This window comes from Amycolatopsis sp. MJM2582, from assembly GCF_000754115.1.
In the GTDB taxonomy this organism is placed as follows: Bacteria; Actinomycetota; Actinomycetes; order Mycobacteriales; family Pseudonocardiaceae; genus Amycolatopsis; species Amycolatopsis japonica.
Genome location: NZ_JPLW01000002.1, coordinates 1337805 through 1393226, shown reverse-complemented (window position 1 = coordinate 1393226; position 55422 = coordinate 1337805). Strand labels below are relative to the sequence as shown.

59 protein-coding genes (1 of these 59 cut by a window edge) are annotated in these 55422 nt (G+C 68.2%); 34 read left to right on the top strand and 25 right to left on the bottom strand.

Annotated features, from left to right (window positions below):
* The first annotated feature begins 39 nt into the window (after positions 1 to 39).
* Positions 40 to 954 carry a pyridoxal 5'-phosphate synthase lyase subunit PdxS gene (gene pdxS, locus ED92_RS16685; RefSeq protein WP_016334773.1) on the top strand — a complete coding sequence of 305 codons (915 nt, stop codon included), beginning with the start codon at positions 40 to 42 and terminating at the stop codon, positions 952 to 954.
* Between the two features lie 79 nt (positions 955 to 1033).
* Here pdxS and ED92_RS16680 read toward each other — a convergent pair whose 3' ends face one another.
* Genes ED92_RS16680 through ED92_RS16670 form a run of 3 tightly spaced genes read right to left on the bottom strand, consistent with a single transcriptional unit; the run spans position 1034 to position 3177 of the window.
* Entirely contained in the window at positions 1034 to 2218 is a 1185-nt protein-coding gene (locus ED92_RS16680) for an MAB_1171c family putative transporter (protein WP_037338975.1), read from the bottom strand.
* A gap of 21 nt (positions 2219 to 2239) precedes the next feature.
* The gene (locus ED92_RS16675; RefSeq protein WP_052120600.1) at positions 2240 to 2707 is read right to left on the bottom strand and encodes a hypothetical protein; all 468 of its coding nucleotides are present in this window, start codon (positions 2705 to 2707) and stop codon (positions 2240 to 2242) included.
* Positions 2708 to 2751: 44 nt separating this feature from the next.
* Positions 2752 to 3177: a helix-turn-helix domain-containing protein gene (locus ED92_RS16670; RefSeq protein WP_052120599.1), complete on the bottom strand. Its 426-nt coding sequence runs from the start codon at positions 3175 to 3177 to the stop codon at positions 2752 to 2754.
* 374 nt (positions 3178 to 3551) lie between these two features.
* On the opposite strand from ED92_RS16670, the gene ED92_RS16665 reads away from it, so the two are divergent.
* Positions 3552 to 3950: a peptidase inhibitor family I36 protein gene (locus tag ED92_RS16665; protein WP_161791108.1), complete on the top strand. Its 399-nt coding sequence runs from the start codon at positions 3552 to 3554 to the stop codon at positions 3948 to 3950.
* A 92-nt stretch (positions 3951 to 4042) separates the two neighbouring features.
* Here ED92_RS16665 and ED92_RS16660 read toward each other — a convergent pair whose 3' ends face one another.
* Together ED92_RS16660 and ED92_RS16655 are read right to left on the bottom strand one after the other, a co-directional pair.
* On the bottom strand, positions 4043 to 4309 hold the full coding sequence (locus ED92_RS16660; RefSeq protein WP_235213295.1) for a YkvA family protein: 267 nt from the start codon (positions 4307 to 4309) through the stop codon (positions 4043 to 4045).
* Between the two features lie 255 nt (positions 4310 to 4564).
* Positions 4565 to 4990, bottom strand: a complete 426-nt coding sequence (locus tag ED92_RS16655; protein ID WP_037338965.1) for a PaaI family thioesterase — start codon at positions 4988 to 4990, stop codon at positions 4565 to 4567.
* Between the two features lie 76 nt (positions 4991 to 5066).
* Between ED92_RS16655 and ED92_RS16650 the strand changes: the two genes are divergently transcribed.
* Positions 5067 to 5483, top strand: a complete 417-nt coding sequence (locus tag ED92_RS16650) for a hypothetical protein (RefSeq protein ID WP_037338963.1) — start codon at positions 5067 to 5069, stop codon at positions 5481 to 5483.
* Between the two features lie 13 nt (positions 5484 to 5496).
* On the opposite strand, the gene ED92_RS16645 is transcribed toward ED92_RS16650, so the two are convergent.
* On the bottom strand, positions 5497 to 6564 hold the full coding sequence (locus ED92_RS16645; protein ID WP_037338960.1) for a P1 family peptidase: 1068 nt from the start codon (positions 6562 to 6564) through the stop codon (positions 5497 to 5499).
* Entirely contained in the window at positions 6561 to 7172 is a 612-nt protein-coding gene (locus tag ED92_RS16640; RefSeq protein ID WP_037338958.1) for a TetR/AcrR family transcriptional regulator, read from the bottom strand. The genes ED92_RS16645 and ED92_RS16640 overlap by 4 nt, the downstream gene beginning before the upstream one ends.
* Before the next feature lie 143 nt (positions 7173 to 7315).
* On the opposite strand from ED92_RS16640, the gene ED92_RS16635 reads away from it, so the two are divergent.
* Positions 7316 to 8692, top strand: coding sequence for an APC family permease (locus ED92_RS16635; protein ID WP_037338956.1), 1377 nt, complete (start codon positions 7316 to 7318; stop codon positions 8690 to 8692).
* Here the strand turns inward: ED92_RS16635 and ED92_RS16630 are convergent, their stop codons facing one another.
* Positions 8693 to 9259, bottom strand: a complete 567-nt coding sequence (locus tag ED92_RS16630; RefSeq protein ID WP_037338954.1) for a helix-turn-helix domain-containing protein — start codon at positions 9257 to 9259, stop codon at positions 8693 to 8695.
* Between the two features lie 68 nt (positions 9260 to 9327).
* Between ED92_RS16630 and ED92_RS16625 the strand changes: the two genes are divergently transcribed.
* From ED92_RS16625 to ED92_RS16605, 5 genes are all read left to right on the top strand, one after another.
* Positions 9328 to 10041 carry an AzlC family ABC transporter permease gene (locus ED92_RS16625; protein ID WP_037338952.1) on the top strand — a complete coding sequence of 238 codons (714 nt, stop codon included), beginning with the start codon at positions 9328 to 9330 and terminating at the stop codon, positions 10039 to 10041.
* Positions 10041 to 10361, top strand: coding sequence for an AzlD domain-containing protein (locus ED92_RS16620; RefSeq protein ID WP_007034928.1), 321 nt, complete (start codon positions 10041 to 10043; stop codon positions 10359 to 10361). The genes ED92_RS16625 and ED92_RS16620 overlap by 1 nt, the downstream gene beginning before the upstream one ends.
* A 54-nt stretch (positions 10362 to 10415) precedes the next feature.
* Positions 10416 to 11045, top strand: coding sequence for a pyridoxal 5'-phosphate synthase glutaminase subunit PdxT (gene pdxT / locus ED92_RS16615; protein ID WP_037338950.1), 630 nt, complete (start codon positions 10416 to 10418; stop codon positions 11043 to 11045).
* A gap of 51 nt (positions 11046 to 11096) precedes the next feature.
* Positions 11097 to 11846, top strand: a complete 750-nt coding sequence (locus tag ED92_RS16610; protein WP_016334762.1) for a YebC/PmpR family DNA-binding transcriptional regulator — start codon at positions 11097 to 11099, stop codon at positions 11844 to 11846.
* A gap of 67 nt (positions 11847 to 11913) precedes the next feature.
* Positions 11914 to 12444 (top strand): DUF4262 domain-containing protein, encoded by a 531-nt coding sequence (locus tag ED92_RS16605; protein ID WP_037338948.1) that lies wholly within the window; start codon positions 11914 to 11916, stop codon positions 12442 to 12444.
* Positions 12445 to 12560: 116 nt separating this feature from the next.
* Here ED92_RS16605 and ED92_RS16600 read toward each other — a convergent pair whose 3' ends face one another.
* Entirely contained in the window at positions 12561 to 13004 is a 444-nt protein-coding gene (locus ED92_RS16600) for a cupin domain-containing protein (RefSeq protein WP_037338946.1), read from the bottom strand.
* 76 nt (positions 13005 to 13080) lie between these two features.
* On the opposite strand from ED92_RS16600, the gene ruvC reads away from it, so the two are divergent.
* From ruvC to ED92_RS16550, 10 genes are all read left to right on the top strand, one after another.
* Positions 13081 to 13665, top strand: a complete 585-nt coding sequence (gene ruvC, locus ED92_RS16595; protein WP_037338943.1) for a crossover junction endodeoxyribonuclease RuvC — start codon at positions 13081 to 13083, stop codon at positions 13663 to 13665.
* Positions 13662 to 14261, top strand: a complete 600-nt coding sequence (gene ruvA / locus ED92_RS16590) for a Holliday junction branch migration protein RuvA (RefSeq protein ID WP_037338940.1) — start codon at positions 13662 to 13664, stop codon at positions 14259 to 14261. The genes ruvC and ruvA overlap by 4 nt, the downstream gene beginning before the upstream one ends.
* Positions 14262 to 14269: 8 nt before the next feature.
* Positions 14270 to 15343 carry a Holliday junction branch migration DNA helicase RuvB gene (ruvB, locus tag ED92_RS16585; protein ID WP_037338937.1) on the top strand — a complete coding sequence of 358 codons (1074 nt, stop codon included), beginning with the start codon at positions 14270 to 14272 and terminating at the stop codon, positions 15341 to 15343.
* 145 nt (positions 15344 to 15488) lie between these two features.
* Positions 15489 to 15887, top strand: coding sequence for a preprotein translocase subunit YajC (gene yajC / locus ED92_RS16580; protein ID WP_037338934.1), 399 nt, complete (start codon positions 15489 to 15491; stop codon positions 15885 to 15887).
* Positions 15888 to 16094: 207 nt separating this feature from the next.
* The gene (secD, locus tag ED92_RS16575) at positions 16095 to 17792 is read left to right on the top strand and encodes a protein translocase subunit SecD (protein ID WP_037338931.1); all 1698 of its coding nucleotides are present in this window, start codon (positions 16095 to 16097) and stop codon (positions 17790 to 17792) included.
* The gene (secF, locus tag ED92_RS16570; RefSeq protein WP_037338928.1) at positions 17789 to 18991 is read left to right on the top strand and encodes a protein translocase subunit SecF; all 1203 of its coding nucleotides are present in this window, start codon (positions 17789 to 17791) and stop codon (positions 18989 to 18991) included. Before secD ends, secF begins: the two co-directional genes overlap by 4 nt.
* 108 nt (positions 18992 to 19099) lie before the next feature.
* Positions 19100 to 19618 carry an adenine phosphoribosyltransferase gene (locus ED92_RS16565; protein WP_037338925.1) on the top strand — a complete coding sequence of 173 codons (519 nt, stop codon included), beginning with the start codon at positions 19100 to 19102 and terminating at the stop codon, positions 19616 to 19618.
* A 78-nt stretch (positions 19619 to 19696) separates the two neighbouring features.
* Complete coding sequence (locus tag ED92_RS16560; RefSeq protein WP_037338923.1) at positions 19697 to 22027, top strand: bifunctional (p)ppGpp synthetase/guanosine-3',5'-bis(diphosphate) 3'-pyrophosphohydrolase; 2331 nt, start codon at positions 19697 to 19699, stop codon at positions 22025 to 22027.
* A gap of 30 nt (positions 22028 to 22057) precedes the next feature.
* Positions 22058 to 22837, top strand: coding sequence for an enoyl-CoA hydratase/isomerase family protein (locus ED92_RS16555; RefSeq protein ID WP_037338920.1), 780 nt, complete (start codon positions 22058 to 22060; stop codon positions 22835 to 22837).
* A 175-nt stretch (positions 22838 to 23012) separates the two neighbouring features.
* On the top strand, positions 23013 to 24464 hold the full coding sequence (locus ED92_RS16550) for an amidase (protein WP_037338917.1): 1452 nt from the start codon (positions 23013 to 23015) through the stop codon (positions 24462 to 24464).
* Here ED92_RS16550 and ED92_RS16545 read toward each other — a convergent pair.
* On the bottom strand, positions 24461 to 25246 hold the full coding sequence (locus tag ED92_RS16545) for an aminotransferase class IV family protein (RefSeq protein ID WP_037338914.1): 786 nt from the start codon (positions 25244 to 25246) through the stop codon (positions 24461 to 24463). The genes ED92_RS16550 and ED92_RS16545 overlap by 4 nt on opposite strands.
* 1 nt (position 25247) lies before the next feature.
* On the bottom strand, positions 25248 to 26105 hold the full coding sequence (locus tag ED92_RS16540) for a peptidylprolyl isomerase (protein ID WP_037338911.1): 858 nt from the start codon (positions 26103 to 26105) through the stop codon (positions 25248 to 25250).
* 156 nt (positions 26106 to 26261) lie between these two features.
* On the opposite strand from ED92_RS16540, the gene ED92_RS16535 reads away from it, so the two are divergent.
* Together ED92_RS16535 and ED92_RS16530 are read left to right on the top strand one after the other, a co-directional pair.
* Complete coding sequence (locus tag ED92_RS16535; RefSeq protein ID WP_037338908.1) at positions 26262 to 26870, top strand: MBL fold metallo-hydrolase; 609 nt, start codon at positions 26262 to 26264, stop codon at positions 26868 to 26870.
* Entirely contained in the window at positions 26870 to 27526 is a 657-nt protein-coding gene (locus ED92_RS16530) for a hypothetical protein (RefSeq protein ID WP_037338906.1), read from the top strand. The genes ED92_RS16535 and ED92_RS16530 overlap by 1 nt, the downstream gene beginning before the upstream one ends.
* Positions 27527 to 27594: 68 nt before the next feature.
* Here ED92_RS16530 and ED92_RS16525 read toward each other — a convergent pair whose 3' ends face one another.
* The 3 genes from ED92_RS16525 to ED92_RS16515 form a co-directional block, all read right to left on the bottom strand.
* Positions 27595 to 27855, bottom strand: a complete 261-nt coding sequence (locus tag ED92_RS16525; RefSeq protein ID WP_037338904.1) for a hypothetical protein — start codon at positions 27853 to 27855, stop codon at positions 27595 to 27597.
* A gap of 87 nt (positions 27856 to 27942) precedes the next feature.
* Positions 27943 to 29355: a YibE/F family protein gene (locus ED92_RS16520; protein WP_037338902.1), complete on the bottom strand. Its 1413-nt coding sequence runs from the start codon at positions 29353 to 29355 to the stop codon at positions 27943 to 27945.
* A gap of 41 nt (positions 29356 to 29396) precedes the next feature.
* Positions 29397 to 30374 carry a GlxA family transcriptional regulator gene (locus ED92_RS16515; protein ID WP_037338900.1) on the bottom strand — a complete coding sequence of 326 codons (978 nt, stop codon included), beginning with the start codon at positions 30372 to 30374 and terminating at the stop codon, positions 29397 to 29399.
* Between the two features lie 99 nt (positions 30375 to 30473).
* On the opposite strand from ED92_RS16515, the gene ED92_RS16510 reads away from it, so the two are divergent.
* Positions 30474 to 31184, top strand: a complete 711-nt coding sequence (locus tag ED92_RS16510; RefSeq protein WP_037338898.1) for a DJ-1/PfpI family protein — start codon at positions 30474 to 30476, stop codon at positions 31182 to 31184.
* Between the two features lie 87 nt (positions 31185 to 31271).
* Positions 31272 to 34238 carry a BTAD domain-containing putative transcriptional regulator gene (locus tag ED92_RS16505; RefSeq protein WP_037338896.1) on the top strand — a complete coding sequence of 989 codons (2967 nt, stop codon included), beginning with the start codon at positions 31272 to 31274 and terminating at the stop codon, positions 34236 to 34238.
* A gap of 175 nt (positions 34239 to 34413) precedes the next feature.
* Here the strand turns inward: ED92_RS16505 and ED92_RS16500 are convergent, their stop codons facing one another.
* Positions 34414 to 35526 carry an erythromycin esterase family protein gene (locus ED92_RS16500; RefSeq protein ID WP_037338894.1) on the bottom strand — a complete coding sequence of 371 codons (1113 nt, stop codon included), beginning with the start codon at positions 35524 to 35526 and terminating at the stop codon, positions 34414 to 34416.
* A gap of 392 nt (positions 35527 to 35918) precedes the next feature.
* Between ED92_RS16500 and ED92_RS16495 the strand changes: the two genes are divergently transcribed.
* The 3 genes from ED92_RS16495 to ED92_RS16485 all read left to right on the top strand — a co-directional run bounded on the left by ED92_RS16495 (position 35919) and on the right by ED92_RS16485 (position 38784).
* A complete protein-coding gene (locus ED92_RS16495) occupies positions 35919 to 36776 on the top strand; it encodes a helix-turn-helix transcriptional regulator (RefSeq protein WP_037338891.1) in 858 nt (285 codons plus the stop codon).
* A gap of 67 nt (positions 36777 to 36843) precedes the next feature.
* The gene (locus tag ED92_RS16490; RefSeq protein WP_037338889.1) at positions 36844 to 38355 is read left to right on the top strand and encodes a CYTH and CHAD domain-containing protein; all 1512 of its coding nucleotides are present in this window, start codon (positions 36844 to 36846) and stop codon (positions 38353 to 38355) included.
* Positions 38356 to 38430: 75 nt separating this feature from the next.
* Entirely contained in the window at positions 38431 to 38784 is a 354-nt protein-coding gene (locus ED92_RS16485) for an STAS domain-containing protein (protein ID WP_037338886.1), read from the top strand.
* Here ED92_RS16485 and ED92_RS16480 read toward each other — a convergent pair.
* The 4 genes from ED92_RS16480 to ED92_RS16465 form a co-directional block, all read right to left on the bottom strand.
* Positions 38781 to 40217: a DNA polymerase ligase N-terminal domain-containing protein gene (locus ED92_RS16480; protein ID WP_052120727.1), complete on the bottom strand. Its 1437-nt coding sequence runs from the start codon at positions 40215 to 40217 to the stop codon at positions 38781 to 38783. The two genes, ED92_RS16485 and ED92_RS16480, sit on opposite strands and share 4 nt — an antisense overlap.
* A gap of 127 nt (positions 40218 to 40344) precedes the next feature.
* A complete protein-coding gene (locus ED92_RS16475; protein WP_037338884.1) occupies positions 40345 to 42354 on the bottom strand; it encodes an ABC transporter ATP-binding protein in 2010 nt (669 codons plus the stop codon).
* Positions 42354 to 44087: an ABC transporter ATP-binding protein gene (locus ED92_RS16470; protein WP_037338882.1), complete on the bottom strand. Its 1734-nt coding sequence runs from the start codon at positions 44085 to 44087 to the stop codon at positions 42354 to 42356. Before ED92_RS16470 ends, ED92_RS16475 begins: the two co-directional genes overlap by 1 nt.
* Positions 44088 to 44117: 30 nt before the next feature.
* Positions 44118 to 44765, bottom strand: a complete 648-nt coding sequence (locus tag ED92_RS16465) for a TetR/AcrR family transcriptional regulator (protein ID WP_037338879.1) — start codon at positions 44763 to 44765, stop codon at positions 44118 to 44120.
* Positions 44766 to 45037: 272 nt separating this feature from the next.
* Here ED92_RS16465 and ED92_RS16460 point away from each other — a divergent pair, with 272 nt between their 5' ends.
* The 7 genes from ED92_RS16460 to ED92_RS16430 all read left to right on the top strand — a co-directional run bounded on the left by ED92_RS16460 (position 45038) and on the right by ED92_RS16430 (position 50260).
* A complete protein-coding gene (locus ED92_RS16460) occupies positions 45038 to 46264 on the top strand; it encodes a sensor histidine kinase KdpD (RefSeq protein WP_037338877.1) in 1227 nt (408 codons plus the stop codon).
* Positions 46261 to 46695 carry a roadblock/LC7 domain-containing protein gene (locus tag ED92_RS16455; protein ID WP_005159022.1) on the top strand — a complete coding sequence of 145 codons (435 nt, stop codon included), beginning with the start codon at positions 46261 to 46263 and terminating at the stop codon, positions 46693 to 46695. Before ED92_RS16460 ends, ED92_RS16455 begins: the two co-directional genes overlap by 4 nt.
* Positions 46696 to 46714: 19 nt before the next feature.
* Positions 46715 to 47098, top strand: coding sequence for a DUF742 domain-containing protein (locus ED92_RS16450; RefSeq protein ID WP_081975813.1), 384 nt, complete (start codon positions 46715 to 46717; stop codon positions 47096 to 47098).
* The gene (locus tag ED92_RS16445; protein ID WP_037338873.1) at positions 47073 to 47690 is read left to right on the top strand and encodes an ATP/GTP-binding protein; all 618 of its coding nucleotides are present in this window, start codon (positions 47073 to 47075) and stop codon (positions 47688 to 47690) included. The genes ED92_RS16450 and ED92_RS16445 overlap by 26 nt, the downstream gene beginning before the upstream one ends.
* A 24-nt stretch (positions 47691 to 47714) precedes the next feature.
* The gene (locus ED92_RS16440; protein ID WP_016334729.1) at positions 47715 to 48941 is read left to right on the top strand and encodes a styrene monooxygenase/indole monooxygenase family protein; all 1227 of its coding nucleotides are present in this window, start codon (positions 47715 to 47717) and stop codon (positions 48939 to 48941) included.
* Between the two features lie 118 nt (positions 48942 to 49059).
* Positions 49060 to 49914, top strand: coding sequence for a Ku protein (locus ED92_RS16435; RefSeq protein WP_037338871.1), 855 nt, complete (start codon positions 49060 to 49062; stop codon positions 49912 to 49914).
* A gap of 133 nt (positions 49915 to 50047) precedes the next feature.
* Complete coding sequence (locus ED92_RS16430) at positions 50048 to 50260, top strand: hypothetical protein (protein WP_081975812.1); 213 nt, start codon at positions 50048 to 50050, stop codon at positions 50258 to 50260.
* A gap of 171 nt (positions 50261 to 50431) precedes the next feature.
* On the opposite strand, the gene ED92_RS16425 is transcribed toward ED92_RS16430, so the two are convergent.
* From ED92_RS16425 to ED92_RS16405, 6 genes are all read right to left on the bottom strand, one after another.
* A complete protein-coding gene (locus tag ED92_RS16425; protein WP_037340145.1) occupies positions 50432 to 50653 on the bottom strand; it encodes a DUF2795 domain-containing protein in 222 nt (73 codons plus the stop codon).
* Positions 50654 to 50802: 149 nt separating this feature from the next.
* A complete protein-coding gene (locus ED92_RS43005) occupies positions 50803 to 50958 on the bottom strand; it encodes a DUF6131 family protein (RefSeq protein WP_007034891.1) in 156 nt (51 codons plus the stop codon).
* Positions 50959 to 51514: 556 nt separating this feature from the next.
* Positions 51515 to 52990: an adenosylhomocysteinase gene (ahcY, locus tag ED92_RS16420; protein WP_037338867.1), complete on the bottom strand. Its 1476-nt coding sequence runs from the start codon at positions 52988 to 52990 to the stop codon at positions 51515 to 51517.
* 250 nt (positions 52991 to 53240) lie between these two features.
* Positions 53241 to 54281, bottom strand: a complete 1041-nt coding sequence (locus ED92_RS16415; protein ID WP_037338866.1) for a DNA polymerase IV — start codon at positions 54279 to 54281, stop codon at positions 53241 to 53243.
* 9 nt (positions 54282 to 54290) lie between these two features.
* Positions 54291 to 54716 carry a YciI family protein gene (locus tag ED92_RS16410; RefSeq protein ID WP_037338865.1) on the bottom strand — a complete coding sequence of 142 codons (426 nt, stop codon included), beginning with the start codon at positions 54714 to 54716 and terminating at the stop codon, positions 54291 to 54293.
* Between the two features lie 61 nt (positions 54717 to 54777).
* A complete protein-coding gene (locus ED92_RS16405) occupies positions 54778 to 55044 on the bottom strand; it encodes a DUF3040 domain-containing protein (protein WP_037338864.1) in 267 nt (88 codons plus the stop codon).
* A gap of 254 nt (positions 55045 to 55298) precedes the next feature.
* On the opposite strand from ED92_RS16405, the gene ED92_RS16400 reads away from it, so the two are divergent.
* Positions 55299 to 55422, top strand: partial view of a cobalamin-independent methionine synthase II family protein gene (locus tag ED92_RS16400; RefSeq protein WP_037338863.1) — the start only. Its footprint extends 935 nt past the window's final position; the window shows 124 of its 1059 coding nt (coding positions 1–124); it begins with the start codon at positions 55299 to 55301; its stop codon lies off the right edge, out of view.

Below are 55422 nucleotides of genomic sequence, written 5' to 3'. Positions count from 1 at the left end.
GCGTCACCCTCACTCGTGCGCTTTCCGAAAGGTCCAGCAGTGTCTGACGACTCCACGAACACGGCCACCACCTCGCTCACCGGCACCGCCCGGGTCAAGCGCGGGATGGCGGAGATGCTCAAGGGCGGTGTGATCATGGACGTGGTCACCGCCGAGCAGGCGAAGATCGCCGAGGACGCCGGCGCCGTCGCGGTGATGGCGCTCGAGCGGGTCCCCGCGGACATCCGCGCGCAGGGCGGCGTCGCGCGGATGAGCGACCCGGACCTGATCGACGGCATCATCGAGGCCGTCTCGATCCCCGTCATGGCGAAGGCCCGCATCGGCCACTTCGTCGAGGCTCAGCTGCTCCAGTCGCTCGGCGTCGACTACATCGACGAGTCCGAAGTGCTGACCCCGGCCGACTACGAAAACCACATCGACAAGTGGGCCTTCACCGTGCCCTTCGTCTGTGGTGCCACCAACCTCGGCGAGGCGCTGCGCCGGATCAACGAGGGCGCGGCGATGATCCGGTCCAAGGGCGAGGCCGGCACCGGCGACGTCTCGAACGCGACCACGCACATGCGCAAGATCCGCGCGGAACTGCGCCGCCTCTCCTCGCTGCCCGAGGACGAGCTTTACGTTGCGGCGAAAGAACTCCAGGCGCCGTACGAGCTCGTCAAGGAGGTCGCCGCGAAGGGCAAACTCCCCGTCGTGCTGTTCACCGCGGGCGGTATCGCGACCCCGGCCGACGCCGCGATGATGATGCAGCTCGGTGCCGAAGGCGTGTTCGTCGGCTCCGGCATCTTCAAGTCCGGCAACCCGGCGCAGCGTGCCGAGGCGATCGTCAAGGCCACCACGTTCTACGACGACCCGGACGTCATCGCGAAGGTTTCGCGTGGCCTCGGTGAAGCGATGGTCGGGATCAACGTCGACGACGTGCCCGAGCCGCACCGTCTCTCCGAGCGCGGCTGGTAAGTCAGAGTCGTTCGAGAGGCCCCGTGGACATCCGTCCGCGGGGCCTCTGCCGCGTTCTGGACACTCCAGGGGGGCACCGCTAGGGCAACGACTGTCGCCTCAGGACCGCGGGAACGATGGGGGAGTGCCGGTATGCCTGGCTGACTTTGACCAGCCAGGCAGTCTCTGCGTCGAAGTTCTCTTCCTGCCGCAGCCGCGGTGCAGGGGGCGCGGTGATCGAGGCAGATCCACTGTGGGAATGCGCCGACACCGCGGCTGCGATGAGCGCCGCCTCGGCGACCGCCTGCGCGTCGTCGTCGGTCAGCCCGGACCGCATCGCTTCCCTCTTGGCGAGGTGGATCGTGTTCTCGTCGAGGTGGTCGCGCAGCGGACCGACCAGTGCGTCGCGGATGCCGATGACTCGGTGCCGCAGCCGGGCGTGAGGGCCGCGTGGGGCCGCGACCGGAATGGCCGTGCGCGCCGGTGCGAGTGCTTCCCACAGCGGGGTCAGATGGCGGTAGGCACGACGCTGGTGCCGGTACCGGGCGACTCGCGGTCCCCAGGACGGGATGGTCATACCGATCACCAGGAAGCAGACCCCTGGAGCGGAGAACAAGAACTGGATGCCGTGTACGCCGTTCTCTTCGTACGGCAAGTCGTACCCCAAGCCGACGATTGTCTGGTAAGCCACTTTGTGGATCAGCATGACCAGCCAGATCAGACAGCCGAGCCCCATGAAGCGCACCCCGATCCGCAGATAGGTGCTCTCGATGGTCATCCCACGCCACCGGACGAGCAAGACGTCGACCAGGACGATGATGTTGTGGGTCTCCCAGATCAGGTCGTAGACGAGCACCCCTGGATCATGGGTGCCGCTCGGCCCGACGATCGGCAATCCGATGCGCAGCGGTCCGATCACATAGCCGATCAGCAGCAACGGGAGAGCGACCCCGAACAATGCCCTGCCGAAACGCAGACGTCGTCGTAACTGCCCTGTCGGGGCGGAGACCCGGATGACGAAGATGTGGGCGTAGAAGGACATGGCCATCCACACGACGTGCTGGATGACCTGCGGCAAGCTGGGAACACGGCCGAGCAGGTCGTAGGCCAGCCAGTAGGCCGGAGCCCAGCCCAGGAGATAGAGGGCGAAGAGGTTCACCATCGTCAAGGACAAGGCCCGGCCGGCGGGGGCCTTGTTGTCTTCACGCCAGGTCGTGGCCCGGTAAACGACGGCAGCGGCGATGGCTGTCAGTGCGATGAGATGAACAACGCTGGCCACCGGCATCCAGGCATCCCCCAGGGTCCGTCATCGTTCCAGCGCCTGACTCAACCGGGCACTCATCTCGGTCGGTTCCCGGCACGGACGACGCGGGCGCGTCTCGATGATCTCGGAAATCAGATAGGCCACGGTCTCCGCTTCGGCCTCGTCCTGAGTGGTGAAACCCGCGTGCTGCCGGGCCAGCATGATCTTGAGCGTGGTGCCGCTCAGGTCGGGAAAGATGCCCGCAAGCACCGACTCGGGGCGCTCAGCACCGGGATGCTCACAGAGGATGTGGCCCAGTTCGTGGAGGACGATATGCGCCTGGTGCACGGGCGTGGTGTCGCGCTCGTAGCAGACGTAGTCAGTCGAGGATCCCGACATCCAAAGCCCGCAGGCGCCCGAGGCCGCCATCGGCAGCGGCAGAAGCGCGATCGGCCTGCCCCGTTGTTCCCCCACTTGAGCGCACAATTGCAGGACGTCGCACGAGTCCGGTACCACGAGTTGACCCACCACCTGCCGACACCGTCGTTCGATCCCGCGGGATCCGCGACGCCACCTCAAGTTCGACGCCCCCCAGCGTTGTCGGAGTCGAGTCCTTCCAGCTTTCGTAGCTGTTCGGTCATGGCCGTGACGGTTTCCAGACTCCCATCGGACAGACCGACCATCCTAGCGGCCACCCGGGCGATTCCGGCGTCCCGCAACAGTGCGGCCAACGCGATCTGAGCGCTCACCTGTTCGGACGGCTCGTCGTCCAGGAAATAGACGGCCGAGACGCCGAAGAACTTGCCCAGCTTCTCCAAGGTGTCCTTGGTGGGGTTGACGTTCTTCCCGGAACGCAGCGCGGAAAGCAGTCCAGTGGAGAGACCGGTGGCCTTCGCCACCTCGGGATGGGTGAAGGGTTTCCGGTCGCGTGGATGGACCTCCCGGAACAGGTAGTCCACTTTCTCGGCCAGGGTCCGCGGGACCAGCTGCTCGTTGTCCACGGACAACCTCCCGCTCCACGTGGATCAGTAGACTGATCTGCCTTCAAGGACGATATCAGTCGGGTCGATCGCCGCAGATCGTTCTGGTAAAGCACTGTTGCCCCGATGCGGGCGGGCAGTCGGCTCGCAAGAACCACTGAAATGACTGAGCAGTGTAGGCCAGTCAGCTTATTGACCACGTTGGAACCGGGTCACTACAGTCGATCGTGTCATCAAAGTGATCGAGGATGGCGTTCCAGTCATATTATCCGCTGCTTGGGGCTGTCCGGAAATCGATCGCGCTGTGCGTTCACTCGTTCTCGTGGAGGTTGATCATGAACGGATCGGGAAGAACACGTTCGAGGAGTGCATGGGGCCTCGCCATGATGGTGGGGGTGACGCTGCTCGCCGGCGCTCCGGCCGCCACGGCCTCGGCGGGGGACTCAGCCGAGGGATCCTCGGTGTCGCAGGGAATCCGGCAGGCGGCAGGCTGGAACGACTGTTACAACGGGGAGATGTGCCTGTTCCAGCACGCCAACGGCGAAGGAACCATCGTCTACTGGCTCCCGAACCAGTACAACGGCGACTTCCGGACCATCTCGTGCAGCGCGTGCGGTGGGACCTTCGACAATCAGGCGACCTCGTGGTGGAACCGTACGGGCCAGAATTTCTGTGTCTCCGACGGCTACTGGGGAGGTAACCCGGACAACACCATGCCCGCCGGCACCAGCGGCAACTTCACCCCCGACTGGAACGACCGCGCCTCGTCGATCGGCTACCAGGGCTGTCCCTAGTGGACGGTTCTCTTCGTCTCACGTGGTGAGGGCGCTTTCCCCGCATCGTATGCGGGGAAAGCGCCCTTCACGACGGCCGCGGCCAGTTCCCGCTAGTCCGATCGGCGGGCTTCGCGGGTCTTCTTGGTGAGCGACTTGCTGACGTAGATCAGTCCGCCGGTCAGGACCACGATGTCGTCGAAGTAGACCGGGTCGGGCAGCAGGTCGAATGGGAACACCGTGTAGGCAAGGGAAAGCCAGTAGGTGACCTTGGTCGGCACCGGCGTGTCAGGCCGATGGACCTGGCGATGTTTCCTGACCAGTTTGACCAAGAGGAACAGTGTGATCAGGACGAAGGCGATGATCACCACAACGGCCACGACACCAAGCGTCGTCCACAGAGACTCCACGCGATCCCCTCTCGCCATGACGACAACCGGAGCACAGCGCCGACTACACGGTAGTGGACCGCGTGTCGGCTCGCGGACACGATGCTTTCCGCCGGACTCTGCGTCCCCGCCTGGTCGGCTGGGCGAAGTTGCACCTGCTGCGCGAGCACCGGCGAAGCGCGACGTCGTGTCGAGCATCGCGGTGTTCAGTTCGCCGTTGTTGTCGGTCTCACCGTCCCGCGTCGATCAGCGAGTGGGGCCGTTCCTGGTCAGCACGCTTCCCTGCGCCGCGGCACTGAGCGTCGTGGTCCCGTCTTCGCCGACCACGTACAGGTCGCAGCGGCAAGTCGCCTGGCGCCGGCCGCTGTGCAGGACCCGCGCCTCCGCCACGAGCCGGATTCCCTGTGCCGGCCGTAGGTAGTTGATGCTGAAGCCGCCGGTGAGGACGTCCGGACCCAGTGTCGTCCCGGCCGCGAAGGTGATCGCGTTGTCCGCGGCGTAGGCGAGTACGCCACCGTGGAGATACCCGTTCTGCTGCAACAAGTCTTCACGGATGTCGAGTTCCAGGGTCGCGGCACCGTTCCCGAACGAGGCCACCCTGGCCCCGAGCAGAACGCTGAACGGTTGTGAGGCGAGGCCCTGCCGGGCATCTTCGAGAGTCAGTTCGGTCATCAGGCCACCATCCTGCCATCGGACCACTTTTCCGGATCCGGAACCATCCGGAGAAGTCGCGCTATAAGGTCCGGGCATGAGCCAGACGATCCAGTTCACCGACTTCAACTTCAAGCTCGCCGTGGTCCAAGAGCTGATGTACAACCAGGAACTCCTCCCGAAGTTCGACCTGCGGGAGTACGCCGCCGAGAAGGGCTTCGCCTACGACGCCGGGAGTGTCGAGGCGGTCCCAGAGGCGGCGGCCTACTTCGAGGCGCTCGAGGTCCCCGCCGAGCTCGCGGAGAAGATCACCGAGATCGAGATGGACGGCGGCAACGAGATCTACCTCGAGATCGCGCCGAACTGGGACGGCGAGGACTCCCTGTTCGACGTCGACGAGTTCGCCGACGTCGAACACTTTCCCAACCTGAAGTCGATGACCTTGCTCTTCACGGGTAACGACGCGGCGCTGGAGTCGTTGCGCGCCCGCGGTATCGAGGCGGACTGGCTCTGATCGGCGGCGAGCGTCAGGACCTGGTCCAGTGTCCGGTCGGCAGCGCGGGAACCCGGTGCCCGCGGTGACCGGTCATCTCCTCGTTCGCGAACAGCGCGTTGAGCACCGCTTCCTCGGTCGCCTGCACGACGGCTTCGAAGAAGGGATCGAGCCTGCCCCACGGGACGAATCGCATGGTTTCGTACTCGGCTTCCTCCGTGCGCGGGAACCGGCTGGTGAGCGCACCCGGATTCGCCGTGCTGAACGCCAGGAAGAGGTCGCCGGAGAAATGTGAACCCGCAGTTCCCGTGCGGGCGAGGCCGAGCGGGACCCGGCGGGCGAGCGACGTGCACTGGCCGGGCAGCAGGGGAGCGTCGGTGCCGATGATCACGATCACCGACCCGGCACCCGACGGCGCCGTCCAGGCATCCTCCATCGGGTTGTCGGCGCCGAGTTCGGCTCCGACGTGCTCGCCCGCGACGGTGAGCTCGCGGCGTGAGCCGAAGTTGGCCTGTACCAACGCTCCCACGGTGTACTCGTCGTCCCCATAGGACACGATGCGGGAGGCCGTACCGGTGCCGCCCTTGAAGCCGTAACAGGTCATCCCGGTGCCGCCGCCGACGGACCCTTCACTGACCGGGCCCGGCCGTGCGGCGTCGATCGCGGCGATGGCGTGTCCACTGTGGATGGTCGGCGCGGTGCTGTCGTTCAGGTAGCCGTCCCAGGTCTCGGCGACCACCGGCAGCAGCCATTCGGCCGCGACGTCGGGGCGCTCGCGGACGACCCAGTCGATCGTGCCGCGGTGGCACGCGCCGACGGCGTGCGTCGAGGTGATCAGCACCGGCAGGGTCAGCGACCCGGTCTCGGCCAGCCACGCGGTGCCGGTCATCTCGCCGTTGCCGTTGAGGGCGTACGTCCCGGCCGCGCACGGCACGGCGAAGTCCTCGCGTCCGCGCGGCAGGACGGCGGTGACGCCGGTGCGCACCGACTCGCCCTCGACGAGGGTCGTGAAACCGATCTCGACGCCGGGGACGTCGGTGAGCGCGTTGTGCTCGCCGGTCCGGCCGGGCAGCGGGACACCCAGGTCGCGGGCGCGGGTCATGAACAGTCCTCCAAGGGGTTCGAGGTGGCAGTGCGGGCGTAGGAAAGCAACATCGCTTCGGCGGTGGCGGTTTCCATCGTCGGCACGGCCTGGGTGAGGTGCAGGCCGTAGCCGTCTTCCAGCGCGACGAGGTTCCGCGCGATCGACACCGGCTCCGCGGTCAGGGTGAACTCGCCGGTGGCCGCGCCCGCTTCGAGAATGCCGGTGTAGATCCGGACCTGCTGCTCGTAGAGCGTGATGTGCCGGGCGGCGTACGCGGGATCGCGGCGGGCGATCGTGCCGAGTTCGTAGAGCAGCACGCAGAGTTCGTCGTCGGGACCGGTCGGCAGACCGCTGCGGATCATCGCCAGCAGCCGGTCGGACGGCTTCGTCTTCGCGCCCGCGGCCCGCTCCCTCGCCGAGCAGAACCGCGCCACCGCCTCGCGCTGCACCTCCTGGAGCAGATCCGCGAGGGTGGGGAAGTAGTACAGGACCGAACCCGGCGACAGACCCGCGCCCTCGGCGACGTCCCTCAGCCGCAGATTCAGCACGCCGCGTTCGAGGACGGCCTGTCTGGCCACCTCGATCAGTTCGGCCCGTCGCTCCGGTGCCTTGCTCGGTCTCGCCATACCCCTCATTCTTCGAATCTTGTTCGAAAAACGCAAGTACTGCGCGCGATCAGCTCTTGACGTCACACCGTGGAGGGCCTTTGATGCGTGCTCAACAGTTCTTCGAAGGAGATTCAAGGAACCCACCTTGTAGGAGGTCGGCCGTGTCCACTCCCGCCCTGCGCCGCGGTCTGCGCACCCTCGGCACGCTGCTCATCACGCTCTCCGCGATCAGTCCCGCTTCGTCGGTCTTCATCATCGCGCCGGGGGTGCTCTCCGGCGCCGGGACGGGCGCCTTCTACAGCTTCGTGGCCGCCGCGGTGGTCGGTGTGTTCATGGCCTTCGTCTACGCCGAACTCGCGTCGGCCTTCCCGCTGGCGGGCGGCGAGTACGCGATCGTCACCCGCACGCTCGGCCGCCTGCCCGGCTTCGCGGTACTCGGTCTCATGATCATCACGCAGGTGCTCATCGTCGCGGTGATCGCGCTCGGCGTCGGCACCTATCTCGGCGTGCTCCTGCCCGGGGTGCCCGGCTCGGTGATCGCCGCCGTGACCTGCGTGGTCGCGGCCGTCGTCGGGGTGTTCGACATCAAGCTCAACGCCTGGGTCACCGGGATCTTCCTGGCGATCGAGATCCTCGCGCTGATCGTGGTCAGCGCGCTCGGCCTGCTGAACCCGGCGCGCTCGTTCACCGAACTGCTGGCCCATCCGGTCGCCTCGGACGGCGGCCCGGCCACGGTCGGCGCCATCGCGATCGCCACCTCGGTCGCGATCTTCGCCTACAACGGCTACGGCTCGGCGGTGTACTTCGGCGAGGAGACGCAGGACGCCTCACGCGGGATCGCCCGCGCGATCCTGATGGCCCTCGGCATCACGGTGCTCGCCGAACTGATCCCGGTGACCGCGGTCCTACTCGGCGCGCCCGATCTGAACGCGCTGTTCACCTCGGAGAACATGCTGTCCTACTTCATCGGCTCGCGCGGCGGCGGCACCCTCGACACCGTGATCGGCCTGGCGGTGGCGCTCGCGATCATCAACGCCGTGCTGGCGATCGTGCTGATCAGCTCACGGATGCTGTTCAGCAGCGGCCGCGACCGCGCGTGGCCGTCGCCGGTCAACCGGGCGCTCGCCTCGGTGCACCCGAAGTTCGGGACGCCGTGGGTCGCCACCGTCGGCACCGGGCTGGTCGCCGCGCTGCTCTGCTTCGTCGACCCGAAACTGCTGCTGGTGGTGACCAGCACGTCGATCGTGGCCGTCTACGCGGCGCTCTGTCTCGGCGCGATCGTCGGACGGCGCACCGGAGCCACCGCGCACGCGAAGTACCGGATGCCGTGGTTCCCGGTCGCGCCGGTCCTGGCGCTGGGCGTCCTGGTGTTCGTCGTCTATCAGAACGTGCTCGACCCGGCGGTCGGACGGCCGAGCCTGATCGTCACCGCCTGCGTCGCCCTGCTGTCGATCGCGTACTACGTCCTGGTGCTGCGGCGGAAGGGCGGCTGGAAGCTCGCCGACGTCACCGAGGAGAAGGCGGAGGAGCCGGCCTGATCAGGTGTACTCGGCGATCTCCACGCCGTACGTGCCCGGTTCGAGCGCCTCGAAGATGTGCGGCACGTCGCCGGGGTAGCAGATGTAGTCGCCGGGCAGCAGTTCGATCGGCTCGTCCAGCGGCCCGACCTTGGCGCGGCCCGCGCTGAGGACGATGTGCTCCACGATGCCGCTCATATGCGGGTCCGAGAGCCGCGGTTTCCCGGGCTCGGCGCGAATCAGGTACACGTCGCGCCGGGCGCCGGGAGGGCAGGAGCTGAGCAGCGTGCACGCGTAATCGGCGTGTTCGGCGAACACCGTCGGGCCGCTGCCCGAGCGGATGACCTGCACGCGGGGGCGTTCCGGCTCGACCACCCGCGAGAACGGGACGTCGAGCGCGACGCACAACGCCCAGATCGTCTCGACGCTGGGATTTCCGGTCCCGGACTCCAGCTGCGAGAGCGTGGATTTCGCGATGCCGGCGCGTTTGGCGACCTCGGTGAGGGACAGGCCGGTGCGGGCACGTTCCCGGCGCAGGGACATGGCGATGACGTCCAGTGGGGCACCGTCGGACGCGGTCGGGGACATGCGTTCGCTCCATCGGTCGTTGCGTTCGCCTTGACGAACATGGCTGCGTTCGTTCATTGTATGACGCTATGCGTTCGATATGGCGAACAACCACTCGTGTCCTGGGGCGCGATCTTCTCCGTGACATCGGGCTGGTCTGCCTCGCCGACACCATTGTCGGCATCTCCTACGGCGCCATCGCGGTGGGCTCCGGCTTCCCGATCTGGGCGCCGATGCTGCTCTCGGTGCTGGTCTTCGCCGGTGCCTCGCAGTTCATGTTCGTCGGCATCATCGCCGCGGGCGGCAGCCCGGTCGCGGCCGTCGCGGCGGGTCTGCTGGCCAACGCGCGGCATCTGCCCTTCGGCTTCGCGATCGGTGACGTCCTGGGGAAACGGTGGTCGTCGAGGGTGGTCGGCAGCCACCTGATGATCGACGAATCCGTCGCGTTCGCGCTGGCCCAGCGCGACGAAGAGCGGCGCAAGGCGGCGTACTGGGTGTGCGGGATCGGGCTGTTCGTCTGCTGGAACGTCGGCGTCCTCGCCGGGGCCTACGCCGGGACGGCGATCAGCGACACCGACGCGTTCGGGCTCGACGCGGCCTTCCCGGCGGTCCTGCTCGCGCTGGTCCTGCCGTCGCTGCGCGACCGTGCCGCCCGGCTGCCGGTGCTCGTCGGCGTCGCCGTCGCGCTGGCCACGACGCCGTTCCTGCCCGCCGGGCTGCCGGTGCTGCTCGCGCTGGTCGGCGTGCTGGCCGGGGTGGCGGCCAAGGAACCCGCCGAACGCGAACCCGAGGGAGTGCACTGATGGATCCGCTGGAACTGATCATCGCCGGCGGTGTGCTCGCCGCCGGGACCTTCGCCTTCCGGTTCGCCGGACCGGTGCTGAAGGCGCGGTTCACCGTGTCGCCCAAGGCCGAGAAGCTGATGGCGCGCTCGGCCGTCGTCCTGCTGGCCGCCCTCGTCGCGGTCGCCGCGCTCACCGAGGGACACGAGTTCGCCGGTTACGCCCGGCCCGCCGGAGTGCTGGTCGGCGGCGTGCTCGCCTGGCGCAAGGCGCCGTTCGCGCTGGTCGTCGTCGCGGCGGCCGCCACCGCCGCCCTGCTGCGGCTGGCCGGGGTCCCCTGACCTGGCCCTTCCCCGAGGCGCCTAAGCTAAGGGGAAGGTCTTTCGGGAGGTCGGGTGGCGATCGCGACGGGGGCACGGCCGGTGGTCGGCGTGCTCGCACTGCAGGGCGACGTGCGGGAGCACGCCGCGATGGTGGAACGAGCGGGTGCGCGCGCACTGCCGGTCCGTCGTGCGAGTGAACTGTCCGAAGTGGACGGTCTGGTGCTGCCGGGCGGCGAGTCGACCACCATGTCGAGGCTCCTGGAGACCTTCGAACTGCTGGAACCGCTGCGCGAGCGCATCGCGGACGGGATGCCCGCGTTCGGCTCCTGCGCCGGGATGATCCTGCTCGCCCGCCAGGCTCTCGACGGACGGCCTGACCAGCGGCAACTCGGCGGGCTCGACGTCGTCGTCCGGCGTAACGCGTTCGGGCGGCAGGTGGACTCCTTCGAAGCCGACCTCGACTTCAGCGGTATCGAAGGCGGCCCGGTGCACGCTGTGTTCATCCGCGCCCCGTGGGTCGAAAAAGCGGGCGACGGGGTCGAGGTACTCGCCAGTGTCCCCGAGATGCCGGGCTCCGAGGACGCGGCCGCTAGGATCGTCGCGGTCCGGCAGGGGGCGGTACTCGCCACGTCGTTCCACCCCGAACTCACCGGGGACGAACGCGTGCACAGGCTGTTCGTCGACCTCGTGCGGCAGGCTTAAGCAAAACCGACACTGTGCTCAGCGGCGGGCACAGGAGTAGATGGAGGAGAGATGAGCGGCCACTCCAAGTGGGCCACCACGAAGCACAAGAAGGCCAACCTGGACGCGAAGCGCGGCAAGCTCTTCGCCCGGTTGATCAAGAACATCGAGGTGGCGGCCCGGACCGGCGGTGGCGACCCGGACGGCAACCCGACGCTCTACGACGCCATCCAGAAGGCCAAGAAGAACTCGGTCCCGCAGGACAACATCGAGCGTGCCCGCAAACGCGGCGCCGGTGAAGAGGCCGGTGGCGCCGACTGGCAGACCATCACCTACGAAGGCTACGGCCCGAACGGTGTGGCCGTGCTGATCGAATGCCTCACCGACAACAAGAACCGCGCCGCCATGGAGGTGCGCACCGCGCTCACCCGGAACAACGGCTCGCTCGCCGACCCGGGCTCGGTCGCCTACATGTTCAACCGCAAGGGCGTCGTGATCATGCCCAAGGGTGACGCCGGCGAGGACGACGTCCTCATGGCCGTCCTCGACGCGGGCGCCGAAGAGGTCAACGACCTCGACGAGAACTTCGAGATCGTTTCGGAGGCCACCGACCTCGTCCCGGTCCGGAAAGCCTTGCAGGAAGCCGGTTTCGAGTACGAGTCCGCGGATCTCACGTTCCTCCCGTCGGTCAGCGTCCCGCTGGACGTCGAAGGCGCGAAGAAGGTCTTCAAGCTCATCGACGCGCTCGAGGATTGCGACGACGTGCAGAACGTGTACGCGAACTTCGACGTCTCCGACGAGGTCATGGCCGAGGTCGGCTGATCGATTTTCCCGCCATGCCGCGGAAAATCGGTCCCGGGACTAGGTGCGGGCGCTCGCGTGGGGCACAATGTCGCGCGTGACGACCTCCGAAGCCGATGCCCTCACCGCCGAAGAAACCGAACTCATCCAGTGGATCGAGGCGCAGGCGAAGGCGAGAGGGAACGCGGTCATCGCGGTCGAAGGCGACGAGGAGGAAGCGAACTTCTGCTTCACCGCGTGCGCCTGGGCGTTGCACAACGTCGCGGAAGCGGTCGTGATCGGACTGCCCGAGCACATGGGGCCGGTCCTTCTCGACGCCTACGTCGACCGTGCGGCCGCCGGTGAGATCTTCGAGGTCGGCAAGCGCTACGACGATTTCTTCGAGGGCGCGCCGGTGGTCTTCGAACGGGTCGCGAAGGGGCACTATCCCGAGTACTTCGGGAGCGCGTTCCTGATCTACCCGGACGGGGACTTCCCGGCGCTGCAGTTGATCGTCGCCACGCCGGACGGGCATTTCCCGTGGCATCCGGACGCGCCCGAGGGCTTCGGTCGGTACCAGCCGGTACTGACCGAATCCGGTGACCCGGAAAGCTGGACGCCGGGCGTCGACGGCCCCTGAACCGCAGCCGAGCGTGCTAGGAACGGTCCTTTCCTTGCGAAATTTGCAAGGAAAGGACCGTTCCTAGCGTTCGGGGCACCTGCGTCCCCGCATTCAGAGGACTAAATGCGGGGTCATCAGAGCCAGGGCGCCAGGTCTTCCGTCGCGTCGGGCCACTCGGCGGCTAGAGCGGTCGCCGGACGGAACTCCACGCTGTCATCGGTATAAGGCGGCACGACCACGGTCCCGACCAGGCTCCACTCACCGGTACTCACCGACGCCTGCCAGACCCCGGCGGGCACCACCACCTGCGGACGTTGGCCGGCCGCGACGTCGGGTCCCAGCACCGGCCGCGAAACCCGGCCGTCGGGGAACAACAGCAGCATCCGCACCGGCGCGCCGGCGTGGTGGGCGTAGATCTCCAGGCGGTCCAGCCGGTGCGGCGCCGAGGTTTCCGGCGGCGCGAGCAGGTAGTAGATCGCGGACGCGGTTTCGTCGCGCCAGCTCTGCGCCCAGCGGCCGCCCTCCACGGGCAACGGCTGAAGACCCAGATGGGCGGTGAACTCGTCGGGACTCGGCATGTCCTCATCTTGCCCGGACCCTGCGCCGGGTAGCCTCGGATCTCGAACTGATGTTCGCCGGAGCGGAGGAAAACGCGTGCGGGTACTCGGGGTCGACCCCGGTCTGACCAGGTGCGGGCTCGGGGTGGTCGACGGCGGCACGGGCCGCACCGTCCGCCCGGTGGCCGTCGACGTCGTGCGGACCCCGCCGGACGCCGATCTCGCCGTGCGCCTGCTGGGGATCTCCGACGCGGTCGAGCGCTGGATGGATCGCTACAAGCCCGAGGCCGTCGCCGTGGAGCGGGTTTTCGCGCAGCACAACGTGCGCACCGCGATGGGCACCGCGCAGGCGGGCGGCGTCGTCGCGCTCGCCGCGGCCCGGCGCGGGCTGCCGGTCGTGTTCCACACCCCGAGTGAGGTCAAGGCCGCCGTCACGGGCTCCGGCCGGGCGGACAAGGCACAGGTCACCGGTATGGTCATGCGGTTGCTCGGCCTCGAGGTCAAACCGCATCCGGCGGACGCCGCGGACGCGCTCGCCCTCGCCATCTGCCACCTGTGGCGCGAGCCGATGCGGGTCCGGCTCGCCGAAGCCGAGGCCAGGGCGGCCGAGATCGCCAAGAACCACAAGGCCAGGCTCGCCGCCGCGGCCAAACAAGCGAAAACGCAGGGAGCGCCTCGATGATCTCGTCGGTACGCGGTGAAATCCTCTCCATCGGTCTCGACCACGTCGTCATCGAGGTCGGGGGAGTGGGCTTCGCCGTGCAGGCCACCCCCGCCACCCTCGCGACGCTTCGCCGCGGAGAGCAGGCGATGCTGCACACCGCGCTCGTGGTCCGTGAGGATTCCTTGACGCTGTTCGGTTTCGCCGACGCGGACGCCCGCGAACTGTTCGGTCTGCTGCAGACGGTCTCCGGGATCGGCCCGCGGCTCGCGCTGGCGACCCTCGCCGTCCTCGATCCCGACAAGCTGCGCTCCGCGCTGGTCGAAGGCAACATCACCGTGCTCACCCAGGTTCCCGGCATCGGCCGCAAGGGCGCCGAGCGGCTCACGCTCGAACTGCGCGACAAGGTCACCGCGCTCGCGGGCCCGACCGACGGTTCGCCGTCGGTCGTCGCGCCCGGCGCGCTGCGGGGTGAGGTCGTCGAGGCGCTCGCGGGCCTCGGCTTCCCGGCCAAACAGGCCGAACAGGCCGTCGACAAGGTGCTCGGCGAGGGCGACGGCCACACGACGTCGTCCGTGCTGCGCGCCGCGTTGGCCACCCTCGGGCGTAAGCGGTAACCGGCCACATGGACTATGAGGCCGTGACGGAGTTCGAAACCGACGAGACGCTCTCGGCGCTGCCGCAGACGGGCGAACGCGAGGTCGAGACCACGCTGCGCCCGCGCAAGCTCGACGAGTTCGTCGGCCAGCCGCGGGTGCGTGAACAGCTCGAACTCGTCCTGGAAAGCGCGCGGCGCCGTGGTGTCCCGCCGGACCACGTCCTGCTCTCGGGCCCGCCGGGACTGGGCAAGACGAGTATGGCGATGATCGTCGCCGCCGAACTCAACGCCGCCATCCGCATCACCTCCGGTCCCGCGCTGGAACGCGCGGGCGATCTGGCCGCGATGCTGTCGAACCTGGCGCCCGGCGACGTCCTGTTCATCGACGAGATCCACCGGATCGCCCGCCCAGCCGAGGAGATGCTGTACCTCGCGATGGAGGACTTCCGCGTCGACGTCGTCGTCGGCAAGGGGCCCGGTGCCACCAGCATCCCGCTGGAGATCGCGCCGTTCACGCTGGTCGGGGCCACGACGCGGTCCGGTTCGCTGACCGGTCCGCTGCGTGACCGGTTCGGCTTCACCGGCCAGATGGAGTTCTACAGCGACGCCGAACTGGAACTCGTCGCCCGCCGCGCCGCCACGATCCTCGACATCGAGATCGACCGGGACGGCTGCGCGGAGATCGCCCGCCGGTCCCGCGGCACACCCCGGATCGCGAACCGGCTGCTGCGCCGGGTGCGCGACTACGCCGAGGTCCGGGCGGACGGCAAGGTCACGCGCAAGATCGCGCGTGCCGCACTGGAGGTCTACGACGTCGACGAACTCGGCCTCGACCGGCTCGACCGCGCGGTGCTGACCGCGCTGGTCCGTTCCTTCGGCGGCGGCCCGGTCGGCGTGTCGACGCTGGCCGTCGCGGTGGGGGAAGAACCGACCACCGTCGAAGAGGTGTGTGAGCCTTACCTGGTCCGCGCCGGTATGCTCGCCCGCACTCCTCGCGGCCGGGTCGCCACAGCGGCCGCGTGGGAACACCTCGGCCTGCCGGCCCCGGCCGGTGCCACGCGCGGCGATCAGGGCGGCCCGAACCTGTTCGACCAGGACTGAACGGACCGTTCACGCGGTTCGAGGCCCGTGGTGACGACGGGTGGTGGTGGAGTTTCCGCTGGCACCTGGCACACTCGGGGAGAGCACACCCCGCCAAACCGGACAAAACAGCGCACCGCGCGGCGTCCGCTCGAAATGGAGAATCATGAACCAGTTATTGCTGCCGCTGCTCCTGATGCTCGTTGTGGCGATTCCGCTCGTCATGGGCACCCGTAAGCAGAAGAAGGCGGCGGCAGCGCAGCAGGAGCTGCTCTCGAGCCTGGCTCCCGGTGACCGGGTGATGACCACCTCCGGTCTCTACGCGACTGTCGCCGACGCTTCCGCCGACACCACGATCGACCTCGAGATCGCCGAGGGCGTCGTGACCACCTGGCTGCGCCAGGCTGTCCGCGAGAAGGTCGAGCCGGTCGTCGAGACGGACGAAGACGCCGTCGACACCGACGAGGTCGTCGAGGCGCCGGTCGTCGAGTCGAAGGACGACGAGCGCGTCGAGGAGAAGTCGGGCGCGCAGATCGCTCCTCCGCTGGAGCACGGCAAGAAGTAGCGGTTGTAAGGCCATCCCCGACACCAGACTTTCGTAGGTGCGGGGCCAACGCCGGGCTCACGCAGCACCGAGTAGTGTCTCGGTGCTGCGTGCGTGTCCGTCGTCATAGTCGTGCTCGTTCGCGGTACCACCGGGCTCCCGCCCGGATGAGTGAACAGCCAAGTCCATTGGGGAAAAACCCAGTCCGTCCGAGGAGACCGAAGCACAGTGGCCGCACCGGCCGGGCATCTCCGCCCGGGACGCTATCTCGCCTTCTTCGCCCTGATCGTGGTCGCGCTGTACGCCCTGGTGTTCTTCACCGGTAGCGGCAAGCCGACGCCGAAGCTCGGCATCGATCTGCAAGGCGGCACGAGGGTCACCCTGTCCGCCCGAAACCCCGACGGCGGCGACCCTCCGCGAGAGTCCCTCGAACAGGCCCGCTCGATCATCGAGCGCCGGGTCAACGGTATCGGCGTCAGCGGTACCGAGGTCGTCCTCGACGGCAGCAACGTCGTCATCACCGTCCCCGGTGAGCAGGGAGATCAGGCCAAGACCCTGGGCAAGACCGCGAAGCTGGGCTTCCGGAAGGTCGTGACGTCGCAGCCGGTGACCCCGGTCCAGCAGCCGACGGCCCCGCCCGCCTCCGGCACGCCGTCTTCGGCGCCGCCGTCCTCGCCGGGTGTGAGCGCCCCGCCGACCAGCCCGGCCAACGGTGGCGGTGGCGCCGCCGGCGCGCCGCAGCAGCAGCCGGGCGCGGACTCCGACGAGAAGACGAAGAAGGAGATCGAGGAGGCCCGGAACCTCCGGCAGAACCCCGATCTGCTTTCGACGGACCAGGCGAAGCAGGCCGCGGCCGCCGAGAAGGCCTTCGCGGCCCTCAACTGCGACCCCAAGGTGTCGGACCCGCTGGTCGGCAACGACCTCACCGACAAGCCGCTGGTCGCCTGCGGTGACAAGAACACCATGAAGTACCTGCTGGAGCCGGAGTTCCTCCCCGGGACGGAGATCTCCGACGCCTCCTCGGGTTACGACACGCAGAACTCGCAGTGGGTCGTCAACCTGAACTTCAAGGGCGAGGGTTCCCGGATCTGGGGCGACTTCACCTCGAAGAACGTCCAGAAGCAGGCGGCGTTCGTCCTCGACACGCAGGTCGTCTCCGCGCCGACCATCCAGTCCGCGATCCTGGGCGGTCAGACCCAGATCACCGGCCGGTTCAGCCAGTCCGAGGCGAAAGACCTGGCGGACGTGCTGAAGTACGGCTCGCTGCCGCTGTCGTTCGAGTCCTCGGACGCGACGACGGTGTCCGCGACGCTGGGTCTCGCGTCGCTGCAGGCGGGCCTGATCGCCGGTGGCCTCGGCCTCCTGATCGTGTTCATCTACTGCTTGTTCTATTACCGGCTGCTCGGCGTGCTGACGATCCTGTCGCTCGCCTTGTCGTTCTCCCTGGTCTACGCGGTACTGGTGCTGCTGGGGCGGTGGATCGGGTACACCCTCGACCTCGCCGGCGTGGCGGGCCTGATCATCGCGATCGGTATCACCGCCGACTCGTTCGTCATCTACTTCGAACGGTTGAAGGACGAGATCCGGGAAGGCAGGACGTTCCGCTCCGCGGTGCCACGAGGCTGGTCTCGCGCCCAGCGCACGATTCTGGCGTCGGACGCGGTCAGCTTCCTCGCCGCGGCCATCCTGTACTGGCTGGCCGTCGGTGAGGTCAAGGGCTTCGCGTTCACGCTCGGCATGTCGACGGTCCTCGACCTCGTCGTGGTCTACCTCGTGACCCACCCGCTGGTCGCGATGGTCTCGCGCTCGAAGTCGAAGTTCCTGTCCAACCCCAAGAACCTCGGCCTCGGTGCCGTTCAGCAGGTGGGCTCGGAGCGCAAGGCGGCCCGTCCGGCCGCCGGCCGCCCGAACGTCAAGGAGGCGTGACCGTGGTCGACGAAAACACCACCACCGCGGGCAAGCGCGACAGCATCTTCCGCCGCCTCTACGTGGGCACGGGCGCGTTCGACGTGGTCGGCAAGCGCAAGCGCTGGTACATCTTCTTCGGCGCGCTGGTGCTGGTCTGCATCGCGTCGATGGGGATCAAGGGCTTCAACTTCGGGATCGACTTCGAAGGCGGCACCCAGATCCAGCTGCCCGCCAACGGCAAGAACGGGCAGATCAGCGAGCAGCAGGCCAAGGACGTCTTCTCCGAGGCGCTCGGCCGTCCGGCCGACGAGGCGCAGAAGGTCGGCAGCGGCGCTTCGTCGACCATCCAGCTCCGTTCGGACACCCTGGACGCCGCTGAGGTCGCCAAGATCAAGGAAGCGCTGTTCCGCGACCTCGGCCCCATCGGATCCAACGGGCAGCCGAGTGTCCAGGCCATCAGTGACAGCGCGGTCAGCGCGTCCTGGGGCGGGGAGATCTCGCGCCAGGCGTTGATCGCGCTCGGGGTGTTCCTCCTGGCGGTCACGCTGTTCCTGGCGTTGTACTTCGACACCAGGATGGCCGCCGCGGCGCTGATCTCGCTCCTGCACGACATCGTGGTGACGGCGGGTGTGTACTCGCTGATCGGCTTCGAGGTCACGCCGGCGACGGTGATCGGTCTGCTGACGATCCTCGGGTTCTCGCTGTACGACACGGTGGTGGTGTTCGACAAGGTCCGCGAGAACACGCGTGGCCTGCTCGGGCTCACCCGCCGTACCTTCGGCGAGGCCGCCAACCTGGCGCTGAACCAGACGCTGATGCGGTCGTTCAACACGGCGCTGATCGCGATGCTGCCGATTCTCGGTCTGCTCGTCGTCGGGTACATCCTGCTCGGTTCGGGCACGCTGCAGGACCTCGCGCTGGTGCAGCTCACCGGCACCCTGGTCGGCGTGCTGTCCTCGGTCGCGCTGGCCACCCCGCTGCTGGTGGACCTGAAGATGCGTGACCCGAAGTTCCGTCAGCAGGCCGACCGGGTCGCCGCGCGGCGCGCGAACCAGGCCCGCAAGGCCGCCGAGCGTGACGACGACTTCGACCCGAACGACGAGGACGCGCTGGCCGCCGAGCTCCGCAAGGAGAAGGCGTACGCCGCGGCGGCGAGTGTTCCCGCGCGAAACCAGAAGGCCCACAAGGGCCGTCCGTCGGGCAAGCGCAAGAGGTAATCCCGGCCGTCGAACGCTATGAACGGTCCGTTCCTTGCGAAATTTGCAAGGAACGGACCGTTCATAGCGTTCAGGGACCCGGAAGCACGACTGGAGAGCAGGAAGTACATGGAGCTGGCCAAGGCACTCGACCTCATCGCCGACGTACCGGACTTCCCGGAACCCGGCGTGCTGTTCCGGGACCTGAGTCCGCTGTTCGCCGACGCGGCGGGTTTCAAGGCCGTCACCGACGGACTGGCCGCCACCGTCGGCCCCGAGGTCGATCTGCTGGCCGGGGTGGAGGCGCGGGGATTCCTGCTGGCCGCCGCCGTCGGCTACGCCCGCGGCCTCGGTGTCGCGCTGATCCGCAAGCCGGGCAAGCTGCCCCGCGTCGCGGGCAGGGTCGGTTACACGCTGGAGTACGGCACCGCGACCGTCGAACTGCCCGAAGGTGTCGTCGAGCCCGGCCAGCGTGTCGCGATCCTCGACGACGTGCTCGCCACCGGTGGCACGGTCGCGGCGACCTGCAAACTGCTGGAAGACGCGAAGGCGCAGGTCACGGGCGTTTCGGTGGTCATGGAACTCGGCGCGCTCGGCGGTCGTTCCGTGCTCGAGGGGCGTCGTGTGGAGGCCCTCCGGGTGTGTTGACCGGGCGCACCAAGTGAGCCGCGAGGGGGAGCGGTTACCCTTGATGTCCGAAGGCCGCACGAAGCGCAGGAGGTGCGGGTGAGCCAAGAGCTCGATGCCGCGGTGTCCTCGAAGGACGGCACCGAGCAGAACGGTGCGGCGCGACAGGGGGCGGCGCCGACACCGTCCGCGACGCGCCGCGTGCGCGCCCGTCTCGCCCGCCGCATCACCGCGCAGCGCGCCGCGCCGGTCAAGCAGGTTCTCGAACCGCTCGCCGTCATCCACCGCGAACTGCATCCCAACGCGGACCTCGCGCAGCTCCAGCGCGCGTACGACGTCGCCGAAGAGCTGCACCGCGAGCAGCGACGCAAATCCGGCGACCCGTACATCACGCATCCGCTCGCCGTCGCGACCATCCTCGCCGAACTCGGCATGGACACCACGACGCTGGTCGCGGCGCTGCTGCACGACACCGTCGAAGACACCGGCTACTCGTTGGAGAGCCTGAAGGCCGACTTCGGTGAGAAGGTCGGCGAGCTCGTCGACGGCGTCACCAAACTGGACAAGGTCAAACTCGGCACGGCCGCCGAGGCCGAGACCATCCGCAAGATGGTCATCGCGATGGCGCGCGACCCGCGCGTGCTGGTCATCAAGCTGGCCGACCGGTTGCACAACATGCGCACGATGCGCTTCCTGCCGCCGGAGAAGCAGGCCCGCAAGGCGCGCGAGACCCTGGAGGTCCTCGCCCCGCTGGCGCACCGGCTCGGCATGGCGACGGTCAAATGGGAGCTGGAGGACCTGGCCTTCGCCATCCTGCAGCCGAAGAAGTACGACGAGATCGTCCGCCTGGTCGCCGATCGCGCGCCTTCGCGCGACACGTACCTGCGGTCGGTGATCACGGATCTGACCAGTCACCTCGAAGGTTCGCGGATCACCGCCAAGGTCGAGGGCCGCCCGAAGCACTACTACTCGATCCACCAGAAGATGATCGTCCGTGGCCGCGACCTCGACGACATCCACGACCTGGTGGGCGTGCGGATCCTGGTCGAGGACGTCCGTGACTGCTACGCCGCGATGGGTGTCGTCCACGCGCTGTGGCAGCCGGTCCCGGGCCGGTTCAAGGACTACATCGCGCAGCCTCGCTTCGGCGTCTACCAGTCGTTGCACACCACGGTGATCGGCCCGGACGGCAAACCGCTCGAAGTCCAGATCCGTACCTACGAGATGCACCGCACCGCCGAGTACGGCATCGCCGCGCACTGGCGCTACAAGGAGACCAAGGGCACCCACAACGGGAACGCCATGGACGTCGACGAGATGGCGTGGATGCGCCAGCTCCTCGACTGGCAGCGGGAAGCGGCGGACCCGGGCGACTTCCTGGAGTCGCTGCGCTACGAACTCGCGTCGCGCGAGATCTTCGTGTTCACGCCCAAGGGCGACGTGATCACGCTGCCGGTCGATTCGACGCCGGTGGACTTCGCCTACGCCGTGCACACCGAGGTCGGCCACCGGTGCATCGGGGCCCGCGTCAACGGCAGGCTCGTCGCGCTCGAGCGCAAGCTGGAGAACGGCGAGGTCATCGAGATCTTCACCTCGAAGGCCGAGACGGCGGGCCCGAGCCGCGACTGGCTGCAGTTCGCCGGTTCGCCCAAGGCGCGCGCGAAGATCCGGCAGTGGTTCGCCAAGGAACGCCGTGACGAGGCGATCGAGGGCGGCAAGGAGGCCATCACCAAGGAGGTCCGCAAGGTCGGCCTCCCGATCCAGCGGCTGGTCTCCGCCGAGTCGATGGGTGCGGTCGCCACCGAACTGCGGCACCCGGACATCAGCTCCCTGTACGCGGCCGTCGGCGAGGGGCACACCAGCGCGAAGCACGTCGTGCAGCGGCTGGTCGCGCTCATCGGCGGCGTCGACGAGGCGGAGGAGGAGCTCGCCGAGCGCGCGACCCCGTCCACCGTCACCCGCCGCCGCGGCTCGAACGACGTCGGCGTGGTGGTGAAGGGCGCCAGCGACATCTGGGCCAAACTCGCCCGCTGCTGCACGCCGGTGCCGGGCGACGAGATCCTCGGTTTCGTCACGCGCGGCGGTGGTGTCAGCGTGCACCGGACCGACTGCACCAACGCCGACGACCTGCGGGCCCAGCCCGAAAGGCTGGTCGAGGTCGAATGGGCGCCGTCTGCGTCTTCGGTGTTCCTCGTCGCGATCCAGGTCGAGGCGCTGGACCGGCACCGCCTGCTCTCCGACGTCACCAAGGTGCTCGCGGACGAGAAGGTCAACATCCTGTCCGCGTCGGTGACCACGTCGCGCGACCGGGTCGCGGTCAGCCGGTTCTCGTTCGAGATGGGCGACCCGAAGCACCTCGGACACGTGCTGAAGGTGGTCCGGGGCGTCGAAGGCGTTTACGACGTGTATCGGGTCACTTCGGCTTCGTGACCGCCGGTGGGTCCCGGCTACAGTCCGAGGATGACTGACGGGTTCGAATTCACTCGCGACGGCGAGGTCGCACGGCTGACGTTCACCAGGCCGGAGAAGATGAACGCGATCACCTACGGGATGTGGTCGGCGATCCCGGACGTGGTGGCGCGGGTGGAGGCGGACCCGGCGATCAAGGTCCTCGTGCTGACCGGCGCGGGCGCGCATTTCTCGGCGGGCGCGGACATCAGCGAGTTCCGGGACCTGCGGTCCACCGCCGACGCGGCCGAGACCTACGACAAGGCCGTCGACGGTGCCGTGGCGGCGCTGACGGCGTCGCGGAAGCCGACGGTCGCGATGATCCAGGGCAACTGCATCGGCGGCGGATGCCAGATCTCGGTCGCGTGCGACTTCCGGTTCGCGGCGGAGGGCTCGCGCTTCGGCATCACGCCGGCGAAGCTCGGGATCGTCTACCACTTCGACTCGACACGGCAGCTCGTTTCACTCGTCGGCGCCGCGAACGCGAAGTACTTCCTCCTTTCGGGCGAGCTCGTCGATGCGCGGCGGGCACGGGAGATCGGGCTGCTCAACGACGTCTTCCCGGCGGACGAACTGGAAGCCTCGACGGCGAAATTCGTCGAGACGCTGGCTTCGCGTTCGCAGGCATCGGTGCGCGGGATGAACCGGATCATCGAGAAGATCGTGGCGGGGCAACAGGAATCCGACGCCGAAGTGGACGAGATCCGGCTCGGTGCGCTGCACGGCGAGGACTATGCCGAAGGGGTGGCGGCGTTCCTGGCGCGGCGGCCGCCGAAGTTCACTTATCGCTGAGGCTCGCACTTCAGCGCGGTGTTCCGTGTGGACAGTCGCGGTGGCACCATTCCTGCCTCGATTCTCGCCCCGGAAACCCTTGTGGTATGGCACCTTCTGTGCCTCCGCAGGTCGTTCGCCTTGTTGCGCGAAAAAGTTTTTTATGGCTTGAGCCAGAGGTGTTTATGGTCGTTTCATGGAGTGGAAATTTCAATCGGCCGAAGAGCTCACGACCGCTTTGCGTGCCGGTGAGGTGACGTCGGCGGAACTGACCGACGAGGCGATCGCCCGGATCGAGCGGGACGACAAGGCGATCAACGCGATCTGCGTGCCGGACTTCGACCGGGCGCGGGCCGCCGCGCGTGAAGCCGACGAGGCGCGCGCCCGCGGTGAGGACCGGCCGCTGCTCGGGATCCCGGTGACGGTCAAAGAGTCCTTCAACATGACCGGCCTGCCCACGACCTGGGGAATGCCACAGCACCAGGACTTCATGCCCGCCGAGGACGCGGTGCAGGTGTCGAGGCTCAAGGCCGCCGGGGCGGTGGTGCTCGGGAAGACCAACGTGCCGTTGGGGCTGCAGGACATCCAGACGTTCAACGAGTTCTACGGCACCACGAACAACCCGTGGGATCACGATCGCACCTCGGGCGGGTCGTCCGGCGGATCGGCGGCGGCATTGGCGTCCGGCTTCGGCGCGCTGTCCATCGGCTCCGACCTCGCCGGCTCGTTGCGCACCCCCGCGCATTTCTGCGGGATCTACGCGCACAAGCCGACGGTCGGGCTCGCGGCGACCCGCGGCATGGTCCCGCCGCCGGCACCCGCCTTGCCGGTCGACCTCGACCTGGCCGTCGCCGGACCGATGGCGCGTACCGCCCGCGACCTCACGCTCCTGCTCGACGTCATGGCCGGGCCGGACCCGTTGACACACGGGATGGCGTACGAGGTGAAGCTGCCGCCCGCGCGCCATGAGCGGCTCGGCGACTTCCGGGTCTTGGTGATCGAGGACCATCCGCTCATCCCGACCGGGGCCGCTGTGCGGGCCGGCGTGAACCGGGTCGCGGACGCACTGGTCGACGGCGGCGCCCGCGTCGAACGGTACAGCCCGTTGTTCCCCGATCTGACCGAGTCCGCGACGCTCTACACGCAACTGCTGTTCTCGAGCACGGTCGCGCGTTTCCCCGTCGAGGCGTACGAGCAACTGCAGGCCAACGCGGCCGGGCTGAGCACGGACGACCGAAGTCTCGACGCTGCGCGGCTACGCGCCATGGTGTTCACCCACCGCGACTGGCTGGCGGTGTACGACCACCGCGAACGGCACCGTCACGGCTGGCGGCAGCTGTTCGCCGAGTTCGACGCGGTGGTCTGCCCGATCACGCCGACTCCCGCGTTCCCGCATGATCACGATCCCGATCTGCTGGGACGCAAGCTCGACATCGACGGTGTGGAGTATCCGTACTTCGACCAGCTCGTCTGGGCGGGCGTGGCGACCATGCCCGGTCTTCCCGCCACCGCGGTGCCGACCGGCCTGTCCGCCGAGGGCCTTCCGGTGGGAGTGCAGCTCATCGGTCCGGCGTTCGAGGACCGCACCCCGCTGCGGCTGGCCGAACTGCTCGAGCAGACGATCGGCGGCTTCCAGGCGCCGAGCTAGATCTCGTCCCAGGGATTGCTGTCGTACGCTTCGGCGAGGATCCGGCCCGTTTCCGGAGCGTACGACAGCTCGACGTCGTCCACCGACGCCACCGGCCAGCCGACCGACTCCGAATTGGTCAGGAACATGGCGTCGAACCCCGGCAGGTCGGTTGGGCGGACGTCGCGGATCTCCTGTGGGATCCCGTTCCGCTCCAGGCCGCGTCGCACGAGTTGCTGGGTGATGCCGTCGAGGACCGGAGCCTGCGGCCAGACCACCGTGCCGCCGTCGAGGAACCCGACGTTCCAGATCGACGCTTCGCTGACCCGGCCGTCGTAGTCGATGAACAACGCGTCGTCGTATCCAGCCAGCTTCGCCTCACGCATGTGGTGGAGGAGTCCGAACGTGCCGACGTGCTTGACCTCCGGAAGCACTCGTTCGTACCGCACCGACCGCAGGCGGAGCGGCGTCATCTCGTGCTCGCGGGGCGGCCCGGTCCGGACGAGGACGTCCGGTGCCGCGGGCGCGCCGGGATCGGACCAGTCCATCGCGCGGGAGAAGATCAGCACCCGCACCGACAGCGCGTCCTCACCCCGCACGGCCTGCCGTACGTACCCGCGCACCGCGTCGGTGTCGAGGTCGCTGCCGAACATCCGCCGCGTGCTCGTCACGAGGCGGCGAAGGTGGACGTCCAGGCCGCGGACCTTGCCGTCGCGGACCTGCATCGCGGTGAAATGGCCGTAACCGAACGCGCCCGCCAGGTCTTCCGACCGGGCGGGCGCGCCGTTGATCTCCAGCTTCACGTCAGGCGTTGACCGTGACGCCGGTGAACTTGACCTCGGTGTTGGGCGGGCCGGTGCCGTCGCCGTTGCCCGCCTGCGCGTTCGCGCCCGCCTTGGCGACCTTGTCGAGCACCTTCAGGCCCTCGTCGGAGATGCTGCCGAAGACCGAGTAGTCCGCGGGCAGTTCGGCCTCGCCGTAGACCATGAAGAACTGGCTTCCGCCGGAGTTCGGCTGCTGCGTCTTCGCCATCGCGAGGATGCCGCGGCCGTACTTGATCTCCTTGAACGCCTCGTCCGGCATCGTGTAGCCCGGGCCGCCCATGCCGGTGGCCTCGGGGTCACCGCACTGCAGCATCTGCAGGCCGCTGGTGCCGAGCCGGTGGCACTTGGTGTCGTTGAAGTAGCCCTGCTGGGAAAGGCTGATGAAGCTCTGCACCGCGCACGGGGCGAGCGCCCGGTCCAGCGTCAGCGGGATGTCGCCCGCGGTGCTCTTCAGTACGACGTTCACCGTGCCGTTCGAAGAGACGTCCTTGCCTTCCGGCTTGTTCACCTTCTTCGAAGCCTGCTTGCCGGCGTCGTCCTTGTAGTCGCAAGCCACCGGGTTCGCCAGCGGCGTCGGCCGCTTCGGCATCGGAGCGCGCTCCGTGGGGATGGTGACCTCGGGGGTCGGAGGAGCCGAGCTCGGGGAAGCGTCGGAGGCGGCATCGTCACCACTGTTACTGCTGACGATCCACCACACCGCGCCCGCCACGATGGCGACGACGCCGACGACCGCCACCGAGCCGACGATCCTGCGCCGCTTGGCCTTCTCGGCCCGTCGCACGATCTGTCGCTCGAGCTTGCGCTTCGCGGCTTCGCGGCGCTGCTGGTTGGTCGGCACCCGCCCTCCCGGTTTCCACTCGATGTCACACGTCTGAGGTAGCGGGAGTCTATTGGCACAGCCTGTGAGGCCCCCGTACAGGGGCCGCTAGGCTTACTTGATCGTGATCAGGGCCATCCTGTCACCTGTTCGGCGGAAGATCTGAGGAGGCGTTTCGTGCTGGTTGTCGGTTTTCCGGCAGGCCCCCTCGAAGCCAACTGCTACCTGCTCGCCCCGGACGGCGGGGGCGAGTGCGTGATCGTCGATCCCGGCGAGGAAGCCGTCGAGCCGCTGGAGGCCGCGCTCACCGAGCACGGTCTGACGCCGGTCGCGATGCTCGCCACCCACGGCCACCCCGATCACGTCGCTTCGGCGGGCGAGGTCGGCGCGCGCCACGGGATACCTCTCTATCTGCACGAGGCGGACCGGCCACTGCTCGGCCAGGACGCCGGTCAACGGAAGGACGGCATCGTGCCACTCGTCGATGGCCCGCTGCGGCTGGCCGGGCTGGAGATCACGGTGTCCGGCACACCGGGTCACACCGCCGGTTCGGTGGTCTTCGGGCTGACCGCGGCCGAAGGCGGGCGGATCGTGCTCACCGGGGACAGCCTGTTCGCCGGTTCGATCGGCCGGTCTTCCGGTGACGGCGGTGAGCTGGTGCGTTCCCTCGGCGCCAAGGTGATGACGCTGCCCGACGACACCGTCGTCCTGCCGGGCCACGGTCCGGCCACCACGATCGGCCGCGAGCGGGCCGGGAACCCGTTCCTGGCCGGGACGGGCGCGTGATGACCGAGCCCACCGGGACCCCGGAACCCCCCGAACGTCTCCCGCTGTTCCACGACGACCCCAAGCTCCGCCGCAAGCGCGGCTGCTCCAGCGTCGCCGGTGTCGTGATCTTCGCGGCCGCGTTCGGCGGGATCGCCGGGCTGATCGGCGGTGAGATCGCCGGGCTGGTGGTCGCCGGGGTGATCGCGCTGCCGCTGCTGTACGTCATGTTCTACAACCTGCGCCGCCGGGTGTGGCTCGAAGGCGACACGCTCATCGTGCGGACGTGGGGTGTGCGGCGGATCGAGCTGACCGCGGCCGAGCGCATCGACCTGGTGATCAGCGACGTGCGCGGGACCCGGACGGTCAGCCTGCTGGTGAACGCGGGCAAGCGTCGCAAGGTCGCGAAGGTCGATCTGGCCGTGTACTCGGGCGCGGGTGGCAGGGAACTGGGCATCCTGCAGCTGCGCAAACTGGCGAACGCCCTGCTGAACAACACCGAGGCGAACGGTCTCGTGTTCTCGGAACTGCTTGTGGCGCAACTGAAATCGGAAGCGCGCGGCGACGCGGCGGCGGAGCGGCCGCTCTACCGGCTGGCCTCGGCGGCGCCCGCGGGGAAGTACATCCAGCGGTTCACGATGGAGGCGGTCAGCCGTTTCGTGGCGACCCTGGACTGAGCCGGGCGAGACCGCGCCGTGTGTCATGAAAGGGCCGTTCAGGACATTTTTCGTCCTGAACGGCCCTTTCATGACACACGATCCGGCCGGGTGCCCGAGGTTTCCAGCTTCTCCAGTCGGGCCTTGATCTCCTCCAGCTGGTAGACGATCTCCGGCAACTCGCCCGCGGCGAACGTCGCCAGCCGCTCCGAGTGCTTGAGCGTCGCCCGGACGTCGTCGAGCGCGGCGGCGATCTTGGGGACCGCCTCGACGGCTTCGAGCGTCGAGACGAGCACGCGCCGCGCGACCGCGGTCAGCTGTCTCGGCACGGCGAACACAGCGTCGAACATGGCCCCTCCGAACCTCGGGTGCGGCCTCTTCGTACCCGACTCCGGCCCGTGATCGCGTGGTGGGCTCGCGCTTTGGGGCGCTTGTTGCTACAGGGACTCTTGAGGCTCCCGCGAGGCGATCAGCGCGGCCAGGACGGTGGTGACCGGGACCGCCGCGACGATGCCGACGCTTCCGGCGAGCGTCCGCACGATCTCCTGGGCGATGTTTTCCGCGCCCAGGATCGAACCGAGCCCGACCCCGGAGAGCGACGTGTACAGCAGCACCGGCAGCGCCGCGCCCGCGTACGCCATCACGAGCGTGTTGACCGCCGAGCCGACGTGATCGCGCCCGATCCGCAGACCGGCGCCGTACAGCTCACGCCAGCCGAGCGCCGGGTTCGCCCGCCGGAGTTCCCACACCGCGCTCGTCTGCGTCACCGTGACGTCGTCGAGCACACCGAGCGCGCCGATCACGACACCCGCCAGCAGCAGCCCCCGCGCGTCGATCCCGTGCCCGAGCGAACCGATCAGCTGGGAGGTGCTGTCGTCGAGGCCGGTGAGTGACGCCGCGGCCGAGAAGATCGCCGACAGGACGCCGATCAGCACCAGGCTCACCAGGGTGCCCAGCACCGCCACCGAGGTTCTCGCGGACAGCCCGTGCGTCAGGTACAGCGCGACGAACATGATCGCGCCCGCGCCCGCGATCGCCACCAGCAACGGACTTTCGCCGGCGAGGATCGACGGCAGTACGAAGAGCGCCAGCACCAGGAAGCTCAGTCCGAGCGCGATCAGCGCGGCGACACCTTGCCACCGCCCGAGGACGATCACCGCGAGCGCGAACAACCCGGCGAGCAGCAGCAGCGGAGTACCACGCTGGAAGTCGACGATCTGGAAGGACGCGGGGTTCGCGACGTCGCCGCCGTTGTAGGACAGCACCACCTCGTCGCCCGCGGCGAACCGCGGCGTGCTCGGCTCGATGGGCAGCGTGAGCTTCAACGGCTTTCCGGACGCGGGACCGTCGGTCATCGTGAGCTCGCTGGTGAGACACGGCTTCGCGTCCGGTGGCGGTTCGCCGACCTGCACCTGTCCTTCGGCGAGGCACGGTCCGGTGATCGTCCCGGTGACCGTCGCGTTCACCGGGGTCCCCTGCGGGAAGACACTTTTCGCCGGATCCTTGCCCCACGGATAGAGGAAGACCATCCCGGCGACGGTCGCGACGGCGAGCGGGATCAGCAGCCACATCAGCAGCAGCCGGACCCGGCGCGACGCGGGCGCCGCCGGTCCGTGACCGTGCGAGTGCCCGTGGCCGACCGGCTCGGGTTCGGGCTTCGGTTCGGCGGCGCGACGTCTGCCCGTTTCCGCCGGTCGCGGCCGCTGGGCCGGTGGGCGCGGGCGCCGCGTGCCCTCGGGCGGCGGCGTCCGGCGCGGCGAACGGGACGTTCCGGGCGAACGATCGGACGGGGTGTCCGTTACCCGGCGAATCGGGCCGGTGTCGTCGTCGGAGATGTCGCGGCGGTTCACCCGCACATCCTCCACAGTGCGCGCCAGGTGCCGCACTCGGCCTAGCCGAATGCCTGCCGAAGGTGGACACGGCGATACGCCGAAGGCGGGGTGTCGAAGTGGTCGAGGAAGGCTTGGCGAAGCGTCTCGGTCGAGCCGAAACCGCATCGCCTCGCGATCGAGGACAGCGGAAGTTCGGTGCCGCACAACAGTTTCGCCGCGTTCTCGGTTCTCGCGGCGCGCACGTACCTGCTGGGCGTGGTGCTCAGGTGCGCGTCGAACAACCTGGTGAGCTGCCGGGTGCTGATCCCGGCCCGCTCGGCGAGGACCGCGGTGCCGAGATCACCGGCGAGGTGTTCGGCGACGTACGCCGTGATGTCGCGGACCAGCCGGTTCTCCGGCGGCGGACCGGACAGGAACATGCTGACCTGCGCCTGGTTGCCCGGCCGCTGCAGATAGGTCACGAGCATGCGGGCGACCTCCCTGGCGACACTCGGGCCGTGGTCCTCCTCGACGAACGCGAGGGTGAGGTCGATCCCGCTGGTGACCCCCGCCGCCGTGTAGACGTTGCCGTCGCGCACGTACAGCGGCACCGGATCGACGTTCACCTGCGGATAGTTCGTCGCGAGCCGGTTCGCGAACCGCCAGTGGGTGGTGGCGCGGCGGCCGTTGAGCAGTCCGCACGCGGCGAGCACGGTGGCGCCGGTGCACACCGAGGCGACCCGGCGGCTCTGCTGCGCGAGCCTGCGGACGTGGGTGACGAACCGCGCGTCCGCGGCGGCGGCCTCGTGTCCGGTGCCGCCCGCGACGATCAGCGTGTCCAGCCCGCCGGTGATCTGGTCGAGCCGATGCTGTGCCTGCAGGGTCAGTCCGGACTCGCAGCGGATGCCGCGTCCGTCGACGCTGGCGAGCATGATCTCGTACCCCGGCTTGCCGCCGAGTTTGGTCGCGGCGTCCAGGACGTCCGACGGACCGGCGATGTCGAGCAACTCGGCGTTGCTGTAGCCGACGATCAACACTCGTCTGGGTGAACCCGGCATGATCGAACGCTACCAGTAGTGCCCGGCCGTCGGACGTTGTTCGCAGGAATCCGGACATCCGGGCCACCGAGGGCCCGCCGCTTCGACACCGTTGTCCCCATGACAGACGACAAGAAGACGATCGCGTTCGTGGTGTACCCGGGGATGACCCCGCTCGACATGGTCGGACCGCTGACCGTGCTGGAGGGGATGGCGAGCACGGCGCAGGAATACCGGACCGTCGTGGTCGGCGAGACGAAGGACCCGGTCACCACCGACAACCCGTTGAAGCTCGTGGCGACCCACACCTACGAGGAGGTCCCGTCGCCGTACGCGCTGCTCGTGCCCGGTGGCGCCGCGCCGACGCTGAAGGCGCTCGCCGACGAGAAACTGGTGGGATATCTGCGTGGCGCCGCGGCGAACGCCGAGCTCGTGACCTCGGTGTGCACGGGATCGCTGCTGCTGGGGCAGGCCGGGCTGTTGAAGGGGCGAAAGGCCGCGACGCACTGGATGTTCCGGGAACTGCTGGGCGCGTTCGGCGCGGAACCGGTCGCGGAGCGCTGGGTCGAGGATGGGAACGTGATCACCGCCGCCGGGGTGTCGGCGGGGATCGACCTCGCGCTGCACCTGGTCGAGCGGCTCGTCGGCGCCGAGATCGCCAGGACGATCCAGTTCGTCATCGAGTACGACCCGGAGCCGCCGCAGGGTCCGCTGGACTGGTCGAAGCGTCCGTACGGGGATCTCAAGCCCTTGCTGGAGCACACGGTGAACGAGGCGCTCGCGGACGAACCCGCGTTGCGGGACAGGCTCCTCGCGCACACCGGGAAGTAAGGGGGACGGCCATCCGGGTGAGAAAGCAACATCTGGGGGACAGCACCGGGTTACATTCGGGTCATCCGTCCAGGTGATAGGTGGTTCGTGGAGTTCAAGGTGCTCGGCCCGCTCGCGGCCTCGGTCCCGCTGCCGTCGGCGGCTCAGCCCCGTCGGGTACTCGCGGTGCTCCTGACCCGGCCGAACGAGTTCGTCCACCGGGACACCCTGGTGGACGAACTCTGGCCGCAGGGACCGCCGTCGAGTGCGGCGGCGGTCGTGCAGATGGCGGTTTCCAAGCTGCGCAAGGCGTTGTCGCCCGGCATACCGGTGGACGACGAGCGGCAACGGCTGCGGTCCGGCCGGAGCGGCTACCGGCTGACGGTGGCGGACGGCGAGCTGGACGTCGCCGGTTTCTCGGAGCTGACTGCCGCTGCCGCGAGTGCGACCGGTGACGAACGCAAGGCGCTGCTCGAACGGGCGCTGGGGTTGTGGCGTGGCCGGGCCTTCGCCGACGTGCCGGTCGGTCCGCTGGTGGAGGCGCACCGGTTGTGGTTGGAAGACCGGCGTTGTTCGGTGCTGGGCAAGCTCGTGGAACTGGAACTGGCCGCCGGTGACCACAAGTCGGTCGCGGACCGGCTGGGACCGGAGCTGGCCGCCCGGCCCGGCGACGAGCGGCTCGCCGGGTGGCTGGCCGAGGCGCTGCACGGTCTCGGGCGGCGGGACGCGGCGCTGGCCGTCCTCGACCGCTGCCGCCAGGCGCTGTGGGAACACGCCGGAGTCTCACCGGGGGACGACCTGCTCGCGGTCCACCGCCGGATCTCCGGAACCGGCTGGTCGGCGGGCGGCGCGCCATGCCGTCTGCCTGCCGCGACGCCGGATTTCACCGGCAGGGCGGCAGAGCTGACGGAAGTCGCACGCGCGGTGCGGTCTCCCGCGCCGATCGTGCTGCACGGGGCGGCGGGAGCGGGGAAGAGCGCGCTGGCCGTCCAAGCCGCGTGGCGGGTGCGCAAGCGGTTCCCGGACGGTCAGCTCGTCGCCGATCTGCGGGAACCCGGTGACGTCCTCGCCGGGTTCCTTCGCGCGCTCGGGCTTGCGGAAACGGAACTCCCCGCGGACCGGGCCGGGCTGCTCTCGTTGTGGCAGAGCCATTCCGCCGACCGGCGGCTGCTGGTGATCCTCGAGAACGCCCGGTCCGAAGCCGAGGTGCGGCCGTTGCTGCCGAGTGGTCCCGGCTGCGCGACGATCGTCACGACACGGCGGCGGCTGGCCGGTCTCGCCGGCGCCAGGCCGGTCGAGGTCGGGGCGATGTCGTACGAGGACGCGCGGCTGCTGCTCGGCGAGATCGCCGGTGAGGCCCGGACGTCCGCCGAACCCGACGCCGTCCGCCGGGTGCTGGCCTGCTGCGACGGTCTTCCACTGGCGGTGCGGGCGGCGGGGACGAAACTGCTGCAGCGGCCTCGGCTGAGTGTCGCCGAGTTCGCGACCCGCCTGGAGAACGAGCGGTTGCGTCTCGACGAACTCGCCGCCGGTGACCTGGCCGTCCGCCCGGTGCTCGCCGAAGCCCTCGCCGAGCTGTCGGCGCGCCAACGGAATTGCCTGCGGCTGCTCGGTTTTCCCGGTGCGACCGAGATCGCCGACTGGTTCGCGACGGCCATGCTGGGCCGTCCGTCGCGCGAGGCGGCGGACCTGCTCGACGGACTCGTGGACGACCACCTGCTCCATGCCGAACCGGATCAGGCGGGGTTCCTCCGGTACCGGCTGCCTGCGCTGACTCGGCTCGCGCTCCGGGAACCGCCGGATCCCGGCGCCCTCAAACGCGGGCTGACGGTGATGGCGGCGGTGGCCGAACACGCTTCCTCCGCGCTCGGCGCCGAGTACCCGCCCGCACGGCGCGCGGACGTCCCGGCCGCGGTCGCGGACCGCGTCGCGGCCGATCCGATCGGCTGGCGGGTCGCGGAAACCGCGAACCTCGCGCTCGCCGTCCGTACCGCGAAGAACCATGGCTGGACCGAGCTGGCCATGCGGTTGGCCGACGCCTACAGCGATCTCGTCGGCCCCCGGAAAGGCGGTTCCTCCGCCTGGCTCGGATTCGGCATCGTCCGTGACCGGCTCGATGTCCCCGCGGAGGCGGAGAAGCTTCTCAAGCTCGGGCACGCCCACGCCGACGCCGGGGATCTGGCCCGGGCGAGGACCTGTTTCTCGTTGGCGGAGAACAGATTCCGCTCCGTGGGTGATCAGCCGGGCACCGGGGCCGCGCTCATCGCGCTCGCCGACGTCGACGCGGATTCCGGCCGGGCAGGCGCGGCGGTCCACGCGCTGCGGGAGGCGCTGGACCTGTTGCGGGACTGCGGTGACCTCGCCGGGCAGGCGATGGCGTCGGCGCAGTTCGGCTCGCTGTGGGACGACCTCGGCGACTTCCGCCGGGCGAAGGAATGCTTCGACGCGAGCCTGCTGCTTTCGCTCCATTGCGAAGACGGGCACCAGCACGACAGGTCCGCCAAGCGGTACGCCGACGTCCTGCGACGGAACGGCCGCCTGGACGAGGCCGGCGCGCTGCTGACGAGCGCCCTGATCGGCACGCGCAGTTCGCGTGAACGTCACTGGGAGGCGCACGTCCTCCGGAGCCTCGGTGACCTCCACGCCAAAACCGGCGACGCGGGGGAGAGCGAACGGTGCCTTTCGCGGTCGCTGGAGTTGTTCGAGGACGTCGGGCATCGGCACGCCGCCGCCTACACGCATCGAAGCTTCGGCGAGTCCTTGCGCCTGGCGGGTGAACACGGCCGTGCCGCCGAGCACCTGAGCCTGGCGATGAGTACTTTCCGCGAGCTCGGAGACCGCCGAGGCGGCGGATACGCCCTGCTCAGCTTCGGACGTCTACGGGCCGACGAAGGCATCGCGACCGAAGCCGCCGAAGGGCTCCGAACCGCGGCGGGACTGTTCCGGGAACTGGGATTCCCGGTGTGGGAGCTACGCGCCCTCCAGGGTCTTTCCGCCGTCGACGAGAGCGGACGCCAGCGGGATCGGGCTCGTGAAGCCTTGACGAAGATCCGCTTCGGGGTGACTCCGGCCTAGCCCGGCGGAGGGTCTACGGCCGCGGCGTTTGGCGAAGTTATGGCGACGGTGTGTTGACTGCTGCTCATGTGAGCGGACTTCGCGCCGCCCCGAATTCGCGGAACTGGGGGTGGCGGCGCGTGCTCGTGGCCGGGTGACGCCTTCAGAGGGCAGGAGGCGTCACCCGGTTCGCAAGCTAGGCGCGGACGTGCAGGATCGCGTCCGCGTCGTTCAGCATCCCTTGGTCGAGCGGGAAGTAACCCTGCCGCGGGGTGGGATCGGTACGGACGCTCGCGGGCGGGACGTCGGAGGCGGGGAGAAGCCCCCACGCCGTGGTGACGTGCTTCTGCAGGAACCCCTCGTAGGTGTCGGGCTCCGGCTCCGCGAGCGCGATGTCCTCGCTTGCGCCGAGGCTGGTCGCGACGAACGTGTAGCGATCGCCGAGCAGCGGCGCCACCAGTGCGCCGGCGGGGAACCAGCTGGTCTCGGTGTCGGCGACCCGCATCGTGCTCGCCTGGCGCCGCAGATGGAGGTTGTGGGCGAAGACCAGCGTCCGGCCGCGACCCGCTTCGGCGGCGCGGATGTCCAGCAGGTTCCGCGCCATGAAGGCGTCCCTGGCCGCGACGAGGGGCGCGTAGCGCTCGTGCGGTGCGAGAGGCTCGGCGCATTGCCGGTGGTAACGCAGCAGATCGATCCCCGCCATGAGATGGATCTCCGCGCGCGACCACGCGTCCGATTCCGGCTTCCGGGAGCGAAGCGCGGTGAGCAGATCGGCCGCGATCGCGCGGAGGCGGTAGGCATCGGCCGTGGCGCCGGGCGAGGAAGCCGCGTCCATGACGGCTTCCGTGCGGCTCCACCGTTCGTCGTCGCCCGCCGGACCGGCGATGTCCACGTCGAGCCCGAGGAAGTCGCGGGCGTACTCGAGGTAGCGCCGTGGGCTGGGCGCGGACGTGTTCTCGGTCTGGGTGTCGAAGCCGTGGAACGAAAGGCGCTCCTCGGGAGGCCGGGTTTCGTTGTACTCGCGCATCCACGCGATCAGCCGCCTGTTCGCCTCGACGCCACCGAAGACGTGTGAGAAGCCCTCGCTCATCGCGAGGTCGAGGGTTCCGGTGCCGTCTTGGACGTAGTCGTTCGCGACGAGGGCGGCCACGCGATCGGTTTCTAGGGCGATCGAGCGGAAGCCGCGCTCGACGAGCTGGGCGAACAGTTCGTTGCGGATCTCCGCGAAGACCGGGGTCGCGTGCGTCGGTTCGCCCAGGGCCAGCAGGTCGCAGGAGGGGGTGACGAAGTCTCGGATGTCTTGACTCATGAGGTTCAAGCATATCGTTGATGTTCCGGTTGAAACTTGACTCGCTTCGGCCTGCGGAATCCGCGCGAAAGCTTCAAACCACACGGTAGGTGGCGATCTTGATTTGCTGCCTCCCAGGTCCGTGAAGGCCTCCTTCACTACCTTCAGGGTAGGCAAGGAGGCCTTCACGGACCCGCACCTAAGGCTGCGACACCGCAAGAAATCCACGTACGAATAACTGGATCCCTTTCCGCAATTCCGCTATAAAGCTTTAAGAACCCTTCGCGCGCGAAGGCGCTTCGCCTGCGAAGCAGCGTTTAAGATACGTGCGGGAGCGCAAGTGATCAGCACTTGAGGTGAATTGCCGCGTGGCAATCACCGCGCGGCCGGAGTTCGGCCCTACTTTGTCCCGCATGGTTGAGAAGGATTCGACGGCGCGGACCCGGGAACTGGGCCACCGCATGAAGGCGTTCCGGCAGCGCAGGCATTTCAGCGGAGCCGACGTCAGCCGCCGTAACGGCTGGTTGCAGAGCAAGGTCACGAGGTGGGAACAAGGGCTGCGCGAGCTGTCCGTGGTGGACGCGGCGCTGTATCTCGCGACCTGCGGCGAGGCGGAGCCCGAACGCGATCTGCTGCTGGAACTGACCCAGCCCGGCGGCGACCTGTACTGGGTCCGGCCGTACTTCGACGAGCTCGTCGACCCGATGAAATCCCTGGAGATCCAAGAAAACCTCGCGCATACGCTGGTGCGCTACGAGTCGTTGACGCTTCCCGGACTGCTGCAGACCGAACCGTACGCCCGCACCGCCTTCGAACTGATCGGCAACCGCGACCAGGCCCAGCTGGACAAGATCGTGAGCGCCCGGATGGAACGGCAGCGGTTGCTTCAGCGGGATCGTCCGCCGCGCTGCCGGTTCTTCGTGCACGAGCGCGCGCTGCGGTCGGTCGTCGGCGGTCCCCGGATCATGCACGAGCAACTGCTCCACCTCGTCCTGTCGGCGAATCTGCCTTATTGCTCCATTCGCATCGTCCCCGAAAGCGGCGAAGTGGGCAGGGTGCTCGAGAATTCCTTCACCATCATGGAATTCACGGAACATCCGGCGGTGGTGTACACGGATTCCTACGCGGCCGGGGTGTTCATCGACGACCGGGTGGCGGTCGAGGCCTATTATTCGCTCGTCGCGAGGTTGGAAAGCGATACCCTGACCGAGGAGAGATCACGGCAAATGCTCGCCGAATGGGCGGACCGGTACGACCGGATGGAGGAATGATCCGTCCGGGGTTTCCCGCCGCCTCCGCAGGGGGTAATCCTTCCGGGTAGCCGAGGAGAAGGAGTTCGTGGTGACGAAGACGCAGGGTGGTGCCCCGGTCGCCGAGGCGGAGATCGAGCGGAAGTACGACCTGGCGGCCGACCGGCCCATCCCGCCGCTGGTCCCGGCCGGTCCGGTGACGAACCAGGCCGATCCGAGGGTCGACGTCCTCGACGCCACGTACTTCGACACCGCCGACTTCCGGCTCGCGCAGGCGGGCATCACGCTGCGGCGGAGGCTCGGCGGTAGCGACGAGGGCTGGCATCTCAAACTCCCGGTCGGCGAGGACAGGCGAGAGGAACTCCGCCTCCCGCTGGCGGGAAAGCCGGACAAGGTGCCCGGCGCGCTGGCGAAACTGGTCCGGGCGCATACGCTCGGCGCCAAACTCGTCCAGGCCGCGCATCTGCGTACCGAGCGCACTTCCTACGCCTTGCTCGACGCCGACGGGCACGAGCTCGCGACGCTGACCGACGACGTCGTCATCGGCGAGGCGGGCGGGGACAAGGCGCACCTCGACCGCTGGCGGGAGATCGAGATCGAACTCTCGCCCGGCGCCGACCCCGAACTGCTCCAAAGCCTGGAGCAGGCGGTCCTGGAAGGAGGCGCCGAGCGGTCGAGGTGGCCGTCGAAGCTCCGGCGGCTGACCGACGAACTCGTGCCCCCGGCCAGGGGAGCTTCGGGCTCGGTACTGGCGGACTACCTCGCCGAGCAGCTGGACGCGCTGCGACGCCATGACATCGGAGTCCGCCGGGACGTCGAGGACGCGGTACACCAGATGCGCGTCGCGACCAGGCGGCTGCGGAGCGCCTTGAAAACCTTCCGCCGCTCGCTGGACGCCGACGTCGCGGCCGGGCTCGCCGAGGAACTCCGTTGGCTCGGCGGAGAACTCGGGCCGGCGAGGGACAGCGAGGTCATGGCCGCGCGCCTGCACGACGAAGTGAAGGCGCTCCCGGCCGAGCTGGTGCTGGGGAACGTCGAGCAGCTGATGACGCGCCACTTCGCGCGCGAGGGCGAAGAGGCCAAGGCGCGCGCCATCCGGGCGCTCGACAGCAAGCGGTACACGAAGCTGTTGCGAGCGCTGGAAAAGATCGTCGGCAAACCGCGGAAGATCAAGGATGGCAAGAAAGAACTACGCAAGGCCGTCGCACGGTCGGGGCGGAAGCTGAGCAAGGCGGTGGCCGCGGCGAGCGAGCTCGAGCCCGGCGCGGAGCAGGACGCCGCCTTGCACGAGGTGCGCAAGAAGGCCAAGCGAGCCCGCTACGCGGCGGACGCGGTCCGGCCGGTGACCGGCAAGAAGCTTCGAAAATGGCGAAAGAACGTCAAGGCGGTGCAGAGCACGCTCGGCGAGCATCACGACATCGTGGTCAGCCGGGAGGTCCTGCGCCTCCTCGGCCTCCGCGCCTACGCCGAGAACGAAAACGCTTTCACGTATGGGCTGCTGCACGGGCGTTCGGTCGCCGAAGCCGACGCCGCGCACCGGCGCTTCGCCGGGAAATGGCAAAAGGCGGGTAAAGGTTCTCGTCCGAAATGGCTCAAATGAGGTAGCCCGGGTTGACCTGCCGCCGTCGCCGAGTAACGTCGAGGGAACTTGGTGGTCTGGAGAGAGGCGCCCCCAATGTTGCCTGGCCAGCGCGTACCCGGCGAACAGCCGGACCTGGCCGTGACCACCTGCCGCCGCAAGGACGGCGTCCTCATCCTCACCGCGGTGGGGGAAATCGACGCGGCGACCGTCGGACGCTTCCGCACCGAGCTCAGTGGCGCCTGCGTCAAAGGGAGGCACGTGATCCTCGACCTCTCCGGCGTCGGTTTCCTCAGCTGTGCCGGATTGCAGGCACTCGAGGAGGCCAACGCGGCGTCGCCCCGGTTCTCGGTGATCGTGAAGACCGCTTTGGTGTCACGGATTCTCGACGTCAGCGGGGTCGGAGCGGACCTCGACGTCCGGTGGGACGTCGAGGACGTACGGATCTAGTCGAGCTCGACCTCGTCGGCGGAGACGTCCGGCAGCAGGCCCCGCCACCGTGGATTGCGCAGGCAACCCGCGTCGGTCCAGCCGCCGAAGACGACCTCCCCGACGATGGTCGGCCGCGACCAGTGCGCGTCCCGCGCCTGTTTGTCCGGAACGGAGTGGAACGGGGATGTCTTGCGCTCCAAGCGGAACAGCTGCTTGGAGAGCGTCTCCAGCTCGTCACCCGCGAAGCCGACACCGCAGTTTCCGATGTACCGCAAGCCGTCTTCGTGCGGGACGCCGAGCAACAGCGAGCTGAACGTGCCCGCCCGGCTGCCGCCACCCGGCCGCCAGCCGCCCAGTACCACTTGCTGCACCAGGGTTCCCGTGATGGAAAGCCATTCGCCGGTGCGCTTTCCCGGGTGATACGCGGAGTCGGCCCGTTTGCCGACGATACCGGCGAGACCGTGTTCACGAGCCGCCCTCGCGACCGCGCCGCCGTCTCCGAGGTAGTACCGCGGGACTTGCCAATGCGGACCGGCGAGCCCGAGTTCGTCGAGCAGTTCCCGCCGTTCGACGTACGGCGTCCCGACACAGGCGCGGCCGTCCAGATGCAGGAGATCGTTCACCAGGTAGAACGCCGGATACCGGGAGGTGAGCCGTTTGGCGGAGTTCTTCGTCGCCCGCGCGCGGTGCCCGAGCCCTTCCGCGCTCGGCTTCCCGCCGTCGAAGACGACGATTTCCCCGTCGAGGAAGACTTCCGTGGCCCCGAGTTGTTCGCCGAGGCCGCGGAATTCGGGATACAGGCCGGTGACGTCGTCGCCTGAATCGTCGTAGGCGGTGATCCGGCCCCCGGATACGCGGATCAGCGTGCGGCGCCCGGACCAGTCGAATTCGTAAGCCCATTCCGGGTCTTCGCCGGTCGAGGGGAGACGGCCCGGTTTGGTCAGCATCGGGGCGAGGAAAGAGGGGAGTTCCTTCCGGCCGGGGTCGGCGGGGTCGAGCCGTTTGAGCAGCCAGCCGTTGTCTCGTCCGTCCTTCTTCACGTTGAGGAACAGGTATTTCCCGCGTGCCCGTGCGCCGTGGAAGACGACTTCGACCTTGTGGTCGTTGAAGTGCAGCGTTTCGTACCGGCCGGTGTCCCAGATGGTCATCGTGCCGCCGCCGTATTCACCCGCCGGGATCTCGCCTTCGAAGGTGAGGTATTCCATCGGGTGGTCTTCGGTGTGCACGGCCAGACGCTCTTGGTCTGGCGCCATCGGCAGGCCCTTCGGCACCGCCCAGGAGACGAGGACCCCGTCCCGTTCGAGGCGGATGTCCCAGTGCAGGCTGCTCGCGTGATGTTCCTGGATGACGAAGAGATCGTCGGCCCCGGTCTTCCCGTCGCGATCCGGCAGGGGTTCGGGAGTTCGCCCAGGTCTGCGCTTACGGCGGTATTCGCCGAGTTTCTCCGCCATGGTCGGCCGGCGCACCCCTTTCCGGATCGGGTCACGCAAGCCTAGCGCCGTTCACCGTCCTTCCGTGTGCCGAAGGTCCCTTTTCCCACGGTAAAAGGAGGAAAGGGACCTTCGGCGCCGATGTGGTTCAGTCGGTCTCGGCCAGCGCCTCCGCGAACTGGGCGGCGTAGAGCCGGGAGTACGCACCACCGGTGAGCAGCAGCGTTTCGTGGTCGCCCTGTTCGACGATCGACCCGTTCTCCATCACCAGGATGACGTCCGCGTCGCGGATGGTGGAGAGCCGGTGCGCGATGACGAAACTCGTCCGTCCCTCGCGCAGCGAACTCATCGCCCGCTGGATCAGCACCTCGGTCCGGGTGTCGACCGAACTGGTGGCCTCGTCGAGGATGAGGATCGCGGGCTTCGCCAGGAACGCCCGCGCGACGGTGATCAGCTGTTTCTCGCCCGCGCTGACCGTGCCGCCCTCGTCGTCGATCACCGTGTCGTAGCCGTCCGGAAGCGTGCGGACGAACCGGTCGACGTGGGTCGCCTTGGCCGCCGCCACGATCTCGTCCTGCGTGGCGCCCGCGGAACCGTAGGCGATGTTCTCCGCGATCGTGCCGCCGAACAACCACGCGTCCTGCAGCACCATGCCGGTCTTGGCGCGCAGGTCTTCACGGTCCATCCCGGCGATGTCGACGCCGTCGAGGGTGATCCTGCCACCGTCGAGTTCGTAGAACCGCATGAGCAGGTTGACCAGCGTGGTCTTCCCCGCGCCGGTCGGGCCGACGATGGCGACGGTGTGCCCCGGTTCGACGGTGAGCGACAGGTCCTCGATGAGCGGCGTGTCTTCGGCGTACCGGAAGGACACGTGCTCGAACTCGACCCGGCCCCGCACCTGCTCAACCCGCGCGGGTTCGGCGGGCTCCGGCTCCTGCTCGTCCGCGTCGAGCAGCGCGAAGACCCGCTCCGCGGACGCGATACCGGACTGCAGCAGGTTCGCCATGCTGGCGATCTGGGTGACCGGCTGGCTGAACTGCCGTGAATACTGGATGAACGCCTGGACATCACCGAGCGACAGCGTCCCGGACGCCACCCGCAGCGCGCCGATCACGGCCACCAGCACGTAGCTCAGGTTGCCGATGAACATCATCGCGGGCTGGATGGTGCCCGAGATGAACTGCGCCTTGAAGCTCGCGCCGTAGAGCGTGTCGTTGTGCTCCCGGAAGACCTCCTCGGCCTCCTGACGGCGGCCGAACACCTTGACCAGCGAGTGCCCGGTGTACATCTCCTCGATATGCGCGTTGAGCCGTCCGGTGGTGGACCACTGCTTGATGAACTGCGGCTGCGCCTTCTTGCCGATCTTGGCCGCGACGATCACCGACGCGGGCACCGACAGCAGCGCGACCAGCGCGAGCACCGGCGAGATGACGAACATCATCACGAGCACGCCGACGACCATCAGCAGCGACGACACGATCTGCGCGAGGGTCTGTTGCAGTGACAGCGCGAGATTGTCGATGTCGTTGGTCGCCCGGCTCAGCACCTCGCCGCGCGGCTGGCGGTCGAAGTAGCTCAGCGGGAGCTTGGCGAACTTCTCCTCGATCCGTTCCCGGAGGTCGAACACGGCCCGCTGGACCAGGTTCGTGGTCAGCCTCGCCTGCAGCAGCGAGAAGAACGACGCCACGATGTAGAGCAGCAGCACCCACAGCAGGACCTGGCCGACGGCGTCGAGGTCGATGCGCTGGCCCGGGACGAAGTCGATCCCCGAGAAGAGATCGGCGAGAGTGTTGTTGCCTTCAGCCCGCAGGCCGGCGATCACCTGCTCCTTGCTCACCCCCGCGGGCATGTCCTTCGCGACGACGCCCGCGAAGATGAGGTCCGTCGCCATGCCGAGGATCTTCGGCCCGATGACGCTCAGCGCGACGCTGGCGACGCCGAACAGCAGGATGCCGTACAGCATGGCGCGTTGCGGTTGGAGCAGCCGCAGCAGCCGTTTCAAGGATCCCTTGAAGTCCAAGGCCTTCTCGGCGGACTGCCCGCCCATGAAGGCGGCGGGGCCGCGGCCGAGACCGCCTCCGCCGGGGCCGGGCCCCCGTGCCGCGCTCGCGCGCTCGCCCAGGGGTTTGGCCTTCGTCGTGGATTCGGGCGCGCTCATCAGGCGGCCTCCTGCTCGGTCAGCTGGGACAGCACGATCTCGCGATAGGTTTCGTTGCCGTCCATGAGTTCGGTATGCGTGCCGGTGCCGACGACGCGGCCTTCGTCGAGCACGACGATGCGGTCCGCGTGGCGGATCGTGCTGACCCGCTGCGCGACGATGACCACGGTCGCTTCGGCGGTCTCGGCCACAAGAGCCCGCCGTAGCGCGGCGTCGGTCGCGTAGTCGAGCGCGGAGAACGAGTCGTCGAAGAGATAGATCTCGGGGCGCCGCACCAGCATCCTGGCGATCGCGAGCCGCTGCCGCTGCCCGCCCGAGACGTTCGTTCCGCCCTGTGCGATGGGGGAGTCGAGCCCCTCGGGCATCCGTTCGACGAAGTCCTTGCCCTGCGCCACCTCCAGCGCGTGCCAGAGTTCCTCGTCGGTGGCGTCGGCCTTGCCGTAACGCAGGTTGCTCGCGACCGTCCCGGCGAACAGGTACGGCTTCTGCGGCACCAGCCCGACGGCGTCGGAAAGCACGGTCGCGTCCAGTTCACGGACGTCGACGCCGGCGACGCGCACCGAGCCGTCGGTGGCGTCCATCAGCCGGGGGATCAGGTTGAGCAGAGTGGTCTTCCCGCTGCCCGTGCTGCCGATGATCGCGGTGGTCTCACCGGGCAGGGCCAGCAGCGAGATGTCCTGCAGCACCGGTTTCTCCGCGCCGGGATAACGGAATTCCACATCGGACAGTTCGAGCCGTCCGTGCACCTCGCCGGGGCTCACCGGGTTCGCCGGGAGGACGACGCTGGTGTGCGTGTCCAGCACCTCGGTGATGCGCTCGGCGCTGACCTCGGCACGGGGCACCATCATGAACATGAAGGTGGCCATCATGACCGCCATCAGGATCTGCATCAGGTACGACAGGAACGCGGTGAGCGCGCCGATCTGCATGCTGCCGTCGTCGATGCGCAGCCCGCCGAACCACAGCACGGCGACGCTGGACGCGTTCATCACGAGCATCACGATGGGGAACATCAGGGCCATCAGCCTGCCGACGACCAGCGAGACGTCGAGCAGTTCGGTGTCGGCCTTCGTGAACCGCCGCCGCTCGTGGGTGTCCTTGACGAACGCGCGGATCACGCGGATGCCCATGATCTGCTCGCGCAGGATCTGGTTGATCTTGTCGATGCGCTCCTGCATCAGCCGGAACGCCGGCCGCATCTTCGCGATGATGATCCCGACCGAGACGCCGAGGATCGGCACCGCGAGCACCAGCAGCCACGAGAGCGTGACGTCCTGGTTCAGCGCCATGATGATGCCGCCGAAGCACATGATGGGCGCCGACACCATCAGGGTGAACGCCATCAACGTCAGCATCTGCACCTGCTGGACGTCGTTGGTCGTGCGGGTGATCAGGGACGGTGTCCCGAACTGGCCGACCTCGCGGGCGGAGAAATCCTGGACCCGGTGGAAGATCGCGCCGCGGACGTCGCGGCCGACCGCCATCGCGGTGCGGGCGCCGTAGTAAACGGCGCCGATCGAACACGCGATCTGCACCAGCGACACCAGCAGCATGACGCCGCCGACACCGAGGATGTAGTCGATGTCGCCCTTGACGACGCCGGAGTCGATGATGTCGGCGTTCAAGGTGGGGAGATAGAGCCCGGCGAGGGTCTGGACGAACTGCAGCAGCACGATCAGCCACAGGTCTCGCCGGTACGGGCGCAGGTGAATGCGCAACAACTTCGTCAGCACAACGGTTTCTCCCCAGTGGTGGGTAGGGTGTTACTGCTTGTTCGGTTTCTTCACCGGTTCGGGTCCGGTGAGGGACGGGACGCCCGCGGCGGCCTCGTGCAGGAGGGCGGAGACCGTCTCCAGGAACGGCTCGGTGCCCTCGTTCATCAGCCAGTGGAAGAACGCCGTCTTCACCGCGGACTCCACGATGGCCGCCATCAGCCTGGCGTTCAACGCGTTTTCCGGGCCCGCCCCCGCCCGTTCGAGGATGCCCTCCGCCAGCACCCGTTCGACGGTGGCGTGGGCCTTGAGGAACTCGCCGTGCACCGACGGGTGGAGGATCATCGACCGCGCGAGCTTCACCGAATCGCGGTTCGGCTCGCCCTCGCGGCCGTAGGTCTCCAGAGTCGCGGCGCTGACCGCTTCCCACAAGGACTCCTCTGGCGGCCTTTCACGCAAGGCCTCCAGGACCCGTTCCTGCCGTTCGACGATGAACGAGCAGATCGCCTCCTCCTTGCTGGAGAAGTAGTTGTTGAAGGTGCGCGACGAGACACCCACGGCACTGGCGATGTCTTCGACGCGGACCTGCTCGACGCCCTTCTCCGCGGCCAGCCTGAGCGCTGCCTCGCTCATGGCGCGCCGGGCGGCGCGCTTCTTGCGTTCGCGCAGTCCCAAAGGCGCGTTCGGGTCCAGGGTCATGCGGCCAGGGTAGGGAAAACTTGCGGGGCACGCAAATTCCTGCGCAGTCCGCACTTTTCGGACATCCCCCGTGGCGTGCAACACGCAAGATGCAGCCGAATGGCCTAGCGCGCCGCGCTCACCAGCCGTAACGCGTTCGTGACCAGGTCACTGCCAGCGGTTGAACGGAAACCGACTGTGGACACGGATAGTGACTTCTGCTTGCATGGCCGTCGTTGTGCTGGGGAGTGCGACACGGGTCCGGGTATGCGAAGAGAAAGAAGTGGAAGCACATGGTGACGCGGGCTCGAGGCTTGCTTGACCGCTCACGGGTTCTTCTGGACCGTTCCAGGGTCGCCGCGGCGCAGTTCCTCGCCGCACCGCCCCGGCACGCTCCGTCGGCTCCACCGGTCGAACCGGAAGTGGAGCAGCGGCCTGCCGTTGAAGCGCCGGACGCCGGCGCGCTCGCGGGTGTCTGCTCCAACGTCGCGTTGCGCGACCTCAATCTGCTCGACCAGTTGCTCGCGCAGCTGGAGACGATGGAGGCGGGGGAGGAGAACTCCGACCGCCTCGCCGAGCTCTACCGGCTCGACCACCTCGCCACCCGGTTGCGGCGCAACGCGGAGAACCTGCGCGTGCTCGCCGGCCGGGACGCCGACGACACGACGGCCGGGATCTCTTCCGTGCTCGACGTGATGCGGGCGGCGATGTCGTCGATCGACCACTACTCGCGGATCACGATCGGCCGCGTCGTTTCGCTCGGTGTCGTCGGCTTCGCCGCCGAGGACGTCAGCCGGATCCTCGCGGAACTGTTCGACAACGCGGCGAACCAGTCGTCACCGAGTTCTCCGGTCAGCGTCAGCGCGCACCTCACCGAACAGGGGAGCGTGCTGATCCGGATCGAGGACGAGGGCATCGGCATGCCGCCCGAACGGCTCGCGGTGCTGAACGAACGGCTCGCGGCCGGCCCGGTGCTCGACGACGATTCCGTGCGGCACATGGGACTCGCGGTCGTCGGCAGGCTCGCCGACCGCCACGAGATCACCGTCAAACTCGACCGCCGCACCCCGCACGGCACGGTCGCCACCGTGCTGCTGCCGGTCCCGGTGGTCTCGGAACTGGCCGAGAAGCAGTGGTCCGGTTCGCAGACGGTCGTGCTGCCGCAGGCCAGGATCACCAACGGCGCGCCCGTGGGCGGGCCGGTCGCGACGCCGTCCGGGCTGCCGAGGCGCCGCCCGGCCCCCTCGGCCGCGCCGGAACCCGAACGGAAGCCCAGCCCCCGTCCGCGCTCGGCCTTCCAGCCGCCCGCCGACGGCGGCACCACGGCCAGCGGTCTTCCGCGCCGGGTTTCCCGCAGTATCAGGACTTTGCCCGACGAACCGGCCCCGCCGACCACCCCGCCCGCCGACGCGGCGGACGGGCACGAGGCGCTGCTGGCCGACCTCGATGCCTTCACCGACGGCGAGCGTGCCGCTCTCGACGACCGGCACGAGCGTGAGACCGGAGGAAACACCCAGTGACCGCCCAGGACGCGACCACGGATTTCACGTGGCTGCTCGACGACTTCGTGCGCAAGGTGCACGGTGCTAGCCACGCGCTGATCATGTCCGTCGACGGTTTCCCTTTGACCGCGTCGGAATCGGTGTCCAGTGACGACGCCGAGCAGCTCGCCGCGATCGCGAGCGGGCTGCTCAGCCTCGCGGGCAACAGCGCCGCGCTGTTCGGCAAGGGCAACTGCGAGCAGATCATCATCCGGCTGACCCGCGGGTACTTCCTGTTCATGGGGATCGGTGCCGAAGCGGGCCTCGCGGTGCTCACCGAACCGGACTGCGACATGAAGGTCGTCGCCTACGAGATGACCCAGTTCATCACCAACGCCGGTCACGCGCTCACCCCCGAGGTGCGAGCGGGACTCCGGCAGGTCCTGACCGCCCGACGGCCGCAGGCCTGAGAATCCGGAGAAGGAAGGGATGACCGTGTCCAGCGACCAATCTCCGGACCGGCACGTCAAGATGCGCAGCCGCAGAATCCGGCCGTACGCGCTGACCGGCGGCCGGACCAAGAGCAGCCAGCTGCTGCTGGTGGAGACCTTGATTTCGGTCCCGCGTTACGACCCGTCGCTGGCCGAGGCGCTGATGCCCGAATCGCGCTCGCTGTACGAGCGCGCCCGCGAACGCTCGTCGATCGCCGAGCTTTCGGTGGGACTGGATCTGCCACTGGGCGTGGTCCGGGTGCTCATCGGCGACCTCGCCACCCAGGGCGCCGTCTTCGTGCACCCGACGGCCCACGCCTACAACCACGATACGAACGTGCTCGAGAGGATCCTCGATGGACTCAAGCGCCTCCCGGTCTGACGCCGATCTGCTGGCGATCTCCGCCAAGATCGTGGTCGCCGGTGGATTCGGCGTGGGCAAGACGACGTTCGTCGGCTCCGTCTCCGAGGTCCCGCCCCTGAGCAACGAGGCCTGGATGACCGAGGCCGGGGCCGGGGTCGACGAGCTGGTGCCGCCCGGAACCAAATCCACCACCACGGTCGCGATGGACTTCGGCCGGATCACCCTGCGTGAAGACCTGCTCCTGTACCTGTTCGGCACACCCGGCCAGGCCCGGTTCTGGTTCCTCTGGGACGACCTTTCGCGCGGCGCGCTCGGTGCCGTCGTACTGGTCGACACCAGCCGGATCGACCAGTCGTTCGCCGCGATCAACTACTTCGAGAACGATTCGGAGCTGCCGTTCATCGTCGCGGTCAACCAGTTCGAGGGGATGCCGGTGCACGACCTCGAAGAGGTCCGCGACGCGCTGGCGCTCTCCCCGGACATCCCGCTGGTCACCTGCGACGCCCGCGACCCGAAGTCGGCGGTCGCGACGCTGCAGGAACTGGTGTCGCACACGTTGTCCCTCGCGGTGGTCTCCGGGCCAGGCCGCGAGTTCGCTTCACTTGGCTGAACGGTTCTGGGAGGAACGCAGAGGATGCGCAAGGTTCTGATCGTCGGTGCCGGGCAGTCGGGGTTGCAGCTGGCCTTGAGCCTGCTGTCCCACGACTACGACGTCACGGTGATGTCGGCGCGGACGCCGGACGAGATCCGCTCCGGCAAGGTGATGTCGACCCAGTGCATGTTCCATTCGGCTTTGCAGCACGAGCGGGACCACAAGCTGAACCTGTGGGAGGACGAGACCGTCAAGGTCGAGGGACTCGGCGTTTCCATCGCCGGCCCGGATTCCAGCCGCGTGCTGGACTGGTTCGGGCCGTTGGAGCACTACGCGCAATCGGTCGACCAGCGGGTGAAGATGGCGGCCTGGCTGGAACTGGTGGAGGACCGCGGCGGCAAGGTCGTCATCCACGGCGTCACCACCTCGGATCTGGCCCCGCTGGCGAAGCTGTACGACCTGGTGGTCATCGCGGCGGGCAAGGGCGAACTGGTCCAGCTGTTCGACCGGATCCCGGAGCGTTCGCCGTACACCGAACCCCAGCGCGCGCTTTCGCTGGCGTACGTGCACGGGCTGGAGCGCCGGCCCGAGCATCCGGACAAGGCGGCGGTGCGGTTCAACATCATCCCCGGTGTGGGTGAACTGTTCATGATCCCCGCGTACACGCTGAGCGGGAACTGCGACATCCTGTTCTTCGAGGGGATTCCCGGCGGCCCGCTCGACTGCTGGGACGACCGGCCGACGCCGCAGCAGCATCTCGACCGCATCCTGTCGTTGATGAAGCAGTTCCTCCCGTGGGAGTACGAACGATCACGGAACGCAGTGCTGACCGACGACAAGGCGACGCTGGCGGGCGGGTACACCCCGGTCGTGCGGAACGCGGTCGGCAAACTGGGCTCGGGGACCGCGGTGCTCGGCATGGCCGACGTCGTGGTGGCCAACGACCCGATCACCGGCCAGGGCTCGAACAACGCGAGCCACTGCGCGGCGTCCTATCTGGACTCGATCCTCGAACGCGGGGACAAGCCGTTCGACGAAGAGTGGATGACCGCGTCGTTCGAGAAGTACTGGGAGTACGCCCAGCACGTCACGACCTGGACGAACGCGATGCTGCAGCCGCCGCCTCCGCACGTGCTCCAGATCATCGGCGCGGCGGGGGAGAACCCCGCCGTGGCGAAGCGGTTCGCGAACGGGTTCTCCGATCCGACCGATTTCCAGCACTGGTTCCTCGATCCGGCGAAGGCGGAGAAGTACCTGGCCGAGGCCTGATTCCGGTAGCGCGACAGTCCCGCGTCCGAGTGTGCGGGACTGTCGCGGTGCGCCGTTTCGGGCTACCGTTGTCACCGTGCGTGAGTACGGTCGGTGACGGCAGCGGAGGTGCGGCTCGATGCGTTCGATGTGGAAGGGCTCGGTGTCCTTCGGGCTGGTGAGCATCCCGATCCAGCTCTACGCGGCCACCGAGAACAAGAACGTCTCGCTGCGCCAGGTGCACGAGGCCGACGGCGGTCGCATCCAGTACAAGCGGTTCTGCACGATCGACGGCGAGGAAGTGCCCTACGCCGAGATCGCCAAGGGGTACGAACTGCCCGACGGCGAGATGGTCGTGCTCACCGACGAGGACATGTCCGAACTGCCGCTGGCGTCGTCACGGGCGATCGACGTGCTCGAGTTCGTACCGCTGGAGTCCATCGACCCGATCCAGTTCGACAAGACCTACTACCTCGAACCGCAGAAGAACGCCGTCAAACCGTACGTGGTCCTGCGTGACGCGCTGCAGAAGGCGAGCCACGTGGCGGTCGCGAAGGTCGCCATCCGGCAGCGGGAGACGCTCGCGATCCTGCGGGTGCACAGCGACGTCCTGACGATGACGACGATGCTGTGGCCCGACGAGGTCCGCGTCCCGGATTTCGGTTTCCTGCACGACGATCCGCCGCAGGTGCGGCCGCAGGAACTGACGATGGCCGGCTCGCTGATCGACTCGCTGTCGGAGCCGGTGTTCGAGCAGGACAAGTACACGGACTCCTACCGCGAGGCGCTGGAGGCCATGATCGAGGCCAAGGTCGCGGGGAACGAGACGACCAAGCCGAAGGCCGTCGGCGCGAAGGCCGACGTCGTCGACCTCATGGAGGCCTTGCAGGCCAGCGTGAGCGAGGCGAAGAAGAGCAGGAAGCCGTCGACGGCCAAGAAGGCCACCGCGGCGAAGAAACCCGCGTCCGGCAAGCGAACCCCGAAGAGCGCCTGACCATCCTTTGTGGACTGTTGTGCCCGGCGTCACCCCGCCGGGTGCCGCGACACGCCGCGCGTATGCCAGGATCTGTCGTCCCTCGGTGGTAGTAAGGCAATCGAGGAGAACTTTCCTGAACGCGGGAGGCGGTATGAGCATGGAGTGCGCGTTCTGCGCCGTCGGACTCGACCACTGCCACGGCACCCTGGTGGTCCACCTCGACGGTGGCTTCACCGAATGCAGCGAAGACGGCTGCGTCGACTTCGACTTCGCGCGGCACACGCTGACGATCGACTGTTTCGACGTCGACGGCGGCTGCTCGTGCGCGGAGGTTTCGACCCAGATGCTGCTGCGGGCTTCTTGACCGGCGGCCAATACACCAATCCGGCCCGATCCGGGTGATCGCGACCGATTGCCACTCGAAGGTGTAGGCGTTCGTGTACATCGCGGCCGGGAATGTGTTAACTATGACGGGGTCCTCCGGCTCTCCCTCCCCCTCGGAGCCGGGGGACCCCTTCATGTCACGGTTTTCCTGTCACGGCGCTTCCTTCGCGGTGTCGTGGATCGAAGCGCCGTCGCAGGCGCACACCGCGTCCCAGACCCCGTCTCCGTCCGCGTAGTCACGCGCGGGAAGGGCGCCCAGCGGCCCGAGCACCTCGTCGCCCGCTCCGGCCGCCGCGGCGGCCCGCAGGAGTTCGTCACGTCCGCACGGATAACGCGCCTCCGTCAAGTACGGGCGCGGGTCTGTTCCTGCCATCGGCTCTCCCTCCTTCTCCTCGTCCGGGGCGGATACCCGGTGGACGGAGAACGGAAACAGCCCGGGCACCCGGCGTGAGGGGAACGCCGGGTGCCCGGGCTGTTTCAGGACCGGCACCGGGGGGCTCGGTACCGGTTTCGGTCCGGTGCTCAGTACCAGTGGGCGCGACCGCCGATGGCCTTCCCGGTGTTCCCGAGAACGGCCAGGATGATGCCGATGACCGCCAGCGCGATCCCGATCGAGTACAGGACGGGAATGCTGGCGATGACACCGACGACAATCAGGATGACGCCGAGAATGATCACGGGAACACCTTCTCCTTCGTAGTCGCCCGGCCCGAGTGCTGCCGGGGTGTGGCTACGCAAGGGATTCCCGCCCCGAAAACGCGAGAAACAGGTCCATCCGGCCGAAGTTTTCACGCATTCGGCCTAACGGTGGCTTGTGCGCCGGGCGCCAGGTGTGTGCCAGCTCCCTCAAGGAGGGCCGGATTTGTACATCTACGTCTGTCCTGTGCGTGAGCGGGATTCGCTCCGTTCCACACTGGCCCGAGCGTTGTCGATGAAGGATTTGGGACGTTCACTGTCCCGAATCCTTCATCAACGAATCCAAACGTGGAGAAGCCAGGACGTACAACGCCCGAGCCCTCAGGTTCGACCCGCACCAGTGGGTAAGCAAACAAGTCCGTGAAGGCCTCCTTGAGGGACCCAGGGGCCCTCAAGGAGGCCTTCACGGACCTGTGGGTCGGTGCAAGCGCCCCATCGGTGCCAGTGGTCACAGCGGCGGCGCGTGAAGGCCCCCTTCACTGCGTCTGGCGCAAGGAAGGGGGCCTTCATGTACTGCGACTCACAGGGAGTGAAGGGCTCAGTACCGGTAGTGGTCCAGCTTGTACGGACCTTCGACGTCCACGCCGATGTACTCGGCCTGGCGCTTGGTCAGCTTGGTCAGCCGGACACCCAGCGCATCCAGGTGCAGGCGGGCCACCTTCTCGTCGAGGTGCTTCGGCAGCACGTGGACGTCGGTGGCGTACTCACCGGGCTTCGTGAACAGCTCGATCTGCGCGATCGTCTGGTTGGTGAAGGAGTTCGACATCACGAAGCTCGGGTGGCCGGTCGCGTTGCCGAGGTTCATCAGCCTGCCCTCGGAGAGCACGATGATCGAGTGCGCCTCGCGGTCCGCCGTCGCGGGGAAGACCCACTCGTGCACCTGCGGCTTGACCTCGATCTTCTGGATGCCCGGGATCTTCGCGAGGCCCGCCATGTCGATCTCGTTGTCGAAGTGGCCGACGTTCGCGACGATCGCGTTGTGCTTCATCTTGGCCATCTGGTCGGCCATGATGATGTCGAAGTTGCCGGTGGTGGTGATGAAGATGTCGCCGCGCTCGACGACGTCGTCGAGTTCCACGACGTCGAGGCCCTCCATCGCCGCCTGCAGCGCGCAGATCGGGTCGATCTCGGTCACGACCACGCGCGCGCCCTGGCCGCGCAGCGATTCCACCGCGCCCTTGCCGACGTCGCCGTAGCCGCAGACGACCGCGACCTTGCCCGCGATCATCACGTCGGTGCCGCGGTTGAGACCGTCGATGAGCGAGTGGCGGATGCCGTACTTGTTGTCGAACTTCGACTTCGTCACCGAGTCGTTCACGTTCATCGCCGGGAAGAGCAGCTCGCCTTCCTTGGCGAGCTTGTAGAGCCGCTTGACGCCGTTGGTGGTCTCCTCGGTGACGCCGCGGACCTCCTTGGCGATCCGGGTGAACCGGCCGGTGTCGCGGCTGAGGCTTTCGCGCAGGGTCTCCAGGACGAGGCCGTACTCCTCGCCGTCCTCCTCGGTCGCCTGCGGGACGGCGCCCGCCGCCTCGAACTCGACGCCCTTGTGGATCAGCAGGGTCGCGTCGCCGCCGTCGTCCAGGATCATGTTCGGGACTCGGCCGTCACCGAAGTCGAAGAGCTGGTCGGTGCACCACCAGTATTCGGCGAGCGTCTCGCCCTTCCACGCGAACACCGAGGAGCCCGAGGGGTTTTCGACGGTGCCGTTCGGGCCGACGACGACGGCCGCGGCGGCCTCGTCCTGCGTGGAGAAGATGTTGCAGGACACCCAGCGCACCTCGGCGCCCAGTGCGACGAGCGTCTCGATCAGCACGGCGGTCTGGACGGTCATGTGCAGCGAACCCGCCACCCGGGCGCCCTTCAGCGGCTGCGAGTCGGCGTATTCGCGGCGCAGCGCCATCAAGCCGGGCATCTCGACCTCGGCGAGGCGCAGCTGCTTGCGGCCGGCCTCGGCGAGGGAAAGGTCGGCGACGGCGAATTCGATCCCGTTGACCTTGGACAGGGTGGGGCTCACTGGTTCTCCATTCATCGAGGAAGGCAGGGCGGAGCGGTCCTTCTCGCCGGTGGCGGGAAGGACGGTGTCAGTACGGGGGTTCAGCGCACGGCCTCGACGACGAAGGCCGGAAAAGGGTTCTGACGCAAGAAAGGCACCTCCACAGTGGGAGGCGCCCTTACGTCTGTCGCGGCGGGCCGAGCGTGGCGGAAGAATTCCGTCGCAGCGCCTCTCGACCCGGAACCAGGATGGCAAAGCGCCGCGAGAGCTGTCAAGGCGACGCGGGTGTGCCGAATTCGGCGCGGACGCCGAGCAGCCGGACCGGCCTGCCGAGGTCGAACATGCCGAGCACGGCCAGCGCCGCTTTTTCGATTTCGACTGGGTCGGAGGTCGGTGCGGGCAGGGTCACGCTGTGCGTATGGGTCTGGAACGGGGCGAACCGGACCTTGACCGCTACCCGCGCGGCGGGCCTGCTTTCCTCGGCGACGTCCTGTGAGACCCGTTTCGCGAGTGCGGCGACCTCGGCGGCCATGACCTCGGGATCGGTGAGATTCCGCTGAAAAGTCGTCTCGCGGCTACGGGACCGTGCGACATAGGGCGTCGCGGTGACTTCGGCGTCGCCGAGCCCGCCGGCGAGGATCCGGTACCACGGGCCGAGCTTCGGGCCGAACCGGGCCGCGAGGTCCGCCGGATCGGCGCCCGCCAATTCCAGCACGGTGTGATAGCCGGCCTCGGCGAGCTTCTTCGTGGTCTTGCCGCCGATGCCCCAGAGCGCGTCCGTCGGCTTTTCGGCCATCACCTCCCACCAGTTGTCCTGGACGAGACGGAAGATCCCCGCCGGTTTGGCGAAGCCGGTGGCGAGTTTGGCGCGCAGCTTGTTGTCCCCGATGCCGACCGAGCAGGAGAGCCCGGTCTCGTCGGCCACTTCCCGGCGGATGTCGGCGGCGAGTGCTTCGGGATCGGCGGTGGTGACGCCGAGGAACGCTTCGTCCCAGCCGAGCACCTCGACGACCACGGGGAATTCCCGCAGTGTCGCCATCACCCGATCGGAGACTTCTTGGTACGCGGGCGCGTCCGTGGCGAGGAAGATCGCGTCAGGACAGCGTTTCGCGGCGGTTCGCAACGGCATCCCGGACCGGATGCCGAACTCCCGCGCCTCGTACGACGCCGTCGCCACCACGGCCCGTTCGGTCGGATCGCCCGTGCCGCCGACGACCACGGGCTTGCCGCGCAGCTCAGGCCGCCGGGAGACCTCGACCGCCGCGATGAACTGGTCGAGGTCGACGTGAAGGATCCACTCCCGGCCGGCCATGAGCCGACCTTAGGCCCGTTCTGCGATCTCGTCGCGCATCCGCTGCTCGTTCTCCTGCAGTTCGGGCGTGAAGTTCTCACCGAAATCCTCGGCTTCGAGGATCTTGCGGACCTCGAGCACGGTGTCGCCGGTCGGGGGAGTGGGGCAGCGCTTCGCCCACTCGATCGCTTCGGCGCGCGACGGGACATCGACGATCCAGAAGCCGCCGACGAGTTCCTTGGCTTCGGTGAACGGGCCGTCGGTGACGGTGGCCCCGGTGGCGCTGAGCGTGACCCGCGCGCCCTTCGAGCTCTCCTGCAGGCCCTCGCCGCCCACCAGCACCCCGGCGTCGAGCATCTCCTGGTTGAACTTCGCCATGGCGGTCAAAGCCTCCATCGGCGGCATCTTCCCGGCTTCGGAATCTTCGTCCGCCTTGATGATGATCATGAACCGCATGCGTCTTCCTCCCAGTGAACCGGACGTTTCGCCCGGACTCTACCGGTGGCGGGGAAGACGGTCAGTCGCGCCCGAGCCGGGACAGATGCGCGATCACCGCCGCGGTCACGGTGATCATCCCGGTCAGCAGGAGGGCCGGGCTGTTCAGCATCAAGCCCAGCAACATCAACAGGCCCGCGGTGATGTCGAGGCTCAGGAGGACGGCGAGCCGGAGGAGCGGGGGCCGGGCGGGCCTGCCGGCGCGGAGCCGGGCGGCCAGCGCCGGTTCGGTGAGCTCGAACCAGCGCTCGATCTTCTCCAGCTCTTGCCGATCATGATGGCTCAGCATCGGTTTCTCCTTCGGCGCGCCCCGGCCGTCGACAACCACGGAATACCCAGGAGCGGGGCTGGATAAGCATCGAATTTCGCTCCCGTTCGTATAACGACCTATACGCGAGGGCTAAGGAAGATCGATTTCGATCGAATGGTTGCGCCATTAGGGGTTTCGGCACGGGAAAAGATCGTCACGGAAGGGAGAGCTCGGTAGCTTCTGCGCCTGTGGCCAGGGTGGCCGCGGTTGCGCCATCTGGGAGGACCCGAGCGATGACGATGCCCACCGAACCGATCGGCAGCATTCCCCGGCCCGGCTATCTCATCGAGGCGCTCGGTGAGCACGCGGCGGGGCGGCTCGACGCCGACGGACTCGGCGAATTGCGCGAAAAAGCCC

Coding starts and splice junctions, on each gene's coding strand:
- ED92_RS16530 (WP_037338906.1), top strand. CDS start 26,870: ATGACCGAGCCCACCGGGACCCCGGAACCCCCCGAACGTCTCCCGCTG.
- ED92_RS16640 (WP_037338958.1), bottom strand. CDS start 7,172: ATGGCGAGACCGAGCAAGGCACCGGAGCGACGGGCCGAACTGATCGAG.
- ED92_RS16415 (WP_037338866.1), bottom strand. CDS start 54,281: ATGGCCGGCCGGGAGTGGATCCTTCACGTCGACCTCGACCAGTTCATC.
- ED92_RS16485 (WP_037338886.1), top strand. CDS start 38,431: ATGTTGCCTGGCCAGCGCGTACCCGGCGAACAGCCGGACCTGGCCGTG.
- ED92_RS16440 (WP_016334729.1), top strand. CDS start 47,715: ATGCGCAAGGTTCTGATCGTCGGTGCCGGGCAGTCGGGGTTGCAGCTG.
- ED92_RS16500 (WP_037338894.1), bottom strand. CDS start 35,526: ATGAGTCAAGACATCCGAGACTTCGTCACCCCCTCCTGCGACCTGCTG.
- ED92_RS16550 (WP_037338917.1), top strand. CDS start 23,013: ATGGAGTGGAAATTTCAATCGGCCGAAGAGCTCACGACCGCTTTGCGT.
- ED92_RS16405 (WP_037338864.1), bottom strand. CDS start 55,044: ATGCTGAGCCATCATGATCGGCAAGAGCTGGAGAAGATCGAGCGCTGG.
- ED92_RS16465 (WP_037338879.1), bottom strand. CDS start 44,765: ATGACCCTGGACCCGAACGCGCCTTTGGGACTGCGCGAACGCAAGAAG.
- ED92_RS16430 (WP_081975812.1), top strand. CDS start 50,048: ATGAGCATGGAGTGCGCGTTCTGCGCCGTCGGACTCGACCACTGCCAC.
- ED92_RS16445 (WP_037338873.1), top strand. CDS start 47,073: ATGGACTCAAGCGCCTCCCGGTCTGACGCCGATCTGCTGGCGATCTCC.
- ED92_RS16645 (WP_037338960.1), bottom strand. CDS start 6,564: ATGACCCGCGCCCGCGACCTGGGTGTCCCGCTGCCCGGCCGGACCGGC.
- ED92_RS16650 (WP_037338963.1), top strand. CDS start 5,067: ATGAGCCAGACGATCCAGTTCACCGACTTCAACTTCAAGCTCGCCGTG.
- ED92_RS16515 (WP_037338900.1), bottom strand. CDS start 30,374: ATGCCGGGTTCACCCAGACGAGTGTTGATCGTCGGCTACAGCAACGCC.
- yajC (WP_037338934.1), top strand. CDS start 15,489: ATGAACCAGTTATTGCTGCCGCTGCTCCTGATGCTCGTTGTGGCGATT.
- ED92_RS16475 (WP_037338884.1), bottom strand. CDS start 42,354: ATGAGCGCGCCCGAATCCACGACGAAGGCCAAACCCCTGGGCGAGCGC.
- ED92_RS16565 (WP_037338925.1), top strand. CDS start 19,100: ATGGAGCTGGCCAAGGCACTCGACCTCATCGCCGACGTACCGGACTTC.
- ED92_RS16600 (WP_037338946.1), bottom strand. CDS start 13,004: ATGCCGAGTCCCGACGAGTTCACCGCCCATCTGGGTCTTCAGCCGTTG.
- ED92_RS16610 (WP_016334762.1), top strand. CDS start 11,097: ATGAGCGGCCACTCCAAGTGGGCCACCACGAAGCACAAGAAGGCCAAC.
- ED92_RS16460 (WP_037338877.1), top strand. CDS start 45,038: ATGGTGACGCGGGCTCGAGGCTTGCTTGACCGCTCACGGGTTCTTCTG.
- ED92_RS16425 (WP_037340145.1), bottom strand. CDS start 50,653: ATGGCAGGAACAGACCCGCGCCCGTACTTGACGGAGGCGCGTTATCCG.
- ruvB (WP_037338937.1), top strand. CDS start 14,270: ATGGACTATGAGGCCGTGACGGAGTTCGAAACCGACGAGACGCTCTCG.
- ED92_RS16605 (WP_037338948.1), top strand. CDS start 11,914: ATGTCGCGCGTGACGACCTCCGAAGCCGATGCCCTCACCGCCGAAGAA.
- ED92_RS16625 (WP_037338952.1), top strand. CDS start 9,328: ATGCGTTCGATATGGCGAACAACCACTCGTGTCCTGGGGCGCGATCTT.
- ruvA (WP_037338940.1), top strand. CDS start 13,662: ATGATCTCGTCGGTACGCGGTGAAATCCTCTCCATCGGTCTCGACCAC.
- ED92_RS16480 (WP_052120727.1), bottom strand. CDS start 40,217: ATGGCGGAGAAACTCGGCGAATACCGCCGTAAGCGCAGACCTGGGCGA.
- ED92_RS16655 (WP_037338965.1), bottom strand. CDS start 4,990: ATGACCGAACTGACTCTCGAAGATGCCCGGCAGGGCCTCGCCTCACAA.
- ED92_RS16495 (WP_037338891.1), top strand. CDS start 35,919: ATGGTTGAGAAGGATTCGACGGCGCGGACCCGGGAACTGGGCCACCGC.
- ED92_RS16630 (WP_037338954.1), bottom strand. CDS start 9,259: ATGTCCCCGACCGCGTCCGACGGTGCCCCACTGGACGTCATCGCCATG.
- ED92_RS16410 (WP_037338865.1), bottom strand. CDS start 54,716: ATGCGGTTCATGATCATCATCAAGGCGGACGAAGATTCCGAAGCCGGG.
- ED92_RS16435 (WP_037338871.1), top strand. CDS start 49,060: ATGCGTTCGATGTGGAAGGGCTCGGTGTCCTTCGGGCTGGTGAGCATC.
- ED92_RS16450 (WP_081975813.1), top strand. CDS start 46,715: ATGACCGTGTCCAGCGACCAATCTCCGGACCGGCACGTCAAGATGCGC.
- ED92_RS16620 (WP_007034928.1), top strand. CDS start 10,041: ATGGATCCGCTGGAACTGATCATCGCCGGCGGTGTGCTCGCCGCCGGG.
- ED92_RS16680 (WP_037338975.1), bottom strand. CDS start 2,218: ATGCCGGTGGCCAGCGTTGTTCATCTCATCGCACTGACAGCCATCGCC.
- ED92_RS16525 (WP_037338904.1), bottom strand. CDS start 27,855: ATGTTCGACGCTGTGTTCGCCGTGCCGAGACAGCTGACCGCGGTCGCG.
- ED92_RS16555 (WP_037338920.1), top strand. CDS start 22,058: ATGACTGACGGGTTCGAATTCACTCGCGACGGCGAGGTCGCACGGCTG.
- ED92_RS16510 (WP_037338898.1), top strand. CDS start 30,474: ATGACAGACGACAAGAAGACGATCGCGTTCGTGGTGTACCCGGGGATG.